Below are 57,671 nucleotides of genomic sequence, written 5' to 3'. Positions count from 1 at the left end.
CGGGAAGCGTGCGCAGACGGTATTGGCCGATCATTTTTTTTGATTACCGTTTGTTTATTGTCCGTGCAAATCCGGTTATGGTGATTTTCGTGTGAGGGATCGACGGCGCGCGATAAGGTGCCGTCGCGATGGCGCGGGTTGCAATAGGCGGAGTATGTCGCGCCGAATCGTGTCGTGCGGCGTTTTGTGATGCAACATCGCGATGCCGGCGCGTCGGTTGCCCGCCGGTTCGACGAACGGGCGAACACGTCGCGCGTTGCGCGAGCGTTGCGCGTTCGCGAGCCCGGCGCGAGCGGCGTGCGTCGATCGCCGGCCGCAACGCGCCGCCGGCGCATCAGCCATTACAATCGTTGGTCGCCAGCATGTCATGACCACCAGCACCAGCGGAGCACCGTCGATGGAATATCAAACTCAAAATCAAAAGAGAAAGCAGAAGAAAACCCGCCACTGGCTCGCGATTTCCGTATTCGCGTCGGCGGCATTCGCCACCTGCGCCGCGCATGCCGATACGTCGCTGCTCAACGTCTCGTATGACGTCACGCGCGAACTGTACAAGGACATCGATGCGAGCTTTGTCGCCGTGTATAAGCAGAAGACGGGCGAGACGGTGTCGGTCAAGCAGTCTCATGGCGCGTCGAGCGCGCAGGCGCTGTCGGTATTGCAGGGCTTGCAGGCCGACGTCGTGACGATGAATCAGCCGAACGACATCGATCTGCTCGCCGAGCGCGGCCAATTGCTGTCGAAGGACTGGCGCGCGCGCCTGCCGCACAACAGCTCGCCGTACTCGACGACGATGGTGTTCCTCGTGCGTCACGGCAATCCGAAGCGGATCAACGACTGGAGCGACCTCGCGCGGCCCGGCGTGCAGGTGGTGATCGCCAATCCGAAGACGTCGGGCAACGGCCGCTACGCGTATCTCGCCGCATGGGGCTATCAAAAGCTCAAGGGCGCAACCGATCAGCAAGCGCTCGACTTCGAGAAGGCGATCTTCCGTAACGTGCCCGTGCTCGATTCCGGCGGCCGCGGCGCGACGACGACGTTTACGCAACGCGGGATCGGCGACGTGCTCGTCACGTTCGAAAACGAAGTCGCGCTGATCGATACGGGCGCGGCGGGCGCGAGCTTCGATGCGGTTTATCCGTCGGCGAGCATTTTGGCGGAGCCGCCGGTTGCGCTCGTCGACAAGGTCGTCGACAAGAAGGGCACGCGCAAGGTGGCACAGGCCTATCTCGACTATCTGTATTCGCCCGACGCGCAGCAGATCATCGCGCGACACCATTTGCGCCCGCGCGATCCGGACGTGCTCAAGCAGCATGCGGGCGAATTCAAGCCGCTGAAGACGTTCAGCGTCGAGCAGGTCTTCGGCAGTTGGGCGAACGCGCAGAAGACGCATTTCGCCGACGGCGGCACGTTCGACAGGATCGTCGTCGACCGGAAATAGGCGGCGCGCGTCACGCGCTCGGGCGGCATGTCGACCGCCGCCCGAGCGCGGCGTCGCCGCAAAGGAATCGGAAGCTGCGCATGCTACGCTCGCCGCACCCCACTCGGCGAGATTGCGATGAATTCCGATTCCCCCTCCGCGCGCTCCTCCGATCGTTCTGCCTGCGCGGCTGCAAGCGCGCCGCGCCGCGGCGGCCGCCGGCTTTGGTCCGGCACGCGCTATGTGATCGCGCACGGCATGCCGGTCGAGGGCTGGCGCGATCTCTATTATTGGGCGCTCAAGGTGAGCTGGCCTGCGTTTTTTGCGGCGCTCGCGGCGATTTTCCTGGTGAACAACGCGATTTTCGCGACACTCTATTCGCTCGGCGATGCGCCGATCGCGAACCAGTCGCCGCCGGGTTTCGCCGGCGCATTCTTTTTCAGCGTCGAGACGCTCGCGACAGTCGGCTACGGCGACATGCATCCGCAAACGGTCTATGCGCATTGTGTCGCGACGCTCGAGATTTTTGCCGGGATGTCCGGCATCGCGCTCGCCACGGGCCTCGTATTCGCGCGCTTCGCGCGGCCGCGCGCGAAGATCCTGTTCGCGCGCCATGCGGTCGTGCGCCCGCTCAACGGCCAGTTGACGCTGATGGTGCGTGCGGCGAACGCGCGGCAGAACGTGATTGCCGAGGCGCGCGCGAAGCTCAGGCTGATGCGGCGCGAACGTTCACCCGAGGGCTACACGCTGATGAAGATCCACGATCTGAAGCTCGTGCGCAGCGAGCATCCGATCTTTCTGCTCGGCTGGAATCTGATGCACGTGATCGACGAATCGAGCCCGCTTTTCGGCGAGACGCCTGAATCGCTCGCGGCGGGCAGCGCGATGATCCTCGCGATGATCGAAGGCTCGGACGAAACCACCGCGCAGATGATGCAGGCGCGCCATGCGTGGGAGCACGACGCGATCCGCTGGCACCACCGCTACGTCGACATCATGAGCGTGGTCGACGGCATGACTCACATCGATTACGCATACTTCGACGAAATCGAGCCGCTCACGCCGGATTCGCCGCCGCCGCCCGACGTCGTGCGGCCGATCTGACCAGTGACCGGCGCGTTTCGCGAGATTCTCCTCAAAACAATGGCAAAGCGAGAATAGATTTTTGCTTTAACGCGATTTGTTCGCGAGATGAGCAAAAACATTCTTCTATTGGCGCAAAAGAATACGTTCATCAGGCCGCGCGCCGCCAGCGTGCGCGGCCGCTCGCATCAGATCCGGCGCGCACGAGCGCCGGGGAAACGGATTCCGAGGAGACAACGATGAACGCACGCCTGCCTGTCGGCAGCCCTCCTGTACTTGCCGACTATCGCCTGAGCGATAACCTTTGCGCCACGCGCGGACGCATCTTTTTGACCGGCACTCAGGCGCTCGTGCGCATATTGCTGATGCAGCGCGCGCTCGACGCCGAGGCGGGCCTGAACACCGCGGGCTTTGTCAGCGGCTATCGCGGCTCGCCGCTTGGCATGGTCGATCAGCAACTGTGGAAGGCGAAGAAGCTGCTCGACGCGGGCGGCGTGCGCTTTTTGCCGGCGATCAACGAAGAGCTGGGCGGCACGGCCGTACTCGGCACGCAGCGGGTCGAAGCGGACCCCGAGCGCACCGTCGATGGCGTGTTCGCGATGTGGTACGGCAAGGGCCCCGGCGTCGATCGCGCGGGCGACGCGCTCAAGCACGGCAACGCGTATGGTGCGTCGCCGCACGGCGGTGTGCTGGTGGTGGCGGGCGACGATCACGGTTGCGTGTCGTCGTCGATGCCGCATCAGAGCGATTTCGCGATGATGGCGTGGCATATGCCGATCGTGAATCCGTCGAATATCGCCGAGATGCTCGAATTCGGCCTGTACGGCTACGCGCTGTCGCGCTTCTCGGGCGCATGGGTCGGTTTCAAGGCGATCTCGGAGACGGTCGAGTCGGCCTCGAGCGTCGATCTCGACGCGCTCGCCACCCGCTGGCCCGCGCCGGTGGATTACGAGCCGCCCGCGGACGGGCTGCACAACCGCTGGCCCGATCTGCCGAGTCTCGCGATCGAAGCGCGGCTGGCGGCGAAGCTCGACGCGGTCAGGCACTTCGCGCGCGCGAACAGCATCGACAAATGGATCGCGGCGAGCGCGCACGCGAACGTCGGCATCGTCACCTGCGGCAAGGCGCATCTGGATCTGATGGAGGCGCTGCGCCGGCTTGATCTGACGGTTGCTGATCTCGACGCGGCCGGCGTGCGGATCTATAAGGTGGGCCTGTCGTTTCCGCTCGAGACGACGCGGCTCGACGCGTTCGTCGACGGCCTTGCCGAAGTGCTCGTGATCGAGGAGAAGGGGCCGGTCGTCGAGCAGCAGATCAAGGAGCATTTGTACAACCGCGCGCCGGGGGCGCGGCCCGCGGTGCTCGGCAAGCGCGATGCGTCGGGTGCGCCGCTGCTGCCGGAGCTGGGCGAGTTGCGGCCGTCGCGGATTCTGCCGGTGTTCGCCGACTGGCTCGCGCGTCACAAACCCGCGCTCGACAGGCGCGCGCGCGTGGTCGATCTCGTTGCGCCGCGCATCCTGTCGAACCGTGCCGACGCGGTGCGGCGCACGCCGTATTTCTGTTCGGGCTGCCCGCACAACACGTCGACGCGCGTGCCGGAGGGCTCGGTCGCGCAAGCCGGCATCGGCTGCCATTTCATGGCGTCGTGGATGGAGCGCGGCACGACGGGCCTCATTCAGATGGGCGGCGAAGGCGTCGACTGGGCCGCGCACGCGATGTTCACGAACACGCGTCACGTGTTCCAGAACCTGGGCGACGGCACGTATTTTCATTCGGGTATCTTAGCGATTCGGCAGGCAGTGGCCGCCCGCGCGAACATCACCTACAAGATTCTCTATAACGATGCGGTTGCGATGACGGGCGGGCAGCCCGTCGACGGCAGCATCTCGGTGCCGCAGATCGCGCGGCAGGTCGAGGCGGAGGGCGTATCGCGCTTTGTCGTCGTGTCCGACGAGCCGCAGAAGTACGACGGGCATCACGCGCAGTTTCCGGCGGGCACGACGTTTCATCATCGCAGCGAGCTGGATGCGGTGCAGCGGATGCTGCGCGACACGCCGGGCGTCACCGTGCTGATCTACGACCAGACCTGCGCGGCCGAGAAGCGCCGCCGCCGCAAGAAGGGCGAATATCCCGATCCGGACCGGCGGCTCTTCATCAACGAGGCGGTTTGCGAAGGCTGCGGCGATTGCGGCGTGCAGTCGAACTGCCTGTCGGTCGAGCCGGTGGAAACTGCGCTCGGGCGCAAGCGGCGTATCGATCAGTCGTCGTGCAACAAGGACTTTTCCTGCGTGAACGGCTTTTGCCCGAGCTTCGTGACAGTCGAGCATGCGCAGCTCAAGAAGGCGGCCGGCGCCGCGTTCGACGAAGCGGCGCTCGCCGCGCGCGTCGACGCGCTGCCGCAGCCGGCGACGCATCTCGATGCCGCGCCGTTCGATCTGCTGATCACCGGCGTCGGCGGCACGGGCGTCGTGACGATCGGCGCGCTCGTCAGCATGGCCGCGCATCTCGAAGGTAAAAGCGCCTCGGTGCTCGATTTCATGGGCTTTGCGCAAAAGGGCGGCGCGGTGCTGTCGTTCGTGCGGATCGCGTCGTCGCCCGCGTGGCTCAACCAGGCACGCATCGATACGCAGCAGGCCGACGTACTGCTCGCGTGCGACATGGTCGTGGGCGCGAGCGCCGATGCGTTGCAGACGGTGCGGCGCGCACGCACGCGGATCGTCGTCAACACGCATGCGATTCCAAACGCGGCGTTCGTGCGCGATCCGGATGCGGACCTGCATGCGGATGCGCTGCTGGAGAAAATGCGCGATGCGGCAGGCGATGCGTTCCTGACGAGCTGTGACGCGCAGGCGCTCGCGACGAAATTCCTGGGCGATACGGTCGGCGCGAACGTGCTGATGCTCGGCTTTGCGTGGCAGCAAGGCAACGTGCCGGTGTCGCTCGACGCGATGATGCGCGCGATCGAATTGAACGGCGTGGCTGTGCCGATGAATAAGCTCGCATTCTCGATCGGGCGGATGGCCGCGGGCGATGCGGCCGGCCTCGATGCATTGTGGAACGCCCGCCATCCGGTGCACGAGCCGTTGCCGCCGCTCACGCTCGATGCGCTCGTCGCCGATCGCATCGAGCGTCTGGCCGCCTATGGCGGCGCGCGCTATGCCGAGCGTTATCGCGCGCTGGTGGAGGCGGCGCGCGCGACGGGCGACGAACGCGTCGCCCGTGCGGTCGCGACGACATTCCACCGGCTGCTGGCGGTAAAGGACGAATACGAGGTGGCGCGGCTTTACACGGACGGTGCATTCCGCGCGGCGCTCGAGGCGCAGTTCGAAGGTGTGGCGGGCAAGGATTTTCGTGTGCAGTTCCATCTCGCGCCACCTGCGATCGCGAAGGCCGGCAAGGATGGCGGCGCGCCGCGCAAGCGGGCGTTCGGCCAATGGCTTTGGCCGGCGCTCGGCGTGCTCGCGCGTGTGCGCAGCCTGCGCGGCACGCCGCTCGATCCGTTCGGCCGCACGGTCGAGCGCAAGATGGAGCGCGCGCTCGCCGACGATTACGAGACGACGATGCGCCGGGCGCTCGCGGTATTTACGCCGCAAACGGCCGACACGGTTGTGCGGCTTGCCGAGCTGCATGCGAAGGCGCGCGGCTACGGGCACGTGAAGTTCGCGAACGTTGCGGGCGTGAAGCGCGCGGAGCGTGAACTGGCCGCGCAGCTTGCGATCGAGGGGGCCACCAGCGCGGCCGTTACGCGTGCGCTTGACACGTTCAAGGGGGCGGGGGCGCTGCGCGGAATTCCGGTTGTCGTCGCGAAATCCTGATGTCTTGAACGCACAATGAACGGCGGCGGGAATGCGGGCGCGCGTTTTCGCCGCCGGCCGGGTTATACGATACCTTTCTTGCGCGTCGACAGCGCGGCCTCCGACAGATCGATCTCGCGTATCAGCTTGGCGAGCGTTTCGTCGCCGATCTTGCGCTCGCCGCGTAGCCGGTAGAGTGCCGCGCGTTCCGCGCGAAGCGCGGCGATTTTCATCCGCAGTTCCATTTGTTCGGACTGCCTGGCTTCGTCGAGCGGCGTCCTGCCGTCGCCGGCATAGGCGGACAAGCGCCGCCGATACAGATCCATGACGCGCGCGGTCACGTCCGCGCAGCGCGCGGCGGCGGCTTCGTCGAGATCGGCGGCGATCGCGTCGTGCGTCGTGTCGACCGCGCGGATCGCTGCCTGGGCCGTTGCCGCGCGTGCCGCGCGCTCTTCGTGCGCATGCGGATTGTGCGTCGGACGCACGCCGCGCAGCAGCAGCGGCAGCCCGGCCACCGCCACGGCGATCGAGCCGAGAATGACGCCCGATGCGATGAAGATCGCGGTATCGCGGCCGGCGAGCGGCGTGCCGTCGGCGAGTGCGACCGGGATCGACAGCACGCCCGCAAGCGTAATCGCGCCGCGCACGCCACCTACCGTCATCACCGCGATCGTGCGCAGCCCGGCCATCGTGCCGGTGAGGCCGTGCTTGGCCGCGCGGCGGCTCGCGATCCAGCGCAGCAGCCAGACCCACGTGAAACGGATCGCGTACAACGCGACGAGCATCGCCGCGACATAGCCGATCATCATGCCGACGAGCACGTCGCTCGTATGGTGCGCATCGACGAGCGCGCGGCCGATGATGTGCGGCAATTGCAGCCCGAGCATGATGAACACCATGCCGTTGAACACGAATTCGATCATCGCCCACGTGCTTTCGGCGCGCACCCGCGCGGCGACGGTGCTGCTGCGCGAGAAGCTCGTATAGTTCATCATCATCCCGGACGCGACAGCCGATAGGATGCCTGACAAACCGAGATGCTCGGCAATCAGATACGACGCGAACGGCACGAGCAGCGTCATCACGATGCCGGGCGCGGGGTCGCCTTCCTGCGATGCGTTCAGAAAGCGTGTGGACAGCGTGCTGAACAGCCATGCGAGCAGCGCGCCCACGACGAGGCCGCCCGATGCAACGATCACAAAGCTGATCGCCGCGTCGCGCAGCGAGAACATGCCGGTCAGCGCGGCGGCAATCGCGAATTTCAGCGCGACGAGGCCCGATGCGTCGTTCATCAGCGCTTCGCCTTCGAGGATGTGCATGAGCTGCGGCGGAATGCGCCCCTTGCCGGCGATACCGGACAGCGCGACCGCATCGGTCGGCGACAGCACGGCGGCGAGTGCGAACGCGACCGGCAACGGCATGCCGGGAATCAGCCAGTGCGCGAAATAGCCGACGGCGAGCACCGTCGCGAACACGAGGCCGAACGCGAGCATCAGGATCGCGCGCCGCTGCAGATACAGTTCGCGCTTAGGAATGCGCCAGCCGTCCGCGAACAGCAATGGCGGAATGAACAGCAGCATGAAAATTTCGGGATCGAACGTGACGTGCAGATTGAACTTCGGCCACGCGAGCACCGCGCCGATGGCAATCTGGATCAGCGGTAACGGCAGGCGCGGCAGCGGCAGCACGCGCGTCATCACGCCGGACAGCGCTACGGCGAGCAACAAAATCAGAACTGTGAAGACGATTTCCATCGGTATGCGAAACGGGGAAACAACGGTACGCAGTGTAACGCGCATGAAAGATGCACGACGGGAAAAGCTGCGGCGCGGTTCGCACCGTAATGGTGCGAGCCGGCTCCGTCGATAGGCACGGCAATAGATCGGGGACCGAAATATTCGGTGTCGGGTTCTCCGGAGCCTGTTCGCGCGAACGAATGGGCTTGTCTGGCGGCCGGCCCGATGAATGGATTTTTCAAAATCGGCGGGACGTGTGCCGCCGGCCACATTGCGACTCCGTGCCCGCATGCGCCGCGCGGCGTGTCGCGGCGGCCAGGCCGGGGCGATGCACGTTCGCCAGCCTGTCACACGCAGAGGAGGCCAAGCTGAGCACGGAGCTTGCTTAACGCTAGGCGAAAACTAAGATCAAACAACCGAGGACCACTTATGACAATCCGCGAGTCGCGTATTCTGCCTGTCGACGTTTTCGTCGTGCGGAGGGCTGCTGCATGATCACGGTTCAACAGGAGCGTCCGGTTGCCGCGTCGCCATACCGCTTCGAAGCAGAGGTGACCTCGGGCCTCGCGCGCGTTGCCGCGCAGCATCACGATCTCACGCTGACGAGCGTGTTTCAGCCGATCTTCAGTTTGTCCCATATGCGCGCGGTCGGCTACGAGGCACTGTTGCGCGCGCACGATTCGCTCGATCGCCCGGTATCGCCGCTCGACGTGCTCGGCGAAGCGGCGCGCCACGGCGAGGCCACGCAGGTCGAGCGGCTCGCGCAGGCGCTTCATCTCGAAAACTTCTCGCGTTTCGGCGCGCAGCGCGAATGGCTGTTTCTCAACGTGGACCCCGGCGTGCTGACCGATCCGTTTCAGGCCGCCGCGCTGTTCGCGAATCTGAAGCGGTTGAGTATTTCACCGCGGCGCGTCGTGCTCGAAGTGATCGAGCAGCGTGCGGAGGATCTCGAGCGGCTCGCCGATGCGGTGCGCGGGTTGCGCGAACAAGGTTTTCTGATCGCGCTCGACGATTTCGGCGCCGGCCATTCGAATCTCGAGCGGATCTGGCAATTGAATCCGGATATCGTGAAGCTCGACCGTATCATGCTGTCGCACGCACAGCATCGCACGGGCGTCACGGCGGTCCTGCACGGGCTTGTCACGCTGCTGCACGAGGCGGGCAAACTCGTGTTGATCGAAGGCATCGAAACGGAGCACGAAGCGCAGATCGCGCTGTCTTGCGAAGCGGATTTCGTGCAGGGCTACTACTTCGGCCGTCCCGCGCCGGGGCTGCCGGACGGCGCGGCGGCGTGCGCCTGCATCGGCGAGCTGACCGAGCGTTTTCGCGAGCAAACCGAAGCGCGCGAGCGGCGCGACGCGCAGCGGCTCGCGCCGTATCTGCGCGCGTTCGAGCGCGCGGCCGAGCGCCTGGCGGCAGGCGAGCCGCTCGACGAAGTCTGCTGGAATTTCCTCGCGCTCGATCATGCCGCACGCTGTTTCCTGCTCGACGAACGCGGGCGGCAGGCCGGACGCAATGTGATGCTGCGCGCAGACCGCGCATCGCATGAGACCCGCTTTCTGCCGCTTGCCGACGCGCAGGGCGCGAACTGGCTGAGACGTCCGTATTTCCGCAGTGCCATCGCCGAGCCGGGGCGCGTGCATGTGACACGGCCTTATCTGTCCATCAACGAGGCGCTGCCATGCGTGACGTTGTCGGCCGCGATTCGCGTCGGCGATGCGTTATGCGTGCTTTGCGGCGATATCGATTGGATCGACGATCCGGATTCCCCGGCCGCCGCACGCGTTGCATGTTGATCGCATAAGTCCGTGCGCTAGGCCGTGCCGGCGAAGTTGCTCAACCTGTGCTGGGCGTTTTTTTGCGTTACGGCAGGCGATGCCATTCCGCGCGCCACTCTATTTCGCCATCGGTTTGCGCGACGGGATTAATAAATTAGTCATACGGATCAATCTAAGATAAGCCAAGAGCAATGCCATTGAGAGGGCCATATGAGAGAACCGGGAAGAAAGAACGAATATAAAAAACAACGCAGTATTCGCAACGCCGACGAAATCCAACGCGCACGCCGCTGGCGAATGCTGCGCAACGGCGTGGCGAGCGTGGCGCTCTTCGGCGCCGCGACGAGCGCGTTTGCGTGGGGCGATGTCGGGCATGAAGTCGTCGCGAAGATCGCCGATCATTACCTGACCGACCAGACCCGCATCGCTGTCAACGCGATTCTCGCGACCGACACGAGCGGCCTGACCGCCACCGATATCGCGAGCGAAGCGACCTGGGCCGACAAGTACCGCGCGTCGCATTCGAACACGTCGCAGTGGCATTACGTGGATACCGAAATCGCCACCGGCGACATCGATGCCGCATGCTTCGGCCATCCGCCGTTGCCTCTGAACACGGTAGCCTCGCAGGGGCCGGCGCAGGCGTGCGTGGTCGACAAAATCGATCAGTTCGTCAAGGAGCTGAATGCGGCCGATACTTCGCCATCCGAACGGTTGCTCGCGCTGCAATTCATCCTTCATTTCGTCGGCGACGAACATCAGCCGCTGCATTCGAGCGATGACAACGATAGCGGCGGAAATTCGAAGCACGTGTCCGCGACCGGTTTCAAGTCGGGCAATCTGCACTCGTACTGGGACACGGCCTTCGTCACGCAACTGGGCACCAGCGCGGACGACATCGCGTCGAAGCTGATCCAGCAAATCACGCCGGCCGACGTGACCAATTGGCAAACGCTGACGCCGCGCGACTGGTCGCTGGAGGCGTTCGGCGTGGCGAAGCAGGATGCGTACGGCAAGCTGCCGCAACCGAACGCCAGCGGCGTTTATGTGTTGCCGAGCAGCTATGTGAGCACTGCAGAAGCCGATGTGTCGCTGCAGCTGCGGCGTGCGGGCGTGCGTCTCGCCAGCGTATTGAATCAAGCGAATCTGACAGCGCCGAAGACGCAGAGCAAGCCTGCTGCCGCGCTACTGGTTTCGCCGTTCGGGCGGTGACGCGTTCTGTGCGGGTTCGATGGATGCGTCGCGCGCGTTGACGATACGCATGATTCAGATGTCTCGCCTATCTCCGGAATGAATGGGTATTCGAGCTTCACGATCGTCAATGGATGAGATCGATGCGTTATTGCTTCAAAATATTTTCCTGTTTTATTTAGAGATTCGAGCGACGACAAAATGGTCAAAGTATTTTGTTGTATTTGATATGTAATGTACATAACATAAACATTTCTAGTCGTTCGATATATTACGATCCGCTTTCGTCATATTTTATGTCGTAAGCGTAATTTGAAATCTCTACATTTACAGGAGAGCGTAATGAGTATGGTCGAACTCGTTGAAGAGGAAATCCGGGCAGTGTCGGGCGGCACGTGGAATCCGCCCAGCATTTCGACGTTGCCCGGCATTATCTCTGCGTTGCCCGGTATTGTCTCCGCCTTGCCCGGCATCATCTCGGACATCATTGCCAACTTTCCTCATGATTGGATCAGCACGCTTCCCATGCCGATCGGAGGTTCTGAAGTCAAGCCGATTCCGTTTTAATGTCGGCGTCAACGGAATATCGCTGATTTAATCGGCATATGACGAAACGAGAGCGCCGGCTGAATTCATTCTTGGTTGGCGCTCTCCAAATATAAATGGCAAGCCGGGATGAGAACGAATCCTCTCGGTTTTGAGTTTTGTGAAATATTTGATTATTGCTCGACGATGGTTGATTTTCGTCGTCGGAGCAAGCGGCGCGTGCTCTGCGTCGGCGCCTGCCGAAACGCAGCCCGCATCGGCCGAAGACCTTCATTTCTCATTCTCCATTCTTTCAAAAACATTCACATTCGCGTCACATCGCCCCCGTATCGTCCTTTCGATTTTGAAAGCAATCACAACGACGACGGGAAACCGAAATGAAGCGAGTGAGATTAGTGGCGCTCCTGTGCGCGAGCGTCTTCGCGGCGGCGGGCTGCGGCAGCGACGATTCGCCCCAGGCGGGTACGCCGGGCGGCGGTACGCAAACGGCCGCGCGCAACGTGATTTTCTTCCTGGGCGACGGCATGGGGATCACCACGCTGACCGCCGCACGCATCTATGCGCTCGGCGAGGACGGCGCGCTCACGCTCGACACGCTGCCTGAAACGGCATTCGTGAAGACCTATTCGAACGACGCGCAGGTGACGGACAGCGCGCCGTCGATGTCCGCATACATGACGGGCGTGAAGACCAACAACGAAGTGATCTCGATGACGCCCGACACCAAGGCGATCGAGCCAAGCGCGAATCTCACCGGCAATTGCGGGGCGAACAACGGCAAATCCGCGCGAACGCTGCTTGAGATCGCGAAGGCCAGCGGCATGGCGACGGGCGTCGTCACGACCACCCGCGTCACGCACGCGACGCCGGCCGCGACCTATGCGCACGTCTGCCACCGTGACGCGGAAAACGACATCGCCGCGCAGCTCGTGCCGGGCGGCGCAGGCTACAACGCGGCGCTGTCCGACGGCGTCGACGTCGTGCTGGGCGGCGGCCTGCAATTCTTCGTGCCCAAGGACGCGGGCGGCAAGCGTGCCGATGGCCGCCATCTGGTCAATGAGCTGAAGGCGAAGGGCTATGCGTTCGCACAGAACCGCGACGAACTGCTCGCCGCCGATGCGACGAAGGGCGGCAAGCTCGTCGGCTTGTTCACGTCGAGCCATATGAGCTACGACCTCGACCGCAACGCGACGAAGGAGCCGAGCCTCGCCGAGATGACGACGCGCGCGCTCGACGTGCTGCAAAGGAATGCGAACGGTTACTTTCTGATGGTCGAGGGCGGCCGCATCGACCATGCGCTGCACGACACCAACGCGAAGCGCGCGCTGCAGGATACGGTCGCGTTCGACAACGCGATCAAGGCAGCGCTGGACAAAGTGCGCAAGACCGATCCGGATTTGAAGAACACGCTCATCGTGGTCACCGCCGACCACGACCACACGCTCGTGCTGAACGGCTACGCGGCGCGTACCGGCAAGACGGAGGCGGGCAAGCCAGGCGTGCTCGGCGTGCTGCGCAATTACCAGAACGGTGCGATCGCGAAGGATGCGGATGGCGCGCCGTACACGATCATCGGCTTCGGCAACGGCGAAAACCGCGTGCAGGGCAGCCGCGCGGGCACGAATCTCACCGACGCGGTGACGGGCGCCGACGACTACCGCCAGGAAGCGGTCGTGCGCATGGACAAAGGCAATGAGACGCATGGCGGCACCGACGTATTTCTCGGTGCGATCGGCCGCGGCGCCGAGAATTTTCATGGCGTGATCGAGAACAACAAGGTGTTCGAGCTGGTGCGCAACGCGGTGCAGCTTTGAGCACGGCATCGGTCAATAGGGGAAACAGCATGACAAAGATTCAGCGCGTCGCGGCAGCGACGATCGCCGCAGCGGTTTTGACGGGCGGCTTCGGTTCCGCGGCGCATGCCGCAGGACAGGCGAAAAACGTGATTTTCTTTCTCGGCGACGGCATGGGGCCGACGACCGTCACTGCGAGCCGCATCTATAAGGTTGGTGAGGCCGGCCAGCTCACGATGGAGAAGCTGCCGCGCACCGCCCGCATCAAGACTTTTTCGAACGATGCGCAGACCACCGACAGCGCGCCGTCGATGTCCGCGTATATGACCGGCGTGAAGATGAACAACGAAGTGCTGTCGATGACGTCCGATACGGTCGCGGTCGCACCCGGCACCGACGCGAACGGCAACCGCACGGTCAACAACTGCAGCGCGAGCAACGGCAAGCCGGCGCAGACGCTGCTGGAGCTTGCGAAAGCGCACGGCAAGGCCGTGGGCGCGATCACGACCACCGAGCTTACGCACGCCACGCCCGCGGCGACCTACTCGCACATCTGCCACCGCGATGCGCAATATCACATCGCCGCGCAGGCCGTGCCGGGCGGCGTGGGCTACAACGCCGCGCTCGGCGACGGCGTCGACGTGCTGATGGGGGGCGGCCGCAACCATTGGACGCCGTTCGATCCGGTCACCAACAAGCGCGGCCGCGCGGACGGGCGCGACCTGCTCGCCGAGTTGCGTGCGAAGGGCTATGCGGTTGCGGCGACCAAGGATCAGCTCGCGCAAGCGGGCGGCAACAAGCTGATCGGCCTGTTCAGCTCGACGAGCCATCTCGAGTACGAACTCGATCGCGTCGCCGGCAAGGGCGAGGGCGCAACGCAGCCGAGCCTCGCGGAGATGACCGCGAAGGCGATCGACGTATTGTCGAGGAACCCGAACGGTTATTTCCTGATGGTCGAGGGCGGCCGCATCGATCACGCGCTGCACGGCACCAATGCGAAGCGCGCGCTCGAAGATACCGTGGCGTTCGACGAAGCGATTCGCACTGCGCTGTCGAAAGTCGATCTGTCGAACACGCTGATCGTCGTCACGGCCGACCACGATCACACGATGACGATCAACGGTTATTCGAAGCGAGGCAATCCGATTCTCGACATCAGCCGCAACTACCGCGACGGCCAGCCGAGCAAGGACGCGGACGGCAACACGTACACGACGCTCGTGTTCGGCAACGGCGCGAACCGGCCGAACGTGCGCACGTCGGTCGATTCGGCGAGCGCGACACACGAAGCGTATCTGCAGGAAGTGGGTGTGCGGCTCGGCAGCCCCGGCTCGGAGACGCACGGCGGTGGCGACGTGATGTTGTTCGCCGACGGCGCCGATGCGAAGGCGTTCAAGGGCACGCTCGACAACACGAAGGTGTTCGGCCTCGTGAAGTCGGCGTTCGGGTTTTGAGCGAGGCGGCTGCGGCGATGCGAATCGAGGTGATGAAACGAAGCGCCGTGCGGCGTGTGCGCGCGGCATGGATCGCGGGCGTCGCGGCGCTTGCCGCTGCCCCCGTGCTTGCCGCAGCGCCCGATCTCGACGCAGTGCTGCTGCACGAGAGCCGCGCGACCAGCGCGGACGGCGTGACACGCACGGTCGTCTATCGTGAGCGGATGGTGCGTCGCGAAGGGCATGTATGGGTCGAGCGCGTTCGGCTTGCCGGTGCGGCGCGCGCCGACGAGCATGACGATCACGTGCCAAGTCATATTCACGACGCCGATGCCCGCAGCGAAGCCGATACGCATCGCGCGCGCCATGCGTCGGCCGTGTCGCGCGAATATGCGCGCCCGGCCTCCGCTCACGCGCATGCGGGGCACAAGCATTTCAATTTCGATGCGGCGGCGCGGCACGTGACGAACGACGGCGGCAACGTGCGCATCGAGTACGTGGATGCAGCCGAACGCACGATCGTCAACGTGCCGCCGACCGAGTTCGAGACGACGGGCTTCGACGGCTCGTGGGACAACGCGTTCTACATCACGCCGCCGTCGCAGTTGAAGCGGCTGAACGCCAAGACGGCGGCCGGGCCGCAGCCCGGCACGCGCTGGTACGAGCAGACAATCGCCGGGCGCGGCTTGAACCGTATTTTGTGGAGCGATGCGTTGCAGGCGCCGCTCGTCGTCGAATACCGCAGCACGGACGGCAGCGTGACGCGCAAGCTGACGCTCACGCCCGCGCCGCGCGCGAAAACGCCGCCGTGGCGGCAGCTCGCGTCGTATTCGCGCAAGGAGTATGAGGACTATCTCGATTGACCGGCGTGGCGCGTAGGGCGTTTGCGTCCGGCGTCGGTTGATGGGCGGCGCCGGCGCCAAACGGACGCGGCCAGACGCAGCGCATCCGATGATCGATATGCCGGCGTGCGCGTGTCTGGCGGCCCCACGCACGCGGCGGCAAACACGTCATGCGCGCAGCGCGCGTGACGTGTGCGTTGAGATTCAGGCGCCGGGCTGATTTGTCTCGCTCGCGGTGATGCCGAGCCGCGCGAGCAACTTGCGGTCCGCTTCCGTGCGCGGGTTGCTCGTCGTCAGCAGTGCGTCGCCGTAGAACATAGAGTTCGCGCCCGCCAGGAAGCACAGCGCCTGCATCGAGTCGTCGAGCTGTTCGCGGCCGGCCGAAAGCCGCACCATCGCCTTCGGCATCGTGATCCGCGCCACTGCGATCGTGCGCACGAACTCGAACGGGTCGAGCTTTTCCGCATGTTCGAGCGGCGTGCCTTCGATCGCAACCAGATTGTTGATCGGCACCGATTCCGGATACGGATTCATGTTCGCGAGCTGCGTGATGAGTCCCGCTCGCTCGCGGCGCGATTCGCCCATGCCGATGATCCCGCCGCAGCAGACGTTGATGCCGGCGTCACGCACGCGCTCGAGCGTGTCGAGACGGTCCTGGTAGGTACGCGTCGAAATCACCTGGCCGTAGAATTCGGGCGACGTGTCGAGGTTGTGGTTGTAGTAGTCGAGCCCCGCGTCGGCAAGCGCCTTCGCCTGATGCTCTTCCAGCATGCCGAGCGTCACGCAGGTTTCGAGGCCCATGTCTTTCACGCCGCGGATCATCTGCTGAATCGGCTCGAGGTGCCGGTCCTTCGGATTGCGCCATGCCGCGCCCATGCAAAAGCGCGTCGCGCCGTTGGCCTTCGCGGCGCGTGCGGCGGCGAGCACCTCGTCGACTTCCATCAGCTTACTTGCCTGCAGACCGGTGTCGTGGTGCGACGATTGCGAGCAGTAGCCGCAATCTTCCTCGCAGCCGCCGGTTTTGATCGACAGCAGCGTCGAGAGCTGGATCGCGTTTGCATTGAAGTGCTCGCGATGCACTTGCTGCGCGCGGAACAGCAGATCGTTGAACGGCAGCTCGTAGAGTGCGATCACGTCGGCCACGCGCCAGCGCGGCGCGACGGGCGCGGCCACGGGCGTTTCGGCAGCGGCGGTTTGAGCTTGAGTCATGTCGGTCATCCTTCGAAGCGGGGATCGATTCTTCAAAATTAGCGCCATGGTAGGCGAAAAATCAGCGCGGCGCGGCGGCGCGTTGCGTATTCAATAAACGGTCGATATCGAGCGCGTGCGATGCGGCGTCCGGCGACGGCGGGCTCATATGCGCGATGTCGCCGACGAGTGGCGCGCGATGCTCGCGTTCGAGCCACGCGCGCAGCGTGTCGACGTTCTCGTCGGCGAAGCGCATCGCCGGATCGATACGGTTCGCGACCCAGCCGGCGATCGCGAGGCCGCGCGCGGCAATCGCGTCGGCGGTGAGCAGCGCGTGGTTGATGCAGCCGAGCCGCACGCCGACCACGAGCAGCACCGGCAGCCCGAGCGCGACCGCGAGATCGGCCGTGTCGCGCGTGCCGTCGAGCGGCACGCGAAAGCCGCCGACGCCTTCGACGATCACGACGTCGGCCGCTTCGCATGCGCGGCGGTGAGCCGCGGCGACCGTGCCGATGTCGAGCGCGACGCCGTCGAGCGCGGCCGCGATGTGCGGCGCGGCAGGCTCCTTGAGCAGGAACGGCGTGCGGATCGCGTCCGGCAGCGCGACGCTTGCCGCGGCGTCGAGCTGGTCCGCGTCCTCATTGCGCCACGCGCCGTCGCGCTCATACGCACCGGCCGCAATCGGCTTCAGTGCGGCCGCGCGCAGCCCGGCGCGCGTGAAACCGCGCAGCAGCGCGGCCGATATGAAAGTCTTGCCGATCTCGGTATCGGTGCCCGTCACGAAAAAGGAAAACGGTGCGTTCATGCGGCGATGGAGTGGATGGTGGGCGATGCGTTGGCCGGCATGTCGGCCGGCACGCTGAGTGCGGCGTCGAGGCGCGCGAGATCGTCGAACGAATGCGCGGCCGACAGCGAGATGCGCAGCCGCGACGTGCCGGCGGGTACCGTCGGCGGCCGGATCGCGGGCACCCAGAGGCCCTGCGCGTCGAGCGCGCGCATCGCGGCGAGCGTGTCGTCGTTGCTGCCGATCACGAGAGGCTGCACGGCGGTATGCGAGTCGACCGGCTGCCAGCGCGTGCGCCGCAGAATGGCGCGGGTGCGCTCGATCAGCGCGGCCAGATGCGCGCGTCGCGCGTCGCCTTCGCCGCCGGCGATGATCTTGAGGCTCGCGGATACCGCGTATGCGACGCAGGGTGGCGCCGCCGTCGTGAAAATGTAGCTGCGCGCGCGTTGGATCAGCCATTCGATCACGGTTTCGTGCGCGACGACGAACGCGCCAGCGACGCCCGCCGCCTTGCCGAGCGTGCCGATACCGACGATGTTCGGCGAGCGCAGCGCGTGCGCGGCGAGCGCGCCGCGCCCTTGCGGGCCGAGCACGCCGAAGCCGTGCGCGTCGTCGACGACGAGCCACGCATCGTGCGCTTCGGCGAGCGCGACGAGGCGCTCGAGCGGCGCGATGTCGCCGTCCATGCTGAACACCGTGTCGGAGACGATCAGCTTCGTCTTCGCAGCGCAGGCGGTGAGCTGTGCGTCGAGCGCGGCCATGTCGCAGTGCGGGTAGATCTGCACGTCGGCGCGCGCGAGCCGCGTGCCGTCGATCAGCGACGCATGGTTCAGCGCATCCGAGAAAATCGTCGCGCCGCGGCCGGCCAGCGCAGTGAGCGCGGCGAGATTGGCCATGTAGCCGGTGCTGAAGTACAGCGCGCGCGGCGCGTCGCAGAAGCCGCCGCAGAACGCCGCCAGCTCGTCCTCGAGCGTGGCGTGCGCGCGCGAGTGGCCGCCGAGCAGGTGCGAGCCGCCGCTGCCCGAGCCATAGCGGCGCGCGCCTTCGGCTAATGCTTCGATCAACTGAGGATGCGAGGCGAGCCCGAGATAGTCGTTGCTCGCGAAGCCGACGATCTCACGGCCGTCGACCGTCATATGCGCGCCGCACGCGGTGTCGGCCACGCGTCTTGCGCGGTGCAGCCCTTGCGCGTCGATATCGGCGAGGCCGCGTTCAAGCGAGGCAAGCAGGCGCGTCATGCGTGAGTCTCCGAAAGGGTGGCATCGAGCGTGTCGCGCGTGCGCGCTGCGAGCCACGTGATTTCGGCGTCGTCGAGAATGTATGGCGGCATCAGATAGACCGTCGTGCCGATCGGGCGCAGCAGCGTTTCGCGGGCCAGCGCGTGTTCGAAGAAGCGGCGCGCGAAGCGTTTGGCGGCGTCGCCTTCGAGCGCGACGTCGAACGCGAAGATCGTGCCGCGCTCGCGCAGATGGCGCACGTTCGGATGCTCGGCAAGCGGCGCGAGCGCAGCGCGCATCAACGCCGATTTGCGCGCATTGTCGGCGAGCACGTCACGCGCATCGAACAGATCGAGCGTGGCGAGCGCCGCGCGGCACGCGAGCGGGTTGCCCGTATACGAATGCGAATGCAGGAAGCCGCGCGTGACGTCGTCGTCGTAGAACGCATCGAAGATGGCATCGCGCGACAGCACGAGCGACAGTGGCAGATATCCTCCGCTGATGCCCTTCGACAGGCACAGGAAGTCCGGCCACACGCCGGCTTGCTCGCATGCGAAGAACGTGCCGGTGCGCGCGCAGCCGACCGCGATCTCGTCGGCGATCAGATGCACGTCGTGCGCGTCGCACAGCGCGCGCAGGCCGCGCACGTATGACGGATCGTGCATCGCGAAGCCGGCCGCGCACTGCACGAGCGGCTCGACGATCAGCGCGGCGATCTTGTCGCCGCGCTCGGCAAGGAGCCGCTTGGCGTCGTCGAGCGCGCGCGCGGCCACGTCCGCGGCCGTCTCGCCGTCCTGCGCGCCGCGCGCGTCCGGCGACGCGACGACGTGCGCCGTGCGGATCAGCGGATCGTATGCGTCCTTGAAGAGCGCGACGTCGGTCACGCCGAGCGCTCCGATCGTCTCGCCGTGGTAACCGTTCGCAATGCAGACGAATTCGCGCTTGTCGCCGCGGCCGCGATTGCGCCATGCATGAAAGCTCATTTTCAGCGCGATTTCGACGGCCGACGCGCCGTCGGATGCGAAGAATGCATGGCCCAGCGTGTGCCGGGTGAGCGCTGCAAGCCGCTCGGCGAGTTCGACCGCCGGCTCGTGCGTGCAGCCGGCGAGCATCGCGTGTTCGAGCGTGTCGAGCTGCGCCTTTAGCGCCGCGTTGATTTGCGGATTCGCGTGACCGAACAGATTGACCCACCACGAGCTGATCGCGTCGAGATAGCGGCGGCCCGCGTGATCGATGAGCCACGCGCGTTCGCCGCGCGCAAGCGCAATGAGTGGCAGCTGCTCGTGATGCTTCATCTGCGTGCAAGGGTGCCAGACCGCACGCAGGCTGCGCGCGACCCAATCGTCGGTTGCGTGTGTGTTCAAGACAACTCCGGGGCGAAAACGCGTCGAGTGCGCGAAGCGCATGGTTCTCGTTTTGCGGGATCGTGATAGCCAAGGGCCCGATCGGATGGCAAAAAACGCGTGCGTATAAAACCAAAACCGGGCTGAGATTAGCGTGTTTTTCGTGTTGATGCAGCAGCAGTTACAAAACGTCAGCGCCTTGTCTGGCGCGGAGTTCGGCGCATTTCGCGACGGCTCGCGGCGGTTCGGTACAAATCGCTCGAATAAGCGGCAGAAGATGACGGCAAAGCGTCGCTACCCGCCGGGCGGGAATGGGGAGAAAACTCGAAAAGGCGGGGAGGTGGCGAATGAAGAAGCGGGCGCGCCGCGCAAGCGGGTGGCGGCCAATCGCGGCAACGGGAAAGGGGACGCCGCGCGGCGTCGAAATGCGATTCGTCTATCGATTCCGGCAGGCGTTCATTCGACCGGATTTCGAGAACGCCGATTCTCATTCGAGTGCGGCATTCGAATGCGATCGATCAAAACGGCGATGAAAGGCAATGCGTGTGCTGTGTGCCGTGTGCCGGATCGGAGTTAAAAGCGGTTATAAAACGGATCAATCGAAACCGCTTTATCGGGCAACGTGGGTATTCGATTCGCGATATTCGATTGCGGCGATGAATGTGTGCGCCGCGTGTCGTCGATAAAAAATAAGTCAGAATCTTCTGGGTATCTGCGGCGATGGTTCAGCCGGTTTGCCGGATGCGATTGCACGCGGCATAGGCGCTGCCGACCGGCGTGGCGGCTTCCGGACGAATGGCGCACCGTGCATCGGGGTTTTGATTTTTACCGGAGTGATCGCAAGCGTATGAACCCGTGTGCGGCAGGGCGCGCGATGCCCGGTGTCTATGCAGACACGCGCACCCTGCCCTAGACGCAATTCGAAACGAAATGCCGTGTTCAGCGGCTCGCCAATGCGCGCGCGCTGGCCGAATCGGGCGCGGCGGACGTATCCGCCGTGCGCGCGTCCTCGCCACGCCAGACCACGCGATCGTCGACCGCGTATAGCTGGCATGGCCCGGCTTCCTGCTTGCGGCAGCTTTCGAGCGCGAGCGCCATCGGATCGTCGCCGCCTTCAGCCCACGACCATGCGCCCTGCGTCGACACGGCGAACGCGCGGCTCGGCTGATGCGCGAGGAAGCGCCGATAGGCCGCGCGGCCTGCTTCGTCGATGAACGGCACCGCGCTGACCGTATCGATCGCCGCGTAACCGCTCGCCTTCGGCGCGAGCGGGTTGGCGACCGCATAGCGCACCGCGGTCGGCAGCTTGAGCCGCGACAGGAACGTTTCGACCGACGGCCACCAGATCGGCACGCCGTCGCGGTCGACGATCAGCCGGTGCGCGTCATCCTTGTAGCGGCCGAAATCGACGAACAGCGTGCTTGCGCCATGCGCCATGTACGCGTCGCGCGCTTGCGCGACCAGCTCGGGCGACCACACCGAATCGTTGTCGCCATACAGCCATAGCGATGGCACGCGCGTATGCGAGCCATAGGCGTCGAATGCATCGACGAGATGCTTTTGCCACGCGTCGCAGAGATCCTGCCGCAATCCACCGGAGAAATTGATGATGCCGCGCACGCCATGCGCGGCCTCGGTGCCGTATGCGAGCGATACGAGTCCGCCATGAGACGTGCCGGCGACCACGACGCGCCGCGCGTCGACATACGGCTGCGCCGACATATAGGCAAGCGTCGCGGCTACGTCGCGCGCCTGCGCGAGGCCGTTGCGCCCGACGTCGCAGCCTTCCTGCATATAAGTGCCGCCCGAGCCCGCGAAGCCTTCGCGATTCGGCGCGACTACCGCGTAGCCGCGCCGCACGAATTCGCGTGCGAACGAAAGCGGCCGGCTGCGCGGCTGCGCGCGCGTATCGCCCGGATTCTTGCCGTGATTGAAGACGACGAGCGGGAACGGGCCGGGCCCGTCGGGCTTGAACACCGTCGCTTCGAGCATCACGCCGTCCGCGGCGGCGACCGGGATATGGACGACGGTTTCGTTCAGGCTCGCGGCGACGGGCGGCAGATCCGAATCGCCGTAATCGAAGCGTTCGGCATACGCGAAGGTGGGCGCAGCGGCGGGCTGATCGGACGAGGCCTGATGGGCCGGCAGCGTGCCGGCATGCGCGGCCGACAGTGCGCACGCCGCGATCCATCCTGTCCACGCCTTTTTGTTGCCGAATGCCATTGGTCAGTCCGTCACCGCTGATACAAGCAAATGGGAGCCATCGTAGCCCGACAAATTTCGATTGCGCAACGCCGGAATAACCCGGCGTTCGCGATAGCGGCGGTTTGCGGGCGCGGGCTGGCGCTGCCGCTGGCATCGCAGGCTCAGAGGTTATCCGGCGGCAATGGCGGCAACGCAGGTGGCAGGCGCAGCCGGCAGGCACGGAGGCGGCCGAATGCGCCGACGCGGGCATTGCCGCGAACATCACGTCATCGCGAATGCCGACGGATCGTTCGCCTGCCTGGCGCAGGCGGCGCGACGTGCTCACTCATCCAATCGCGGCGCATTGCGGCCTGCGCCATTGACGTGAGTTCACCGCGCGCGGCCGAAAAGTGGGCTGCCCCTCAGATGCCGTCGCGATGCGCAGGCAAAATTGGGGCGGGGCTGGTGACGCAGACACAATCGCTCACGCGAGAGCGGAAAAGCGAAGGGGACCAATTCCTCCTCCTGATACGCGAACCTTGGAGCTATTGATGACTCAAGTATTCGATCGACAACGTCGACGGATTGCCGTTATTCCCGCCGCCGTGCTGTTCGGCTTGTCGCTGGGGCTTGCCGCTCAACCGTCCATGGCCGCGCCGGCCGCGAACGGATGGTCGGTGGCGGGACAGAATCTGCGCAATACCCGCTCGCAGTCCGACCAAACCGCACTCAACGTGAACAACGCGGGCAGGCTCGCCCTGAAATGGTCGCGCACCGTCCACGGCGACGTGTCCGCGACGCCGGCCGTGGTCGACGGCGCCGTTTATTTCCCCGACTGGGGCGGCTATCTGACCAAGCTCGATGCGGCCACCGGCAAGCTCATCTGGGAACGCCGCATCGACAGTTATGCGGGCGAGCCGCCGTCGGCGGTGTCGCGCACCAGCCCCGCGGTGGTCGGCAATACGGTGTATATCGGCGATCAGAATGGCGCGCACGTTCTCGCGATCGATGCGGCGAGCGGCAATCTCCTCTGGAGCACGGCGATCAATTCGCATCCTTATGCAATCGTCACGCAGTCGCCGATCGTGCATGCCGGCGTGGTTTACGTCGGGGCGTCGTCGACGGAGGAGGCCGCCGCCGCGGACGTGCCCAACTACCCGTGCTGCAGCTTCCGGGGTTCGTTCTCCGCGCTCGATGCGAAGACCGGACGGATCAAATGGACCACCTATACGGTGCCGCAGAACAACGGCGCGCCTGGAGGCTACAGCGGCGGCGCGGTGTGGGGCAGCACGGCCGCCATCGACGTGCCGGGCAAGACCGTGTTCATCACGACCGGCAACAACTATTCGGTGCCCCAGTCCGCGAACCAATGTCAGGTCGCGGGCGGGAGCATGGCGCAGTGCCTGAGTCCGGACGACCATGTCGATTCGGTCCTCGCGCTGGACATGGCAACCGGCCGGATCAAGTGGAGCACTGGCGTACAAGGCTTCGACACGTGGAATATCGCGTGCAACCAGCCGGGCACCAATGCGCAGAATTGCCCGCCGTCGCCGGGGCCGGATTTCGACTTCGGCGCCGGGCCCACTCTGCTCACCGTTCACGACCGTCCCGGCAAGCCGCAACTGCTGGTCGGCGCCGGTCAGAAGAGCGGCGTCTACTGGCTGCTCGACGCGCAGACAGGCGCGATCCGCTCGAGCACGGTGGTGGGCCCCGGCTCCGCGCTCGGCGGCATCGAGTGGGGTACGGCGACCGACGGCAAGCGCATTTACGTGGCGAATGCCGACTATGACCGAGTGCCGTACACGGTCAACGGAAAGAGCGTGACGGTCGGCTCGTTCGCCGCGATCGATCCGGCGACGGGCAAGATTCTCTGGCAAGTGGCCGACCCGTCCGGCAACGCGCTCACCATCGCGCCCGTGAGCGTCTCCAATGGCGTGGCGTTCGTCAGTTCGATGAGCGGCCATATGTACGCGCTCAACGCCGCGACAGGCGACGTGCTGTGGGATTACGTCGGCCAGGGATCGTCGGCTGCCGGCCCAGCGATCGACGAGCGCGGCACGGTGTACTGGGGCAACGGCTACGCGAAGCTGGGTGCGCTGGGCACGAAAAGCTACACGTTCTATGCATTCTCGATAGACGGCAAGTAAGCACGGCGGCCGGCGCTGGCCGGTTCCGCACGAGCGCGCGGCGTGCGGCGCGCGGTGTCTGCGCCGCGTGCCGCATGCATGCGCATGCTTGGCTGGAGGCGAGTGTGCGCGTGGTATCGGGCGGCTTGTTTGCGGCAGCATCGTCACGGTCACGGTGTCGCGCGGCGCACGTCATCGCGCTGCCAATGCGCTGTCAATGCGCCGTGACCACGCCGTCGCCCACACTCCGCGCGCTTCGCGTCGATCACCGCACGCGTCGGTCCGCCGGCCGGGCATGACGGACGCAATCGGCGTGCGCGCGCTCCACCGGCTACGCCTGCGTCACGTCTCCATCGACATATCGCCACCGCGCCTGCTCATCGCGCACGAAGCGGCTCGTTTCGTGCATCCGGAATGCCCGCCCGCCGATCTTGTAGCGGGCGACGAATTCGACTTCCGCGTGCGTGTCGTCGAGTTGCGCATAGCGCTTGATCGACAGGCCAAGCCAGCGCGGCGCGTCGGCGCGTTCGGCGTCGAGGTCGGCCGGGCAGGTGCGCGGGTCCCAGGTCGCACGCAGATAATCGGTTTCGCCGAGCACGTAGGCGCTATAGCGCGAGCGCATCAGTTCGAGCGCGTTCGCCGCCGGTATGTGCGCGTCGATCAGGCGTGCGCAGCAATCCGCGTAGCGCGGCGCGTGGCCGCCGGCGCCGGGCGCTGCACCGCCGCATGGGCAGTCGAGCGGGCGCGGCGCGGGAGTGGTTCGTGACATGGTATCGATTGACGTGCGGCGTGGCGCGGCTTACCAGCCAAGCTCGACGCCGTCATATTGGAAGAAACGGCCGTTCGCGCGCTCGCGCTCGGCAAGCGCTTCGGCGATCACGCGGCGCATTCCGGTGACGCTCGTTTGCGGATCGATCGCCGCTTGCGGGCCGCCCATATCGGTGCGCACCCAGCCGGGATGCAGCGCGATGCAGGCAGCATCCCGGGTTTGCAGCGACGCGACGCGCAGCGCGTCGTTGAGCGCGGCTTTACTCGCGCGATAGAGCCAGCCGGTCGTGCCGGTCGCCTCGCTGATGCTGCCCATTCGGCTCGACAGCACCGCAAGGACGCCCTGGGCCTCCTCGACGAGCGGCAGCAGGATCGGCATGAGCTGCATCGGGCCGAGCACGTTCGTATGCATGACCGTGTCGAAGTCCTCGCCGGCGATCGTCTCGACGCCGCTCGTGCGCGGACCGTATACGCCCGAGACGATCACGGCCGCGTCGAGCCGCACGCCGTCGAGCTGCCAGCCGAGCGCGGCAATCTGCTCCGGCTGGGTGACATCGACGGCATGCGCATCGGCGCCGAGCGCGCCGAGCGCATCAAGCGACGCGCGCTCGCGCGCGGTGGCGATCACGTTCCAGCCATCGCGCCGGTACTGACGGACGAACTCGCGGCCCAAGCCGCGCGATGCGCCGACGATCAATGCGGTCTTCATCTCAAGCCCTCCTGCGAACCGTTTGTACTGTCCGCGCAGCGGCGAGCCGCGCGGCTTGCACCTGCCGAGCCGGCGGCAGGTGGGGCGCAACGGCGCGGGCGTCTGTTCGGGTCGTGTCGATCACGAGACGAAACGCATCAAACGATCTCGATGCCCATCGCGGTCGCCTCGCCGCCGCCGATGCACAGACTCGCGACGCCGCGCTTGCCGCCGCGCGCGCGAAGCGCGCCGATCAGCGTGACGAGAATGCGCGCGCCCGATGCGCCGATCGGATGGCCGAGCGCGCATGCGCCGCCGTTCACGTTGACCTTGTCGTGCGGCAGGCCGTGCTCCTTCATCGCCGCCATCGCGACCACCGCGAACGCCTCATTGATCTCGTACAGATCGACCTCGGCGGCGCGCCAGCCGTTCTTGTCGAACAGCCGCCGGATCGCGCCGACGGGCGCCGTCGTGAAGCGCGACGGCTCCTGCGCGAACGTCGCATGGCCGACGACGCGCGCGAGCGGCGCGACGCCCAGCCGCTCGGCGCTCGATTGCCGCATCATCACGAGGGCGGCCGCGCCGTCGGAGATCGACGACGCATTCGCGGCCGTCACCGTTCCCGTTTTGCTGAACGCGGGCTTGAGCGTCGGGATTTTATCGAGGTTTGCCTTGAACGGCTGCTCGTCGCGTGTGACGATGATTTCGCCTTTTTTGCCGGCGACGCTCACGGGCGCGATTTCCCACGCGAACGAGCCGTCTTCGTTCGCCCGCTTCGCGCGCGTGAGCGATTCGATCGCAAACGCATCCTGCGCGTCGCGCGAGAACGTGTATTGCGTCGCGCATTCTTCTGCAAACGTGCCCATCAGGCGGCCTTTGTCGTAAGCATCCTCGAGGCCGTCGAGGAACATGTGATCGAGTACTTGGCCGTGGCCCATGCGCATTCCGCCGCGCGCCTTCGGCAGCAGGTAGGGCGCGTTGGTCATGCTTTCCATGCCGCCGGCGACGATCACGTCGCTCGAGCCCGCGACGAGCATGTCGTGCGCGAACATCGCCGCACGCATGCCCGAGCCGCACATCTTGTTGACCGTCGTGCAGCCGGCCGAAAGCGGCAGCCCCGCGCCGATCGCGGCTTGCCGCGCGGGCGCCTGGCCCTGACCGGCCGGCAGCACGCAGCCCATCACCGCTTCGTCGATCTGCTCGGGTTTCAGGCCCGCGCGCTCGAGTGCGGCCGCGATTGCCGCCGCGCCGAGCTGCGGCGCGGTGAGCGCCGCGAAATCGCCCTGAAAGCCGCCGATCGGCGTGCGCGCCGCCGACGCGATGACGATCGGATCTTCAACAGCCGCCATGATTTGTCTCCTTGATGGTTTTTGCGATGAGTTCGGTGGCTTCGGCGAGTTGTGCCGCGTCGGCCGCCACGATGTCATTGTCCGCCGAAAGCGCCTGTTTTGCCGAGAGCGCGTCCACCGCGCGCCGATACATTGGCGCGAGCACGTCCGGCTCCGACACCGCCATGCCGAGGTCGCGCATGCGCCCGTCGTGCACGCCGTACACGAGCGCATGCACGGTGAGCGGCTGGCCGCGCGCCCACGCGTCGTTGACGATCGTCGTGCGGCATACGTTGACGACCTGCTCGATGGCGTTCAATTCGATCAGGCGCCGGTAGCGCGCTTCGCCGAGCGGCCATTCGTCGAGCAGCGCCGCGTGCTTCTCGCGCACGTCCTGCACATGATGCAGCCAGTTGTCGGCGAGGCCGACGCGGCGGTTGTGCAGCGCCGCGTTCACGCCCGAGCAGCCGTAATGGCCGACCACCATGATGTGCTTCACGCGCAGCAGATCCACCGCGAACTGGATCACCGACAGACAGTTCAAATCGGTATGCACGACGACATTGGCGATGTTGCGATGAACGAAGACCTCGCCGGGCGGCAAGCCGATGATCTGATTTGCGGGCACGCGCGAATCCGAGCAGCCGATCCACAGATATTCCGGCGCTTGCTGATCGGCGAGGCGCGAGAAGTATTGCGGGTCGTCCGCGAGCTTGCGCTTGACCCACGCGTCGTTGTTGTCGAACAGATGGGAGAGCGGATGATCGTTCGTGTTCATCGTCGTGGCTTTATGTCGGATAACCAAGTGTGACGGCCGGCGCGCCGTGCGCGGTTCAGGCGGCGCGCCGGCCGCCGGTGTCGTCCCGTGGCGCGTCGCGCTCCGCGAAGCGCTCCGGATAACGGATACGAAAGCGCAGCGCCGGCTCGTAGGGATAAAAATCGGGCAACTCGCCGTTCAGCAGGCGGTCCTTGCTGTCCTGCCAGAGCTGAGGATCGAAGAAATCCGCGTGATGCTTGAGGAAATTCTCGCGCACGCGTGGATCGCCGAGCAGGAACGGCGCGTAAGTTTCGGGAAAGATGTCGTGCGGGCCGATCGAATACCACGGCTCGCCGGACAGTTCGTCCTCTTCGTTACGCGGCGGCGGCACGCGGCGCACGTTGCAATCGGTCAGATACTCGATCTCGTCGTAATCGTAGAACACCACGCGGCCGTGGCGCGTGACGCCGAAATTCTTGTACAGCATGTCGCCGGGGAAGATGTTCGCCTGGATCAGCTCCTTTACCGCGTTACCGTATTCGCGCACGCCATGCTCGACCTGCGCGTCGCTGCCGTTTTGCAGATAGAGGTTGAGCGGCACCATCCGGCGCTCGATATACAAATGCTTGATCACGAGATTGTCGCCTTCGTATTCGAGCAGCGACGGCGCTTCTTTTTCGAGTTCGCGCACGAGCGCGTCGTCCAGGCGCGCGAGCGGCAGCGCCACGCTCGAATATTCGAGCGTATCGGCCATGCGCCCGAGACGATCGTGGCGCTTCACGAGCTGATACTTCTCCATGATCTGCGCGCGCGTCGTTTCCTTCGGCGGCGGGAAGTGATCCTTGATGACCTTGAACACGTAAGGAAACGACGGCAGCGTAAACACCAGCATCACGAGCCCGCGTATGCCGGGCGCGACGATGAAGCGGTCGCTCGAATGCGACAAGTGGTGCAGCAGATCGCGATAAAACAGGTTCTTGCCCTGCTTCTGCAAGCCGACCGACGTGTAGATTTCCGCTTTCGGCTTGCCTGGCATCACCGTGCGCAGGAACTGCACATACGCGCTCGGTACGTCCATGTCGACGAGGAAATACGAATGCGCGAAGCCGAACACGATCTTCAACTGGTCGCGCCGCAGCAGCACCGTGTCGAGCGCGAGATAGCCCGGCCGCGCATGGCGGATCGGCACACAAAAAGGCAGCACGCGGTCGCCGTTGATGATGCGGCCGATGAAGTACGCGCTCTTGTTACGGAAAAACAGCGACGACAGCACGTGAATCTGGAAATTCACCGCTTCGTCGAACGTGCCGAACTCGTCCTGCACCGCTTGCATCACGCAGCCGATGTCGCGCTCGAGATCGTCGAACGGCAGGTTGAGCTGAAAATTCGTGACCACGCGCGTCAGCGTCGCCGCCAGCCCTTCGCTGCCGGGGTAGTACGCGCGATAGGTCGGCTTTGCGGCCGGCTCGTCGTTCTCGATGTATTCGGTCGAGATCGCCGGGCGCACGAAGATGAAATCGTTGTTGAAGTACGAGCGATGCAGGATCTTGCAGCACACCGAATTGAAGAACGTCTCCGCGCATTCGGGCTGCCGGTGAGACGTGAGCAGACCGATATAGTGCAGCTTGATCTGCTGCCAGATGTCGTCGTCGATGTTTTCGGCGTCGTATTCGTCCTCGAGCAGCTCGACGCATTCGCGCACGCGGTCGTCATACGACGTGATGCGCTCGCGCGCGAGCCGCTGCAGCCCGTGCCAGTCGGCGCGCTCGAACAGATCCTTCGCGGCGATCGCTGCTTCGCGGAAGATTTGATAGTGGCGATCGAAATTCTCCAGGATCGTCTGCGCGACGTCGAAGCCGATCTGCGAGGACAACAGTTTGGGAAAATGATTCATCGTGCGCGGGCTCACTGACGGGAAGCTCACGCCATTTTAGCGCCCGCCGCGGGTGCTTCATCCGGTGCGGCGGCGAATCGGTGCGGCTCGCGCGCCGGCAGTGCGGCGCGGCGGGCCTGCGTTTCGGCGAATTTCACGCAACGTTCTGGCTACGCACGGGATCGTGGCGGAATTTTTTGGGGATGCTAAGCAGGTCCGAAGCTGGTTCAAAGCCGGTCCGAAGCCGGTCCGAAGCCGGCGAAATGCATGCGCGGCACCGCGTCGCCAGCCCCGTCCGCACGGATGAGCGATAGAATCGATTCCGGCGCGGTCAGCGGCCCGCCCCGACGACAACACGAAGAGACTCAAGAGACGCCCCCGATGAATGCACTGGAAAACCAACTCGATTACCCGTTCGCCGACAGGCTGCCGGAGCCGGGCGGCTTCGTCGAAGTCGCGCCGGGGGTGCGCTGGCTGCGCATGCCGTTGCCGTTCGCGCTCGATCACATCAATCTGTGGCTGCTGCGCGATGAAATCGACGGGCAGGCGGGCTGGACGGTCGTCGATTGCGGAATCGCGTCGGCTGAAATCCGGGCGCATTGGGAGCGGATCTTCGATACGCATCTGGACGGCTTGCCCGTGCTGCGCGTGATCGTCACGCACTGCCATCCCGACCATTTCGGGCTTGCGAACTGGCTGTGCAACGGCGGCGAGCGTGCGCGCTGGAACGTGCGGCTGTGGATGACGGCGGGCGAATATCTGTTCGGCAGCCTGATGGCGGCCGGCAATGGCTCGAACGCTGGCGGCGAAGGCGCGGCCGAGCATTTCGCGCGCAACGGCGTGGCGCACGCCGATACGCTCGACAAGCTCAGAAAGCGCAGCAACTATTATTCGGATCTCGTGCCGGCCGTGCCGTCGCGCTACCGGCGGCTGCGCGACGGCGATGTCGTTGCGATCAGCGGCCGCCAATGGCAGGTCGTCACCGGGTTCGGCCATTCTCCAGAGCATTGCGCGCTTCACTGCGCGGCGGCCGGCGTGCTGATTTCCGGCGACATGGTGTTGCCGCGGATCTCGACGAACGTGTCGGTGTTCGATCTCGAGCCGGAGGGCAATCCGCTCGCGCTGTATCTGGAATCACTCGGCCGTTACGAGACGATGGCCGCCGATACGCTCACGTTGCCGTCGCACGGCAAGCCGTTTCGCGGGCTGCATACACGGATCGCGCAACTGCGCGTGCATCACGACGCGCGGCTCGCGGAAGTGCGCGATGCGTGCGCCGCGCGGCTGATGAGCGCGGCCGATATCGTGCCGATCATGTTCCGGCGCGCGCTCGACGTTCATCAGATGACTTTCGCGCTCGGCGAGGTGATCGCGCATCTGAATTTGCTGTGGCTGGCGGGCGAGTTGACGCGCGAGACGGGGCAGGATGGCGTGATCCGCTATGCGGCCACTGCGCGCGAGGCGGCGTAGCGCGACGCGGCAGACGGCCGACGGCGAGGTGCGGCGTAGTGGGCGGCATCGGCCGCCCGCGTCGAGCGTCCGCCGGGCGTTACGGCACCGATACCGTATCGAAATGCTGCCGCCCGAACGGGCTCACGCGATAGCCGGTGACGTTTGCGCGCGTGATGGCCGCGGCGCTCGGATAGCCGAGCGGAATCCACAGCGCCTCGTCGTGAATGATCTTCTGTGCGGCTTCATACAACTTCGCACGCTTGCCTTGATCGGCGGTGGCCTTGCCGTCGGTGATCAGCTTGTCGAGCTTCGGATCGCAGTAGCGGGCGAAATTGAGCCCCGACTTCACCGAATTGCAACTGAATTGCGGCGTGAGGATGTTGTCCGGATCGCCGTTATCGCCGGCAAAGCCCATGAAGAGCAGATCGTGCTGGCCGAGCTTCGCCTGTTTGATCAATTCGCCCCATTCGACTACCTTCACGTCGGCCTTCACGCCGATCTTCGCCAGATCGGCCTGTAGCAATTCCGCGCCCGCTTTCGGATTCGGGTTCAGCACGCTGCCTGTCGGGCGCACCCAGATCGTCGTCGAAAAACCGTTCGGCAATCCCGCCGCCGCGAGCAATTGCTTCGCCTTGGCCGGATCGTGCGGATACGGCGCGATCGATTTCGCATAGCTCCAGGTGTTCGGCGGGTACGGGTTGGTCGCGGGCGTCGCGGTGTTGTCGAATACCACCTTCAGGTAGGTCGCGCGGTCGAACGCGAGATTCAGCGCCTCGCGCACCTTCGCGTTGTCGAGCGGTTTTTTCTGCGTGTTGAGCGCGACGAACGCCGTCATGAACGCGGGGGTCTCGGCGACCGCGAGCGCCTTGTCGCCCTTCGCCGCCGCAACGTCCTGCGGTTTCGGCGACAGCGCGATCTGGCATTCGCCCGCCTTCACTTTTTGCGCGCGCACGGTCGGGTCCGGGGTGATCGCATAGATCAGGCGTTCGCTTTTCGGTTTCTGCCCCCAGTACGACGGATTCGCGTCGTAACGGATCACCGCGTCCTTCGTATAGCTTTTCAGCACAAATGGGCCGGTGCCGACCGGTTTCGCGTTCAGATCGGCTTGCTTGCCCGCCTTCAGCAATTGGTCCGCGTATTCGGCCGAATAGATCGACGCAAAACCCATCGTCAGAATCGACAGAAACGTGGCGTTCGGTTCGTTGAGTTCGAATTTCACGGTCGAATCGTCGACCTTCGTCACGGCTTTCACGAGCTTCGCAAGCCCCATCGACTGCGCATGCGGAAAGCCGCTCGCGCCCGCGACCTTGTGCCACGGATTCGCATCGTCGAGCATCCGGCTGAACGTGAACACGACGTCGTCAGCCGATAGCGCCCGGATGGGCTTGAAATAATCGGTCGTTTGAAACGCGACATTCGGGCGCAAGTGGAACGTATAAGCCAGGCCGTCGGCGCTGACGTCCCACTGAGTGGCGAGCGCGGGCACCACCTTCTTCGTGGCTTCGTCATACGAAACCAGTGTGTTGAAAATCACGTCCGCTGACGCATTGGTGGTGACGAGCGAATTGTATTGAACGACATCGAACCCGTCGGGGCTGGATTCCGTGCAGACCGTCAACGGTTTCGCTGCGACAACGGCAGGGGCGGCGGCGGTGACGGCGGCGAGCGCCGCGGCGAACAGCATGAAGCGCATGAGATCTCCCGGATGACATGATTCTGGTGGCCGCGCGCGCAAGTATCGCGCGCGGTCCGATGCCAGCGGGATAGCATACCTTCAATATGCGCCGGCCGTTAATCGGCGACGGAACGCATCGATGCCGCAACGGCGAAATCGCCGCCGTTGCGTCGCGTATTTTCGAGGTAGCGGTGCTTTGCCGGTTATACCAGCTCGATGGCGAGCGCCGTGGCTTCGCCGCCGCCAATGCAGATGCCTGCGACGCCGCGCTTTGCGCCGTTCGCGCGCAGAACGCCGAGCAGCGTGACGACGATCCGCGCGCCCGATGCGCCGATCGGGTGGCCGATCGCGCACGCGCCGCCATGCGCGTTTACGCGTTCGCGGGCGACGTCGAATTCGCGCATCACCGCCATCGGCACGACTGCGAACGCTTCGTTGATTTCGTAGTAGTCGACGTCGCGCGGATGCCAGCCGGTGCGCGCGAATAGCTTCTTCAGCGCGCCGATAGGCGCGGTCGTAAACCATTCCGGGTCCTGGGCATGGACGCTGTGCGCGTGGATGACGGCGATCGGCTGCTTGCCGAGCCGTTTCGCGACGGATTCGCGCGTCAGCACGACGGCGGCCGCGCCGTCCGACAGCGGGCTGGAGCTGGCCGGCGTGATCGTGCCGTCAGCGCTGAACGACGGCTTGAGCTTCGGGATCTTCGCGGCGTCGACCGTTTGCGGCTGCTCGTCCGCGGCGATCGACACGGCACCCTGCTTGGTCGTCACGTCGACAGGGGCGATTTCCCAGTCGAAGCGGCCTTCGCTTTGCGCGCGTTGCGCCCATTGCAGCGATTCGGTTGCATAGGCGTCCTGGGCAGCGCGCGAAAACTCGTAATGCGCCGCGCATTGCTCGCCAAACTCGCCCATCGCGCGGTGCTCATACGCATCCTCGAGGCCGTCGAGCGCCGCGTGGTCGTAGAACGTCGCATGACCCGAACGGTAGCCGGTGCGCGCCTTCAACGCCAAATAGGGCGCGTTCGACATGCTTTCCATCCCGCCCGCGACGACGAGTTCCGCGCTGCCGTTCGATAGCGCGTCATACGCATAGCGGATCGCCTGCATGCCAGAGCCGCACACCTTGTTGATCGTCACGGCAGGCACCGAGCGCGGCAGCCCCGCGCCGAGCACCGCTTGTCGCGCAGGCGCTTGGCCGAGTCCGGCGGACAGCACGCAGCCGACATACGCTTCGTCGATGCTGGATGGATCGACCGACGCACGCTCGAGGGCGGCGCGAATCGCCGTCGAGCCGAGTTCAGGCGCGCTCTTCGAAGACAGATTGCCCAGATAGCGACCGACAGGCGTGCGGGCCGCGGAAAGAATCACGATCGGATCGGTAGACATAATGTGCTCCATGCGAGGGAAAAAACGGCGTGGTATTTAAATGTATATGCATATATTATGGGCCGAGACGCCGGCGGTGCAAAGCAGCGGCAGCCGGCTGCTGTCGGCGGGCGGCTGCTCGGGCGGTGAGGCTTAGTTCGCCAGTGCTTCGGCGAGTGCGTAAATCTCGGCGTCGAGTGCCTGCATGTTGCGTTTGCCGATGCGGCGGTATACCTCATTTTGGGCCAGTTCCCAATCGGCGCGCGACGCTTTCAGCAATGCAGCGCCTTTGGGCGTCAGACTCCAGAGGCGCATGCGTTGATCATCGCCCGGCTCGACGCGCACGAGCTGCCGGGATTGCAGCGTGGCGAGCGTGCGGCTCAGCGTGGTTTGATCGAGCAGCAGGCGCGTCGCGATCTCCCCCGTCGGCATTGCTTCGCGGCTATAGAGTGAGGCGAGGATCGTGAATTGCGTGACGCGTATCCCGTGCTTCGCGAGGTGCGCATCGTACAACGATGTGATCGCACGCGTGGCTTGGCGTAATGTGCCGCAGTGGCAAGCAAGTCTCATTGGGGCGTCGCTCATGCTAGCGTCCTTCAGGGTAAGCAGTCCATACTATATTCTATTGCGCGGAATGCATATGCATGAATTGACGACGGCCGCTTACATAACTTGTCGAAGCCGTCGATCGACGCTTCGGCGCGCATCGTGCCAACCGGGATTGCGTGGGTTGGGCGAGATCTCCAGCCGTGCGATGCCGGACCTCCCACCGATGCGTGCGGCGCAGGTTTGAAGGAGCGGCCGGCTCGGTCTGCCGCGTGGATCGGAGCAGGTTGCGCGGGTCCTTATTTTTGTCAGCGAGATGAACCGATGAAACTACAAAACTCTGTCGTATTGGTAACGGGTTCGAACCGCGGGTTGGGGCGGGCGTTCGTCGAAGGATTGCAGGCAGCGGGCGCGAAGAAAATTTATGCGGCGGCGCGCAATCCGGCTCAGGTGACGACGCCTGGCGTGCAGCCGGTCAAGCTCGACATCACGGATGCCGACGATATCGCCGCGGCCGCGCGCGAACTTCGCGACGTCAATCTGCTGATCAATAACGCCGGTATTTTCCGCCCGGGCCCGCTTCTTGCCGATAGCGGCGATGTCGCGCTGCGCGAGCAACTCGATACCAATTTCTTCGGAACGCTGGCGCTCGCCCGCGCGTTCGCGCCGATATTACGGGATAACGGCGGCGGGGCGATCGTCAACGTGCTGTCGGTGCTCGCTTGGCTCGGGTTGCCCAATACGGGCGGCTACAGTATTTCGAAGGCAGCGGCGTGGTCGGCGACGAACGTGATTCGCAACGAATTGCGCGCGCAACAGACGCAGGTCGTCGCATTGCATTCCGCTTATATCGATACCGACATGGCGTCGAACGCGCAAGGGATGCCGAAGAATCGCCCGGAGGACGTCGTTCGGCAGACGCTCGAAGCGCTCGAGGCCGGGCGCGACGAGGTGCTCGTCGATGCGTTGTCGCGCGACGCGAAGGCCGGGCTGTCGGCTGATCCGGCTGTCTATACGCGGGCGCCGGGCGGCGCTTGACCGGTTGGTGCGCCAGGGCGCCGGCCTTTTGGTGGGCGCTGGCGCTTTTGTAGCTTTCGCGTCGAGGGCGGCGCTACGGATGTGCTTTCGCTTTCTTGACGGGGGCGGATGCGTCGCGCTTGCAGCCGGCGCGCTGCCCGGCCGACGAAGGCCGATTGGCCGGCCGGACGGCTGCCCCGGCGGTTTGCCTGCGACTCGGCGGGCCAGGGGGCTGCGGCGCGTCAGTCGGTCAGTTGCTCCACGGCCTTGACGCCGGCGGTCAGCAATTGCTTCGATAGCGTGGGATCGTCCACCGCGCGCGACAGCATGAGCGAGCCGACCGCGAGCGCGACGGCTGCGAGCGCGGCATCGCGGCGCTCGGCTGGTGTGCCCGATTCGGGCGTTGCACATGCGATGAGCGTTTCAAGCTGGTCGGTAAACACGTGGCGGACCGTATCGTCGCGCCGGCTGATTTCCGCGGCAAGCGCCGCTGCGACGCAACCGGCGCCAGGTTCGTCGCGGTGGCGCTCGTTCAGATACGCTTTCGCGAACGCGACGGGTTTCGGCTGCGACGGGTGACGAACGATGCCGGCATGCAGCCGCGCGGTCGTTTGCGTGAAGCCGGCGGCAATGGCTGCCGCGACGAGCGCATCCTTCGATTCGAAATGGGCGTAGAAGCCGCCATGAGTGAGGCCCGCGCTGTCCATCAGGCTCGCGACGCCCACTGCGTCGATGCCTTCGCAACGGAATCGGGCGGACGCGACCGCTTCGATCCGCTCGCGAGTCTTCGCTTTGTGGTCGAGAGTGTATCGCATCGAATCACACTATGAAGAGAGAATGAATCGATTATATGACGCTCATCATCGGTTTGCTTGACACCGTTGCTCAGCGCGCGGATGCGACGGCGGGCGGCGCAGCGGTGCCGGGGGCTTCCCAGCCGCCGCCGAGCGCGCGGAACGTCGCAACGGCCGCACGCGCCTGATCGGCTTGCAGGCGGGCAAGTTCCGCGCGCGCGGCGAGCAGTTGCTGGTCTTCGATCAGTACTTCGACGAGGCTCGCATCCCCTTGCGCATACGCTTCGCGCGCCGAGCGCTGTGCGGCGGATTCGGCTTCGACCTGATGCGCGACTTCATTGCGCTGCGCATCGAGCTGCGCCCAGGTCGTCACCGCATTCTCGACATCCTCGGCGGCGCGCAAGACCGATTGGCGATATTGCGCGAGCGCTTCCGCATAGCGGCCCTTTGCGTGCGCGACCTCCGAATCCACGCGGCCGAAATCGAATAGCCGCCAGCGCAGCCCGGCGAGTGCGCCGGGCTGGAATGCCGCCGATTTGAAGAGCGGGCCGTTTAACGCCTCGAAGCCGAGAATGCCGGATAGCGAAACCGACGGGTAATACTCGGCGAGCGCCGCGCCGATGCCCGCATTCGCCGCTGCGACGCGGCGCTCGGCGGCGATCACGTCGGGCCGGCGGCGCAGTAGCGCGTCCGGACGGATGTCGGCGGGCAGGCCGGGCACCGTGAAATCCGCGCCGGGCGCGACCAACTCGGCGGCGGATGTGCCGGGCGCCGCGCCCATCAGGATGTCGAGCCGGTTGATCTGCTGCGCGTGCTCCGCGCGCAGCGGTGGCAAAAGCGCGCGGGTCTGCGCGAGCCGGGCGTTTGCCTCGGCCTGCTCGCGCTGCGTCGCCACGCCGTTGGTGACGCGCTCCCGCACGAGCGCCGCGAGGCGCGCATTCGCGTCGATTTGCGCGGATACGATCGCGATTCGCGCTTGCAAGCCGCGCAGACGAAAATAGGCGTCGGCCGCATCCGACGCGACCGATACGCGCGTGCCGGCGTGCAGCGCGTCGGCCACAGCCGCTTCGGCGCTGGCGGCTTCGGCCTGGCGGCGCAGGCCGCCCGCGAGATCCAGTTCCCAACTTGCGCCGATGCCGAGCCGGGTGTGCGTCTGACCGCGCTCGTAGCCGGGCAGCGCGCTGCCGATTCGGCCGAGCGGCGCTTCGAGCGATTGGCGCTGACGGGCGGCTTCGCCTTGCAGGGTCAGTTGCGGCAGATATAGCGCACCTGCTTCTGCCGCGGCCGCGCGCGCTTGGGCGATGCGCGCGTCGGCGGCGGCGAGATCGAGATTTTGCGCCAGCACGCGATCGATAATGCGGGTCAGCATCGCATCGTTGAAGCCGAGCCACCAAGCGTCGAGCGACGGCGCACGCGCGGACGGCGCCGCTTGCAGCGAGCGCAACGCGTCCTGGCTCGCATAGGCCGGCGGCAGCGCTGACGCGTCGGGCCGGTAGTCCGGCCCGACGGTGCAGCCGGCCAGCAGCGCCGCACCGGCGAGCGGGGCGGCAAGTGCGGCGAGCGGTCGGGAACGGCGGATCGGAAGCATGAGCGGGGCCCTCGTCAATGTGCTTTGCCGGCCGGTCTGGGCGGCGGGGGCGGGGAGACCTTGCGCATCAGCGGCACGATGAGCGTCGCGAGCGTGAAACCCGCCATGATGATCGTGAGCACGTCGCCGTAGGCCATGGTCTGCGCTTCGCGGAATGCGACGTCGTGCAGCTCCTTGAGGGACGCGACCCCGGCCGCCTGCGGCGAACCGAGTACGCCGGTCAGTCGAGTTTGCAGACCGTGCAGCATCGATTGCATCGGTGCGTTGGCGGGCGTCAGATGCGTTGCGATGTCGTAGAAATGCTGGTTGGTCCGGTTGTTCAGCAGCGCGCTGACCACCGCGATGCCGACCGCGCCGCCGAGGTTGCGCATCATGTTGAAAAGGCCGCTCGCATATTTGAGCCGCTCGGGCGGCAGACTGCCGAGCCCGAGCGTGACGGCCGGCGCAACCGCAAACACTTGCGGGAAGCCGCGCAGCAGTTGCGGCCAAAGCAGTTGATCGTCTCCCCAATCGTGCGTGATGAAGCGGAAATTCCACATCGACAGGCCAAACATCGCCATGCCGAACATCATCAGCCAGCGCAAATCCGTCTTGCGCGCGAGCATCACGTAGCACGGCACGCCTATCAACGCGGCCAATCCGGTGGGAATCATCGCGATGCCGGTTTGCCATGCGCTGTAGCCGCGCACGTAGCCGAGGAAGAGCGGCGTCAGATAAATCGTCGAGAACGTGCCGACTCCGGTCATGAACGACAGCAGGCAGCCGACCGTGAAATTCCGGTTGCCGAACGCGCGCAGGTCGACGACCGGGTTCGCATAGCTCAGCGAGCGCGCGATGAACAGCAGGCCCGCGCACGCGGAGATCATCGCGCAGCGCCGGATGGTCGCATCGTCGAACCAATTCCAGCGCGAACCTTCTTCCAGCACATATTCGAGCGTGCCGAGAAAAAGCGCCATCAGCGCAATGCCGGGATAGTCGGCGTCGCGAAGCAGCGACCGGTCGGGACGGTCGATGTCGCCGCCGAGCGATACGCCGAGCGCGACGAGCAGGCCTGGCACGAGGTTCACATAAAACAGCCAGCGCCAGTTTGCCGTATCGGTGATCCAGCCGCCGACGACCGGACCGAGCGCCGGCGCCATCGAGCCGATCGTGCCGATCACCGCGGCGGCGAGCACACGGCGCTTGCCTTCGAAGTAGTGGAACGACGACGTGAAGACCGTCGGAATCATCGATGCGCCCAGCACACCCTGCACCGCGCGGAATACGATCATGCTCTCGATATTCCATGCCAGTCCGCACAGCATGCTGGCGAAGGTAAAGCCGAGCGCCGAGCCGACGAACAGCAGCCGCGTCGAGAAGACCCGCGTGAGCCAGCCCGACATCGGGATCACCGTGATTTCGGCGATCAGGTAGGCGGTCTGCACCCAGCCGATCTCGTCTTGCGCTGCGTTGAGGCCGCCGCCGATGTCTTGCAGCGACGATGCGACGATCTGGATGTCGAGCAGCGCGATGAACATGCCGACGCACATCACGGCAAACGGCCAAGCGGGCGGGGGCGCGCCCGCCGAGGCTGGCGCGGGGGGCGCGTTTTGCGCGATCGTCTCCGAGGTGCTGCTCACTTGACGGCTCCGCGCGTATCGACCGTCACGGTGGCGGACAGTCCGGGCCGCAGGATGCCGAGTACGCTGTCCGCGCCGTCGAGCGCGATGCGTACCGGCACGCGCTGGACGATGCGCGTGAAATTGCCGGTGGCATTTTGCGGAGGAATCACGCTGAATACCGCTCCGGTCGCCGGAGCAAGGCGTTGCACGTGTCCTTGGAAGCACTGCGACGGCAGGACGTCCGCGCAGACCTTGGCCGGCTGGCCGGGCTTCATCGCCGTGAGCTGGTCTTCCTTGAAATTCGCGTCGACCCACAGGCCGCTCGACGCGACGACCGACATCAGTTGGGTGCCGGGTGTCACGTAGCTGCCGAGATGCGCGGCGCGGTTGCCGACATAGCCGTCGATCGGCGCACGTAGCTCGGTATAGCCCAGATTGAGCTGCGCCGTGCGCCGCGCCGCGCCGGAACGTTGCTGCGACGCGTTGGCTTCGGCGATCTGCCCGTCGAGCACCGCGATCTGTTGACGGGCCGCGCGCAGCCGGGCATTGGCAGCGTCGAGCTGCGCCTTGGCTTGCTGTAACGCGGCGCTCGAGCGCTCCTCGCTTTGCCGCGTGCCGGCTTCGGTCACGGCGAGCCTGCGGTAGCGCGCAGCATCGGTTTGCGCGAAATTCAATGCGGCTTTTTTTTCGTCGACATCGGCGCTCGCCTGGTCGATCACTTGCTGCTGCAGCGCGCGCTGTGCGGCGAGCCGCTGGCGGGACGCGCCGATCTCCGCCTCGCTCGCCTTTGCCGCATCGAGTTCGGCTTCGTAGTCGCTCTGATGGAGCCGCAACAGCGGCTGGCCTGCATGCACGCGCTGATTGTCGTCGACGAGCAGATCCGACACGTAGCCTGCGACGTGTGGCGAGATGACCGTGATGTTGCCGCCGACGTATGCGTCGTCGGTAGCTTCGAGGTAGCGTCCCCGGCCCCACCAGTAGAGGCCGTAGGCGACCAGTGCAATCAACAGCACGGCAATGGCGGGCACGACCAGCTTGGGTCTGCGTCGCGGAGGCTGGCCGCTGCCCAGGGGTGCCTGCGCATCGGGACGATTTTCGCTCACGTCTCGGTTCTCCTCGCGGGTCGTCATTCGGCGCACGGACGACGGAATGCATCGCCTGAGGCCGTTCGGTTTGCAACGTTGAAAAACGGGTGATCGGCTATCGCCGTCGGTGTCAGGCGAGTAGCGAACGGTTCGATGAAACGGCCCGGGCGGCGCGGCACGCTTTTTATTGCGTGACCGCGCCGCCGCCATGCCGTACTTCGCTCGGTGTGGCCCTTGGATATTTTTGAATGATGATCATCATATAATCAACGCGTGTCAAGTGATGAACCATTCTGTGCGTCGACTCCCAGGGTTGACCGGTAATGGAAGTACGATGTCGGTCACATCGGAGATCGCGGCGCGGGGGATGCCGCTGCGGATCGATGGCCGCTGCGCGCGAACGTGAATGCCGCGCGCAGGCTTGCCGCGCCGGGCACGTGTCCTTGCGTGGAGCGCAGGTGCGCAGAAATGCCCGGCCTCCGACGAGCCCGCGCCACGAGGCCGCGAGCACTGCGTCGGCTATCGGCGTTGCGAGATGCCGCTCACGATGTGAGCCGGTGCAAAGAGGAGGGGGAAATCCGGCGAACGATGAATAGCCGCGCGGGACTCCATCCGCCCGAACGGACCCGGACGCGCTGCTTCGCTATTTCGTCGCGCGCGGTTTGCGCGGCGCCTTCTCGAAGAGGCGATCGTACAGCCAGCGCGGCAGCACGTGCAGCAGCTGCGCGACGACACCCATTTGCCACGGAATCACGCGAAACGACGCCTTACGCGCAATCGCCTTCACCGCCAGCGTGGCGAAGCGGTCGGCATCGAGCAAAAACGGCATCGGGTAAGGGTTATGCTCGGTCATCGGCGTGCGGATGTAGCCGGGCGCGATCGTCACGACCGCCACTTGCGCAGCCCGCAGTTCGACCCGCAGCGCCTCGAGATACTTGATCGCGGCCGCCTTGGACGCGCTGTATGCGCCCGAGCCGGGCAGTCCACGCACGCCGGCGACGCTCGCGATGCCGACGAGCGTGCCGTGCCGCGCGGCCGTCATCGACGCGATGAACGGCTCGAATGTCGCGACCATCCCGTAATAGTTGACATCCATGATCTCGCGAAACGCGTCGAGATCGCCTTCGCCGGTGATCGCGCCCTTGCTGATGCCGGCGTTCGCGATCACGACATCCGGGCAGCCATGCGCGGCGACAAAGCGTGCGGCGGCCTGCGCAAGTGCGCCGGCGTCGCGCACGTCGGCGGGATAGATCGAGATCGACGACGACGGGAAGCGTTGCGCGAATTCGGCGAGAGTCTCGCCGCGCCGGGCGACGAGGCCGAGCGTCGCGCCCTGCCGCGCGTATTCGGCGGCGAGCGCGAGCCCGAGGCCGCTCGATGCGCCGGTGATGAAGACCTTGACGGAGGGTGAAGCGGTCATGCCGGCGCTATCGATGGCGGGCAGGCAGAAGCGTTACAGCTTCTTGTCCTGCACCTGCTTGACGAGGAAATCGAGCACCTGGGCGGTGCCCTCGAGGCTGTTCGTATAAGCCGGCCCCGTCTTGTACTTGCCTTGAACGACGATCGTCGGCACCCCATCGATGGCGTAGCTCTTCAGTTGCTCGGCGGCTTGCTTCGCTTGGCCTTGCACGCTGAACGAGTTGTACGCGTCGAGGAACTTCTTCTTGTCGACGCCTTGGGTTGCGAGGAAGTCGGCTTGCGCCTGCGGCGTCAGCAGATAGTTTTTCTGCTTGTGGATCGCATCGAACACGGCCGGCGTGACCTTTTCCGAGATACCGAGCGCCGACAACGCATAGAACAGCTTCGTATGCGGGACGAAATCGTCACGGAACGCGACGGGCACGCGCTTGAACGCAATCTTGTCGCCTTCCTTTTTCACCCAGGCTTCGACCGTCGGTTCGAATTCGTAGCAGTGCGGGCACCCGTACCAGAAGAACTCGATCACCTCGACCTTGCCGGCCGGCGCCGATACCGGCTGCGGCGATTTCATCACCTCGTAGTCCCTACCGGCCACCGGGGCCGCGGGCGACGCATGAGCCAAGCCCACGACGAGGCTCAAGGACAGGAACAACGTGTTGAGCAGTTTTTTCATGTTGACTATTCGATCAGTTGGGTGAGTAACGGCGCTGCGGTCGGTTGTTTACTGTTTCGTAAAGCGAATGACCGCAGTGTCGATACCCGCGTCGGACAACCGCTGACGGGCCGAGTTCATCTCGTCGAATTTCGAGAACGGCCCGACTCGCACGCGATAGTAGGTTACGCCGTTGACGTCGCGTTTCGTCACCTTCGACTCGAAGCCTTGGAAGCCGAGACGTGCGCGCTGCTGCTCGGCATCCGATTCGGTCTTGTACGCGCCGACTTGCAGCAGGTAGCCGGTGTTCGCGTCGGCGGCGGGCGCAGCGGGCTTGGCCGCGGCGTTGGCCGACGATGACGCGCTCTTCGGCGCTTGCGTCTGCGCGCTCTTCTGCGGCGTTTCGGCGCTGGATGCGCTCGTACCGGACGTGCGCGGCGGCGTGCCGTTATTGCTCGCGTTCGCCTGCGGTTTCTTCACCGGCGGCGCGGTGTCGGCGGGTTTCGGCGCGACGGCGACGCCGCTGTCCGAATTGTCGTTATCCGACGCGTCGGAGGTATTCGACGTGTTCCTGCCATTGCTGCCCGGCACCTCGACGATCTGCGGCTCGGACAGCAGCGGCGGCTGGTTCGGGGCCGTTGTCTGACCGGGCGCGGTGTTCGACGGCGCGGGCTGCGCGGCCTGAGGCGCGACCGGCTGGCCGGGCGTCTTGCCTTGCAGTGCGCGGTTCGGGTCGTATTGCTGGGGCTGGCTGGCGTTGCTGTCGGTGGGCGGCGCCACTTTCGACACGAACGGCGACGGTGCGCGGGTGATGTAAAGCGCGACCACCACCGCGATGGCCAGGCCGACGATCAGGCCCAGCACGATACCAAGAAATGTTCCTCCGGCTTGCTTCGATTGCTTCGACGTGCGGCGTGGTTTTGCCATTGCTTGAGTCACCTGCGAAAAGAATCGTGAATCAGCCGCGGCGCAGCGCGCCGCGACGCTTGCCGACGGCTTCGGCGTTACATCTTGCTCGGTGCGGATACGCCGAGCATCGCGAGACCGTTTTCGAGCACCTGACGCGTCGCCGCGAGGAGCGCGGCACGCGCGTCGCGCGGCGCGGCTTCGTCGACGAGCACGCGCTCCGCATTGTAGAACGAGTGAAACTCGCCCGCGAGATCGCGCAGATAGAACGCAACGGCGTGCGGCGCCAGCTCGTTCGCCGCGTGCGTGAGCACATCGGGGTATTCGGCGAGCTTTTGCATCAGCGCCGTCGCCTGCTTGCTAACGAGCGGCGACAGGTCGGCGCCCGATAGCTGCGCGTCGGTCGCGCCGTAGCGCGACTTCCATTCGGCGAGCACCGAGCAGATCCGTGCGTGCGCGTACTGCACGTAGTAGACCGGATTTTCGTCGTTCTGTTTCAACGCAAGATCGATGTCGAACACGAACTCCGTGTCCGCCTTGCGCGAGATCAGGAAAAAGCGCACCGCGTCGCGGCCGCGCGTGATCGTCGCCTCGTCGATTTGCTCGGGCGGCGCCTCGGAGCCGGGCGCCGCGCCGCCCGACCATTCGATCAGGTCGCGCACCGTCACGTAGCTGCCCGCGCGCTTCGAAATCTTCACTTCCTGGCCATCGCGCATCACGGTGACCATCTTGTGCAGCACGTAGTCGGGATAACCGCTGGGTATGCCGATATGCAGCCCCTGCAGGCCGGCGCGCACGCGCGCGATCGTGCCGTGATGGTCCGAGCCCTGGATGTTGATCACCTTGGTGTAGCCGCGCTCCCACTTCGTCACGTGGTAGGCGACGTCCGGCACGAAGTACGTGTACGTGCCGTCAGATTTGCGCATCACGCGGTCCTTGTCGTCGCCGTCGTCGGTCGTGCGCAGCCACAGCGCGCCTTCCTGCTCGTAGGTCATGCCTGCCGCGACGAGCGCGTCGACCGTCTTCTCGACGCGGCCTTCCTTGTATAGCGACGATTCGAGATAGTACTGGTCGAACTTGACGCCGAACGCCTTCAGATCCATGTCCTGCTCGCGGCGCAGATACGCGACCGCGAATTTGCGGATCGCCTCGAGATCCTCGGCGTCGCCCTTGCTGGTCACCGGCTCGCCGTCGCTTGCCGCGACCGTTTCGCCGTTCAGATAGCCGCGTGCGATGTCGGCGATGTATTCGCCGTTGTACGCGGCCTCCGGCCAGCCCGCATCGCCCGGCTTCAAGCCGCGCGCGCGCGCTTGCGTCGATACCGCGAGGTTATGGATCTGCACGCCGGCGTCGTTGTAATAGAACTCGCGATGCACCGTGTAGCCCTGGCTCGCGAGCACGTTCGAGATCGCGTCGCCGAGCGCCGCCTGGCGGCCGTGGCCGACGTGTAGCGGGCCGGTCGGGTTGGCGGAGACGAATTCGACCAGCACGCGTTTGCCTTTTTCGCGCTCGCTCCTGCCGAACGCCGCGCCCTCGGCGAGCACGGCGCTGATCACCGCCTGCTTCGACGCGGCCGACAGGCGCAGATTGATGAAGCCGGGGCCGGCGATTTCCGCCGCCTCGACGAGGCCCGCCGCTTCCGGCTGGGCGTTCAGCGCGGCGACGATCTGCTCGGCGAGCTGGCGCGGATTCGCGGCCAGAGGCTTCGCGAGCTGCAGCGCGACGTTGCATGCGACGTCGCCGTGCGCGGCTGCCTTCGGGCGCTCGAGCGTGATCGCCGGCGTCACGAAGGCAGCGTCGGCCGCGCCTTTCGATGCGGCGACGACCTGCTTCACGCTGTTGTCGAGAAGGGTTTCGAGGATATGTTTTTGGGCAGGCAGCATGCTGGTCGAGGATGTCGTGGACGGCGGCCCACCGGTTGGGCCCGCCGGCGCGCGTGCACCGCGCGCGTTTCAAAGGGATCGCTGGATTTTAACAGGTGCTAATATGCCGCTCAGGTGCCGGGCGCTTCCGGGAGGTTCCGTAAGCGGGCGCGGCGTTCGGGCAAGGACGCCGGCAGGCACGACAAGACGAAAAAGGGATAACCATGATTACGTTCAAAAGCAAGGCAGCCCAGGATCTGGACGTGCTGAAGGATTTCGCGGTTCTTGTGCTCGGCATCATCGGCAAGCAGCTCGGCGAGCGCGGGGTGATCATGTCTGACGAACTCGACGCGGCGATTGCGAAGCTCGAGAATGCGGTCGACCAGGCCAAGCAGGCGAGCGCCGAGCATGCCGGTCACTTCCATGAGGATGACGCCGATTATCCGCACCACGAAGTCCCGCCGAGCCTTGCGCAGCGCGTCGCGCCGTTTCTCGCGATGCTTCGCGAGGCGAAGGCGCAGAACGTCGACGTTCATTGGGGCTTTTGAGCCTCGCCGGCGCGTGCCGTTGCCGTATGTCGCGCATGTGAGCGGCGGCGGCAAGCGTTGAGCCGGCCGGAAGGGCCGGCGCCTGCCGCGCCGCCGGCGCCGCGGCGGCTGTCCGAATCAGAGCAGCGGCGCGAGTGCGCGTTTGGCGTCCGCAGTCGACAGAGACATTCGCCGCGCAAAATCCTCCACCTGATCGTCGCCGATCTTGCCGATCGTAAAGTACCGGCTATCCGGATGAGCGAGATAAAAGCCCGATACGCTCGCAGCCGGCAGCATCGCGAGCGATTCGGTCACGCTCATGCCGACCTCGTCCGCCCGAAGCGCTTCGAACATCGGCTGCTTCACCAAGTGGTCCGGGCACGCCGGGTAGCCGGGCGCAGGCCGGATGCCGACGTATTTTTCGGCGATCAGCGCGTCGTTGTCGAGCTGCTCATCGCTCGCATAGCCCCAAAGCTCGCGCCGAACGCGCGCATGCAGCGCTTCTGCGAACGCTTCCGCGAAACGGTCGGCGAGCGCCTTTAGCATGATCGCGCTGTAATCGTCGTGATCGGCCAGGAATTGCTGTTCCTTCGCATCGACGCCGATGCCCGCCGTCACCGCAAACATCCCGATGTAGTCTGCAACGCCCGACTCCTTCGGCGCAATGAAATCGGCAAGCGAGCGGTTCGGGCGCATCACGCCGTCGACGACCGGGCGCACGCTCTGCTGGCGCAGGTTGTGCCACGTGAGCAGCACGTCGGAGCGCGATTCGTCGGTGTAGATCTCGATGTCGTCGTCGTTGACCGTGTTGGCCGGCAGCAGCGCGATCACGCCGTTCGCGGTCAGCCAGCGGCCCTGAATCAGCCGCGCGAGCATCGATTTCGCGTCGGAGAACACGCGCCGCGCCGATTCGCCGACGATCTCGTCGTTCAGAATCGCCGGATACGGGCCCGCGAGGTCCCAGGTCTGGAAGAACGGGCCCCAGTCGATGTAGTTCGCGAGTTCGTTCAAGTCGTAATTTTTGAAGACGCGGCGGCCGATGAACTTCGGCTTGACCGGCTGGTAACCGGCCCAGTCGAACTTCGTCTTGTTCGCGCGCGCGTCGGCGAGCGTGACGAGCGGCTGCGTCTTCTTGTTCGCATGCTGTTCGCGGATGCGCTCGTAGTCGGCCTTCAACTCGTCGAGATACTTCGCCGCGCCCTCGTCGGACAGCAGGCTCGACGCAACCGATACCGAGCGCGACGCATCCGGCACGTAGACGACCGGGCCTTCGTAGTGCGGCGCGATCTTGACCGCCGTGTGCACGCGCGACGTGGTCGCGCCGCCGATCAGCAGCGGAATCTTCTTCACGCGGAAGTAATCGTCGCGCTGCATCTCGGAGGCGACGTAGGCCATTTCTTCGAGGCTCGGCGTGATGAGGCCCGACAGCCCGACGATGTCCGCGCCCTCGACCTTCGCTTTCGCGAGAATCTCGTTGCACGGGACCATCACGCCCATGTTCACGACCTCGAAGTTGTTGCACTGGAGCACGACCGATACGATGTTCTTGCCGATGTCGTGCACGTCCCCCTTCACGGTCGCGATCACGATCTTGCCCTTCGCGCGCACGTCGCCGCCCGCTTGCGCGAGTTGGCGCTTTTCTTCCTCGATGAACGGAATCAGATGCGCGACCGCCTGTTTCATCACGCGGGCCGATTTCACCACCTGCGGCAGGAACATCTTGCCCTGGCCGAACAGATCGCCGACGATGTTCATCCCGTCCATCAGCGGGCCTTCGATCACGTTGATCGGCCGCCCGCCCGCCGCGGCAATCTTCGCGCGCGCCTCTTCGGTATCCTCGACGATGAACGTCGTGACGCCGTGCACGAGCGCATGCGCAAGCCGCTGCTCGACCGGCTGGTTGCGCCACTCGAGGTTCTCTTCCTTTTTCGCCGCGCCGGTCTTGAACTTGTCGGCGATCTCGAGCAGACGGTCGGTCGCGTCCGCTCGGCGGTTCAGGATCACGTCCTCGACGCGCTCACGCAGTTCGGCGTCGAGTTCCGCGTAGACACCCAACTGGCCCGCGTTGACGATCCCCATGTCCATGCCCGCCTGGATCGCGTGATAGAGGAACACGGTATGGATCGCCTCGCGCACCGGGTCGTTGCCGCGAAACGAGAACGACACGTTCGACACGCCGCCGCTTACCTTCGCATGCGGCAGATTTTGTTTGATCCAGCGGGTCGCCTCGATGAAGTCGACCGCGTAATTGTTGTGCTCGTCGATGCCGGTCGCGACCGCGAAGATGTTCGGATCGAACACGATATCCTCGGGCGGGAAGCCGACCTGGTTGACGAGAATGTCATACGAACGCCGGCAGATCTCGATCTTGCGCGCGAGCGTGTCGGCCTGGCCTTGCTCGTCGAACGCCATCACGACGGCCGCGGCGCCGTAGCGGCGGATCAGCTTCGCGTGATGGACGAATTGCGCCTCGCCTTCCTTCAGTGAGATCGAATTGACGATCGCCTTGCCCTGCACGCACTTGAGGCCGGCCTCGATCACCTCCCACTTCGACGAATCGATCATCAGCGGCACGCGCGCGATGTCCGGCTCCGACGCGATCAGATTCAGAAAGCGCACCATCGCCGCCTTCGAATCGAGCATCGCCTCGTCCATGTTGATGTCGATCACCTGCGCGCCGTTCTCGACCTGCTGACGCGCGACGGCGAGCGCGTCGTCGAACTGGCCGTTGAGGATCATCCGCGCGAATGCCTTCGAGCCGGTGACGTTGGTGCGTTCGCCGACGTTGATGAAGAGCGTGCCGGACGTGACGTTGAACGGCTCGAGGCCGCAGAGGCGCATCGTTTGATCGGTCATGGCGGTGCGAGGAGAACGGGTCAGGGGCGCCGCGCGGGTTGCGCGGCGGCGTCGATTGCGTGGCTACGCGGCTTCGCTGTATTGGCTCGGCCAGCGGCGCGGTTTCACCTCGGCGAGCGCTTTGGCGATCGCCGCGATATGCTCGGGTGTGGTTCCGCAGCAGCCGCCCGCGATGTTGACGAGGCCCGCTTGCGCGAATTCCTTCAGTAGTGCCGACGTGACGTCGGGCGTTTCGTCGAAGCCGGTGTCGCTCATCGGGTTCGGCAGCCCGGCGTTCGGGTAACACGACACGTAGGTGTCGCAGAGCTTTGCCAGCTCGGCGATGTACGGGCGCATCAGCGCCGCGCCCAGCGCGCAGTTCAGGCCGAACGTGAGCGGCTTCGCGTGGCGCAGCGAATTCCAGAACGCCTCGACGGTCTGGCCGGAGAGAATGCGGCCCGATGCGTCGGTGACGGTGCCCGAGATCATGATCGGCAGCCGCTCGCCGGTGTCGTCGAACAATTGATCGAGCGCGAAGAGCGCCGCCTTCGCGTTCAGCGTGTCGAAGATCGTCTCGACGAGAAACAGGTCGACGCCGCCGGCGAGCAGCGCTTTGGCCTGCGCGTAATACGCGTCGCGCAGCTCGTCGAACGTGACGTTGCGCGCGCCGGGATCGTTGACGTCGGGCGAGATGCTCGCGGTCTTCGGCGTCGGTCCGATCGCGCCCGCGACGAAGCGCGGCTTGTCCGGCGTCGCATACTTCGCGGCGGCCTCGCGCGCGAGCGCGGCCGATGCCGCGTTCATCTCGTCGACGAGGTTTTCCATGCCGTAGTCGGCCTGCGCGACGGCCGTTGCGCCGAACGTATTCGTCTCGACGATATCGGCCCCTGCGGCGAAATACTGGTCGTGAATCTCGCGGATGATCTGCGGCTGGGTGATCGACAGCAGCTCGTTATTGCCTTTTACGTCGCGCGGATAATCCTTGAAGCGCTCGCCGCGATACGCGGCTTCGTCGAGCTTGTAGCGCTGGATCATCGTGCCCATTGCGCCGTCGAGGATCAGGATGCGCTTTGCAAGCAGTTGCGGCAACTCGGCGCCGCGCGTGTACGGCGCGGCGGCGAACGAGGCGGAAGACGCGGTCGGGATGGGCGCGGACATGGCGGATTACCGAGGTCGGAAAGCTGCCATTGTAGCCGGTGCCGTCGCGATTCGTGAGTCGGCCGTCCGGGTAAACGAAGCCCCCGTGCCACGGGCCGCACGGGGGCGAAAACGAAACGAAGTGCGCGAAGTGCGCCGAAGCGCGGCGCGCCTGCCGTTGCTGCGCCGGGCCGGCGGCCCAGCTAGGCGGCGCGCCCGCGTAAGGTCAGTGCAGAACCACGGGCTGCGTCATCAGGCTGTCGAATTGCCCGAGGAATTCGTCTACTTCGTCGAGCGTCGGTTCGGCCTGAATCAGCTGTTTCACATGCTCGCGAAAGCGCGCGGCGAGTTCGCCATCGATGAAGATTTCGCGTTGCGCATTCTTGTCGACGATTTCGTATCCACCGGCATTCATCGCATGATGGCCGTCTTGCGGCGGGAATTCGACGACGCAGTAATTGGGGCTGTTGTAGATCATTTGCATGGCGGCACTCCTCTTCGCAGTGGTTCGGCCTTTGGTCCAGCAATTGGGGAGGCGCGAGCCGGTTTCAAGGGGTTGGCGCTGCACGCCCGCTTTCAGGGGGCGTTGTTGTTTATCGGTTTATCGGTTAGAAGCCGATGTCTCTAAAACGTTTCTGATTTTCTACTGGTGGACGGAAATTGCTGTCAAAGATTGTCAAGGTTGACGGATAGGCGACATAAGAATTGTTAAGACGGGTCGGCAGCGCTGGCAGCCGCTGGTGCAGCCGGTGTGGCGTCGGTCGAATTTACCGATTTGGCCGCGTTTGCATTGGCGTTCGTGTTCGGAGGCGATGATGCGGGTGCGGGCGGCTCGTTCGTGTCCGTCGATTCGCTCGCGTGGCTCGTTGCGCTGTGCCACAGGAGTTCGATTTGCGAGCCGTTCGGCTCGGTCTGCACCATTCGCGCGGGCAGCCAGCCCAGCGACGGCGCGAGCCAGATGTCGATGCGGCGCGTGTCGCCGGCGTGGCGCGGCAGTCGCATGAAATGGCGCGTAGCGAGCATGCCTGCGTTCGTCGAGATCGTTTCGTCGCCGATCGTCGTGATCGGCCAAGTCTCGCCGCTGTTGCGATCGACCACGAAGAACTCGCGCGTGAGGCCAGGACGATATGCGTCGGGATCGCCGCGCACGAGGCCGGCAAGCTCCATGAGCAAGCTGAAACGGTCCTGTGCGCCATCGGGCAGCGAGACTGAATTCGGCGTGCTCGTGAAGACGATCTGCTTGGTGTCGCGGTTGAAGATCGCGAAATCGGACGGGCGACGCCCGCGCGTCTCGACATAGCGCTCGGGCGCGATGCCGAATGCGTCGATGCGGCCGCGGCTCTCGTAGGTGTACGGGCCGACGAACGGCAGCGGCATCGACACGAACAGCGAATACGTGCTGCCGTCGGTTTCCCAGTGAATCGTGCCGCCCATGTTTTGCATGCCGTTATAGAACGTGTCGTAGCGCAGCTCGCCCGACGGCGGCGGCGAGAATTTCACGCCCTTTGACGCCGGACCGCGCGGCGCATCCGCGCCCGGCGCGCGCGCGGCATCCGGCACGCCGCTTGCGCTTGCCGGGCTCGGTTGCGCCGCGTCGGCCGTTTGCGGGGCGGGGGCGGCGTGCCGCGCGTCGGGCGAAGCGGCGGGCGAAGTTAGTACGGGTTCCGAACGATGTGGCGCGGCGGCGGGCGCCGCCGGCTTTGGCGCGGCGCGCGGCGGCGCCGGGGCGGCTTTGGGCGGCTCGGGTTCACGTTCGATCCGCTGCGGTTTGAGCAATTCGATTTGAACCGGCACGTCCGCGGGCGAGGCTGGCTTGAACGGTTCGCGCAAGCGCACGAGCCATTGCGCGGCGAGCCAGTGCAGTGCAAGCACCAGCGCGAATACCAGCACGGCGCGGCGCACACGGCGCCGCGCATCACGCGGGTTCGACGAACCGGACGGTGGATCGGACGGCAGCCCGGGTGCGAGATCGGACGGTGAAGGCGGCATCAAAAACCGGCAAATGGTTCGAATGACGAAGAAAATGCATGCGCGGCCCGGGCGCGGCGGCGTGCGTCACGGGCTGCGCGCTTCGTCACTATACCCAAGCTCGTAAGACAACTGCTGGGCGCACGCGCGCAGCGCGGCGTCGATTTCGCCGCCCCAGCTCAGATCGAACGCGCCTTCGTGGCCGAGCGCGACGATCGCCAGCGCCAGCTCGCCGAGCGAATCGAACACGGGCATCCCGAATGCGTTGATCGTCGGCAGCAGCATGCCTGCGACGCGCGCGGCGCGGTGCGCGCGCACGTCCGCGAGCACCGCCTCGACTTCGGCGAGCGTGCGCGGGCCGGCGTAATGCGCGGCGCGGTGGCTGTCGGCGAGTTCGCGCTCGATCATAGCGGCGGTTTTGCTGCGCGGCAGATAAGCCGCGAATACGAGGCCCGTTGCCGAGCCGAGCAGCGGCATCACGTCGCCGAGTTTCAGCGACGCCTTGGCCGGATGGCTCGATTCCATCCAATGAACGATCGTCGGCCCCTGATTGCCCCACACCGCGATGCCCACTGTCTGATCGAGCCGGTCGCGCAGCGCGGTGAGCGCGATGCGCGCGAGTTTCACGCCGTCGACGCGCGCAAGCCGCGCAAGCCCCATTTGCAGCGCGAAGCCGCCGAGTTCGTAGCGCCCGGACACCGGATCTTGCGACACGACCCCGAGCCGCAGAAAACTCACGAGATAGCGGTGCGCCTTGGCCGGGCTCATCTGCGCGCGCTGCGCGAGGTCGCGCAGCATCATCGCGCGAGGCTCGTGCGTCAGCACGTCGAGCAGGCGAAAGCCGACTTCGATCGACTGGATGCCCGAACGGGTTTTCTCTTCGGCGGTATCGTCGGTGAGATCGTCGTCGGGAAGGGCGGAGGCGGATTGGTTCACGGTGATGCGGGAAGAATGGAAGGAGCGCGCCGCGCGCCCGCGCGCGGTTCACCATCGTAAAATAGATTTCTTCCATCGTCACTATACGGCTCTTTGCTCTATGAAACTCGCTTCGCTCAAGGACGGCACGCGCGACGGCCAGCTGATCGTCGTATCCCGCGATCTGCAGACAGCGGCGATTGCCGATGCGATCGCGCCGACGCTGCAGCGCGTGCTCGACGACTGGGCGTTCTACGCGCCGCAGTTGCGCGAACTGTCCGACACGCTGAACCAAGGCCGCGCGCGCAATGCGTTCGCGTTCGAGCCCGAGCATTGCATGGCGCCGCTGCCGCGCGCGTTCCAATGGGCGGACGGCTCGGCTTATTTGAATCATGTCGAGCTGGTGCGCCGCGCGCGCGGCGCCGAGATGCCGCCGGAATTCCACACGGACCCGTTGATGTACCAGGGCGGCAGCGACGATTTTCTCGGGCCGCGCGACGATATCGTCTGCGCATCGGAAGAGTGGGGGATCGATTTCGAGGCGGAAGTCGCCGTGATAACGGGCGACGTGCCGATGGGCGCAACGCCCGACGAAGCGCTCAAGGCCGTGCGCCTCGTCGCGCTCGTCAACGACGTGTCGTTGCGTCATCTGATTGCGGCCGAGCTTGCGAAGGGCTTCGGGTTTTTCCAGAGCAAGCCGGCGAGCGCGTTCTCGCCGGTCGCCGTGACGCCGGACGAGCTGGGCGAGCATTGGCGCGAAGGCCGCGTGCATCGTCCGATGATCGTTCATTGGAATGGCAAGAAGGTCGGCCAGCCGGACGCGGGCGCGGACATGGCGTTTCATTTCGGCCAGTTGATCGCGCACGCGGCGAAGACGCGCAACGTGCGCGCGGGCTCGATCGTCGGCTCGGGCACCGTATCGAACCGGGACGCGAAGCGCGGCTACTGCTGCATCGCCGAGAAGCGCTGCCTCGAGACGATCGAGCACGGCGCGCCGAGCACGGAATTCATGCGCTATGGCGACAAGGTGAAGATCGAGATGTTCGACGATGCGGGTAAATCGATCTTTGGTGCGATCGAGCAGTCGGTTGCGCCGCCAGACGGCGCGGCTTGATGTGGCGCGATGCGGCTGCTGCGACTTGATGTGGGGCGCGGCGAGGCGGCCTGGTGCGGCGTGGTTCGATGCAGGCGCCGCCTGAAACGCGGGCGCCGTTTCGTGCGTGCGCGGCGTGCGCATGCGCGCCCGATGCGGCACGGTTGGGGGGCGGCGCGCTTCGATGAGACGACGCGCCCGGCCCGAAGCGGGTGCGATTGCGCGGGATGTGCCGCCGCCGGATTCGAAGCGGTGCGGCGAGCCAACGACGCCGGTATGGCGCCGATGGCAATGCGGCCCGCATGAACCCGCGGCAACCGGCATGAGCCGGCGCGGCCCGCGCGCATGCGCGCCGGGTTTGGCCCGATGCCCGCCCGCGCGGGCTTCGTTAAACTGGACTGGGCGCGGCCGTTTTCCGCGAGCCGCGTCATTCGCTTCCGAGGATCGATGATGACCGACACCACCGGCTCCAATCCGTTTTCCGGCTTCGGCGGTTTTCAGCCCGCCGGGTTCGTCGACAAAATGTGGGACATGATGCGTCTTGCGCCATTCGGCGGAATCGGCGCGTTTCCCGGCGCGCCGCAGGGCATGCCGCCGTCGCTGTCGGCAATGTCGGATCTGATGGCCCCGCTTGCGAGCGTCGACGAACTCGACAAGCGGATTACCGATCTGCGCGCAGTCGAGCAATGGCTGAAACTCAACCTTGGGATGCTGCAATCGGCGATCCAGGCGCTCGAGGTGCAGCGTGCGACGCTCGCGACGCTGCGTGCGTTCGGCGCGTTCGCGCAGACGTCGATGAACGCGGCGGGGGCCGCGCTGTCGCCGGACAAGCCCGCGAGCCGGGAAGCGCCGCCGGCGGAATCGCCGAAGGCGTCGACGTCGATTTGGCGCGACGCCGGCACGAGCGCGTCGGCGGACTCGACTGCCGCCCGCGGCGCATCGGCGGCCGATGCGCCCGCCGACGCGAGCACTTCCGACGATGCGGCGAAGCCGCCGCCGGGCGCCGACGCGTTCGATCCGGCCGGCTGGTGGAATCTGTTGCAGTCGCAGTTCGACCAGCTCGCGCGTTTTGCGATGAGCCAGCCCGGCTTTGCGCCGCCTGCCGGCGCGCCCGGCCCGCAGAGTGCCGCCGAAACGCCGGCCGCCGCGCGAAAGAAACCGCCGGTGACGCGCCGCGCGGCGCCGCCGCGCGCGCAGGCCGACGCCGATCTCGCGCAGGCCGACGCCGATCTCGCGCAGGCCGACGCGCAGACGGATCCGCCTGCGCGCACGAAGCCCGCGGCCGCGAAGAAGGCGGCCAAGCGCGGCGCTTGACCCGTACAGTGCCGTCGTCGATAGATGAAGGTCCGCGATGCGGCTCGCACTTGTGCTGATGGGCGGCGGCGCGCGGGCTGCCTATCAAGTCGGCGTGGTGAAGGCGCTCGCCGAGATCGCATTCGACATCGATCCTAAGCGGCGTGCGTCGCCGTTCGTGGTGATCTGCGGCTCGTCGGCCGGCGCGATCAACGCGACGTCGCTCGCGAGTCATGCCGACGATTTCGCGCATGGCGCGCGCCGCCTGCTCGCATTCTGGGAGCATCTGCGCGCGTCGCAGGTTTATCGGACCGATTGGCTCGGCATCGTGGCGGCGGGCGCGCGCTGGCTCACCGCGATGAGCGTCGGCTGGGCCGCGCACCGCTCGCCGCGCGGGCTGCTCGACAACGCGCCGCTCGCGCATCTGCTGCGTCGCGAACTCGATTTCCGCCGCATCGAACTGATGCTCGAGACGCGCATGCTGCATGCGCTGTCGGTGACGGCGTTGAGCTATACGAGCGGCCGGCATTTGACGTTCTATCAGGCGAGCGAGCCGATTCACGCGTGGCGGCGCGCGCAGCGCACCGCGCGGATGGTCGACCTGTCGGCCGAGCACCTGCTCGCGTCGTCGGCGATTCCGTTCGTGTTTCCCGCAGTGCCGCTAATGCTCGACGGCGGGATCGAATATTTCGGCGACGGCACGATCCGGCAAATCGCGCCGCTGTCGCCGGCCATTCATTTCGGCAGCGACAGGATCGTGGTGGTCGGCGCGGCGGATTCGCGGCCGGAGGTGCCCGCCGCGAACGGCGACGCACGCGGCTATCCGTCGCTCGCGCAGATTGGCCAGCAAGTGCTTGCGAGCGTCTTCCTCGATTCGATCGGCGCCGATATCGAACGCATCGAGCACGTGAACCGGATGATCGAGCATCTGCCGCATTGCGTCGAACCGGCGAGCGGTTGGCGGCATGTCGACGTGCTTGCGATCGCGCCGTCCGAGCGCATCGAGCTTATCGCGGCAAACCATCTGAAGCGGCTGCCGCTCGCGGTGCGCGGGCTGCTGGGCGCGGTGGGCGGCAATAAGCCGGCGGGCGCGTCGTTTGCGAGCTATCTGTTGTTCGAGGCCGAATTCACGCGGGAGCTTGTCGAATTGGGTTACCGCGATGCGAACGCGCAGCGCGAGCGGCTCGCGCAGTGGATCGCGGCGGCAGACCGGGGCGGCGGCCCGGACGCGGAGCGTGCGCAAGGCGTGGCGGACGCGAGCGCGGCAGGGAGCGCGGCAGGGAGCGCGGCAAATGCGGCAGGTGCGCGGGATGTGGCAGGTGCGGCAAACGCCGCGATAACCGGCAAGACCCGCAAGCCATAGGCGGGTCGGCCATCGGGCAAGACGGACGCCAGCGCGACAGGCGGATCGCGGCGGCGCGACGCCCGAGCGCCGATGATCGCGCGTGCGCCCGGTGCCAGTCCGTCGGCGCGCATTTTGGAGTTATCTCAAAATTATCGCGGGGCGCCCGCTTCGCTCCGGAGACGCGATCCGGCGAAGGGTTGTGTTTTCGCGACACCGACATTCTGCTTTCGACGCGACGCTTTGCCGCATGGTCACGCCCGGCCGCCCGCCAAGGTCGCGGAACGGTCACAGTCGCGTGCTATCATGGCCGCCGCCGAATAAATCACACATCGGGCCCGTTCGCGGCGCGGCGGTTTACGCTGGCTGCGCGAGGCCCGGCACGAGTCCGGCGTGACGCCGGACGCTTTCAGGCACCGCAGCGCGGCTTTCGATTGCTGGTCGGTCGGCAGCGCCGCATGCGGCTTACCCCACGATGGAACGCGAACGCCCGGCGTCCGGCGCAAAACCTGCGTCCGGGCCGGGATTAGCGCGTAAAATAATCGGTTGGTTGCGAAACACTGCCGATCTGGGCGGTTTGGCGTAACAATCTCGTTTAGGTGTCGCATTGCGCAGAACAGGGGTGGGATCATGAACACCATGCTTTATCCGGAGCTTTACAAGTCGCTCGAAGCGGTCCGCTGGGACATGGAGAAGGACATTCCGTGGGATCAGTTCGACGCGTCGCT

44 protein-coding genes and 1 pseudogene are annotated in these 57,671 nt (G+C 65.5%); 18 read left to right on the top strand and 27 right to left on the bottom strand.

Going from position 1 to position 57,671, the window contains the following annotated elements; translation table 11 throughout:
* Nucleotides 1-397: 397 nt before the first annotated feature.
* The 3 genes from BSIN_RS11145 (at nt 398) to BSIN_RS11135 (ending at nt 6,318) form a co-directional block, all read left to right on the top strand.
* Nucleotides 398-1,441 carry a sulfate ABC transporter substrate-binding protein gene (locus BSIN_RS11145; protein WP_369828171.1) on the top strand — a complete coding sequence of 348 codons (1,044 nt, stop codon included), beginning with the start codon at nt 398-400 and terminating at the stop codon, nt 1,439-1,441.
* A gap of 117 nt (nt 1,442-1,558) precedes the next feature.
* Nucleotides 1,559-2,524, top strand: coding sequence for an ion channel (locus BSIN_RS11140; protein WP_089340548.1), 966 nt, complete (start codon nt 1,559-1,561; stop codon nt 2,522-2,524).
* Nucleotides 2,525-2,742: 218 nt separating this feature from the next.
* Nucleotides 2,743-6,318 carry an indolepyruvate ferredoxin oxidoreductase family protein gene (locus BSIN_RS11135; RefSeq protein ID WP_089340547.1) on the top strand — a complete coding sequence of 1,192 codons (3,576 nt, stop codon included), beginning with the start codon at nt 2,743-2,745 and terminating at the stop codon, nt 6,316-6,318.
* Between the two features lie 62 nt (nt 6,319-6,380).
* On the opposite strand, the gene BSIN_RS11130 is transcribed toward BSIN_RS11135, so the two are convergent.
* The gene (locus BSIN_RS11130) at nt 6,381-8,051 is read right to left on the bottom strand and encodes a Na+/H+ antiporter (RefSeq protein WP_069233419.1); all 1,671 of its coding nucleotides are present in this window, start codon (nt 8,049-8,051) and stop codon (nt 6,381-6,383) included.
* Between the two features lie 473 nt (nt 8,052-8,524).
* On the opposite strand from BSIN_RS11130, the gene BSIN_RS11125 reads away from it, so the two are divergent.
* From BSIN_RS11125 to BSIN_RS11100, 6 genes are all read left to right on the top strand, one after another.
* Nucleotides 8,525-9,829: a sensor domain-containing phosphodiesterase gene (locus tag BSIN_RS11125; RefSeq protein WP_059517534.1), complete on the top strand. Its 1,305-nt coding sequence runs from the start codon at nt 8,525-8,527 to the stop codon at nt 9,827-9,829.
* A gap of 192 nt (nt 9,830-10,021) precedes the next feature.
* Complete coding sequence (locus tag BSIN_RS11120; RefSeq protein ID WP_089340546.1) at nt 10,022-11,023, top strand: S1/P1 nuclease; 1,002 nt, start codon at nt 10,022-10,024, stop codon at nt 11,021-11,023.
* A gap of 321 nt (nt 11,024-11,344) precedes the next feature.
* The gene (locus tag BSIN_RS11115) at nt 11,345-11,569 is read left to right on the top strand and encodes a hypothetical protein (RefSeq protein ID WP_102720187.1); all 225 of its coding nucleotides are present in this window, start codon (nt 11,345-11,347) and stop codon (nt 11,567-11,569) included.
* Between the two features lie 356 nt (nt 11,570-11,925).
* A complete protein-coding gene (locus BSIN_RS11110; protein WP_089340545.1) occupies nt 11,926-13,362 on the top strand; it encodes an alkaline phosphatase in 1,437 nt (478 codons plus the stop codon).
* 29 nt (nt 13,363-13,391) lie between these two features.
* Nucleotides 13,392-14,795, top strand: coding sequence for an alkaline phosphatase (locus BSIN_RS11105; RefSeq protein WP_089340544.1), 1,404 nt, complete (start codon nt 13,392-13,394; stop codon nt 14,793-14,795).
* Between the two features lie 17 nt (nt 14,796-14,812).
* Nucleotides 14,813-15,637, top strand: coding sequence for a hypothetical protein (locus BSIN_RS11100; RefSeq protein WP_089340553.1), 825 nt, complete (start codon nt 14,813-14,815; stop codon nt 15,635-15,637).
* A 183-nt stretch (nt 15,638-15,820) separates the two neighbouring features.
* Here BSIN_RS11100 and bioB read toward each other — a convergent pair whose 3' ends face one another.
* The 4 genes from bioB to bioA form a co-directional block, all read right to left on the bottom strand.
* Nucleotides 15,821-16,825 (bottom strand): biotin synthase BioB, encoded by a 1,005-nt coding sequence (gene bioB / locus BSIN_RS11095; protein WP_173678666.1) that lies wholly within the window; start codon nt 16,823-16,825, stop codon nt 15,821-15,823.
* Between the two features lie 61 nt (nt 16,826-16,886).
* Nucleotides 16,887-17,609 (bottom strand): dethiobiotin synthase, encoded by a 723-nt coding sequence (gene bioD / locus BSIN_RS11090; RefSeq protein ID WP_089340542.1) that lies wholly within the window; start codon nt 17,607-17,609, stop codon nt 16,887-16,889.
* Complete coding sequence (gene bioF / locus BSIN_RS11085; protein WP_089340541.1) at nt 17,606-18,826, bottom strand: 8-amino-7-oxononanoate synthase; 1,221 nt, start codon at nt 18,824-18,826, stop codon at nt 17,606-17,608. The genes bioD and bioF overlap by 4 nt, the downstream gene beginning before the upstream one ends.
* Nucleotides 18,823-20,169 carry an adenosylmethionine--8-amino-7-oxononanoate transaminase gene (gene bioA, locus BSIN_RS11080; protein ID WP_089340540.1) on the bottom strand — a complete coding sequence of 449 codons (1,347 nt, stop codon included), beginning with the start codon at nt 20,167-20,169 and terminating at the stop codon, nt 18,823-18,825. The genes bioF and bioA overlap by 4 nt, the downstream gene beginning before the upstream one ends.
* A gap of 133 nt (nt 20,170-20,302) precedes the next feature.
* Here bioA and BSIN_RS25310 point away from each other — a divergent pair, with 133 nt between their 5' ends.
* Nucleotides 20,303-20,725 carry a hypothetical protein gene (locus BSIN_RS25310; RefSeq protein ID WP_143757413.1) on the top strand — a complete coding sequence of 141 codons (423 nt, stop codon included), beginning with the start codon at nt 20,303-20,305 and terminating at the stop codon, nt 20,723-20,725.
* Nucleotides 20,726-21,087: 362 nt separating this feature from the next.
* On the opposite strand, the gene BSIN_RS11070 is transcribed toward BSIN_RS25310, so the two are convergent.
* Entirely contained in the window at nt 21,088-22,371 is a 1,284-nt protein-coding gene (locus BSIN_RS11070) for a dienelactone hydrolase family protein (RefSeq protein ID WP_089340538.1), read from the bottom strand.
* 512 nt (nt 22,372-22,883) lie between these two features.
* On the opposite strand from BSIN_RS11070, the gene BSIN_RS11065 reads away from it, so the two are divergent.
* The gene (locus BSIN_RS11065; protein WP_069233410.1) at nt 22,884-24,479 is read left to right on the top strand and encodes an outer membrane protein assembly factor BamB family protein; all 1,596 of its coding nucleotides are present in this window, start codon (nt 22,884-22,886) and stop codon (nt 24,477-24,479) included.
* 310 nt (nt 24,480-24,789) lie between these two features.
* Here the strand turns inward: BSIN_RS11065 and BSIN_RS11060 are convergent, their stop codons facing one another.
* The 5 genes from BSIN_RS11060 to aceK form a co-directional block, all read right to left on the bottom strand.
* Complete coding sequence (locus tag BSIN_RS11060) at nt 24,790-25,227, bottom strand: YchJ family metal-binding protein (protein ID WP_089340536.1); 438 nt, start codon at nt 25,225-25,227, stop codon at nt 24,790-24,792.
* A gap of 30 nt (nt 25,228-25,257) precedes the next feature.
* Nucleotides 25,258-25,935, bottom strand: coding sequence for an SDR family oxidoreductase (locus BSIN_RS11055; protein WP_069233409.1), 678 nt, complete (start codon nt 25,933-25,935; stop codon nt 25,258-25,260).
* A 137-nt stretch (nt 25,936-26,072) separates the two neighbouring features.
* A complete protein-coding gene (locus BSIN_RS11050) occupies nt 26,073-27,263 on the bottom strand; it encodes an acetyl-CoA C-acetyltransferase (RefSeq protein WP_089340535.1) in 1,191 nt (396 codons plus the stop codon).
* Nucleotides 27,250-28,020, bottom strand: coding sequence for a carbonate dehydratase (gene can, locus BSIN_RS11045; RefSeq protein WP_089340534.1), 771 nt, complete (start codon nt 28,018-28,020; stop codon nt 27,250-27,252). The genes BSIN_RS11050 and can overlap by 14 nt, the downstream gene beginning before the upstream one ends.
* Before the next feature lie 55 nt (nt 28,021-28,075).
* Complete coding sequence (gene aceK, locus BSIN_RS11040) at nt 28,076-29,893, bottom strand: bifunctional isocitrate dehydrogenase kinase/phosphatase (protein ID WP_089340533.1); 1,818 nt, start codon at nt 29,891-29,893, stop codon at nt 28,076-28,078.
* Nucleotides 29,894-30,253: 360 nt separating this feature from the next.
* On the opposite strand from aceK, the gene BSIN_RS11035 reads away from it, so the two are divergent.
* On the top strand, nt 30,254-31,342 hold the full coding sequence (locus tag BSIN_RS11035) for an MBL fold metallo-hydrolase (RefSeq protein WP_089340532.1): 1,089 nt from the start codon (nt 30,254-30,256) through the stop codon (nt 31,340-31,342).
* 79 nt (nt 31,343-31,421) lie between these two features.
* Here BSIN_RS11035 and BSIN_RS11030 read toward each other — a convergent pair whose 3' ends face one another.
* From BSIN_RS11030 to BSIN_RS11020, 3 genes are all read right to left on the bottom strand, one after another.
* Nucleotides 31,422-33,017, bottom strand: coding sequence for an ABC transporter substrate-binding protein (locus BSIN_RS11030; RefSeq protein WP_173678665.1), 1,596 nt, complete (start codon nt 33,015-33,017; stop codon nt 31,422-31,424).
* Between the two features lie 185 nt (nt 33,018-33,202).
* On the bottom strand, nt 33,203-34,384 hold the full coding sequence (locus BSIN_RS11025) for an acetyl-CoA C-acyltransferase (protein WP_082711962.1): 1,182 nt from the start codon (nt 34,382-34,384) through the stop codon (nt 33,203-33,205).
* 132 nt (nt 34,385-34,516) lie between these two features.
* Nucleotides 34,517-34,933: a MarR family winged helix-turn-helix transcriptional regulator gene (locus tag BSIN_RS11020; protein WP_059517568.1), complete on the bottom strand. Its 417-nt coding sequence runs from the start codon at nt 34,931-34,933 to the stop codon at nt 34,517-34,519.
* Nucleotides 34,934-35,233: 300 nt separating this feature from the next.
* Between BSIN_RS11020 and BSIN_RS11015 the strand changes: the two genes are divergently transcribed.
* Nucleotides 35,234-35,947 (top strand): SDR family oxidoreductase, encoded by a 714-nt coding sequence (locus BSIN_RS11015; RefSeq protein WP_089340531.1) that lies wholly within the window; start codon nt 35,234-35,236, stop codon nt 35,945-35,947.
* A gap of 221 nt (nt 35,948-36,168) precedes the next feature.
* On the opposite strand, the gene BSIN_RS11010 is transcribed toward BSIN_RS11015, so the two are convergent.
* From BSIN_RS11010 to argS, 8 genes are all read right to left on the bottom strand, one after another.
* Nucleotides 36,169-36,741 carry a TetR/AcrR family transcriptional regulator gene (locus tag BSIN_RS11010; protein ID WP_089340530.1) on the bottom strand — a complete coding sequence of 191 codons (573 nt, stop codon included), beginning with the start codon at nt 36,739-36,741 and terminating at the stop codon, nt 36,169-36,171.
* A 70-nt stretch (nt 36,742-36,811) separates the two neighbouring features.
* Nucleotides 36,812-38,308 (bottom strand): efflux transporter outer membrane subunit, encoded by a 1,497-nt coding sequence (locus tag BSIN_RS11005; protein ID WP_089340529.1) that lies wholly within the window; start codon nt 38,306-38,308, stop codon nt 36,812-36,814.
* A 14-nt stretch (nt 38,309-38,322) separates the two neighbouring features.
* Nucleotides 38,323-39,837 (bottom strand): DHA2 family efflux MFS transporter permease subunit, encoded by a 1,515-nt coding sequence (locus BSIN_RS11000; RefSeq protein ID WP_069233402.1) that lies wholly within the window; start codon nt 39,835-39,837, stop codon nt 38,323-38,325.
* A gap of 86 nt (nt 39,838-39,923) precedes the next feature.
* A complete protein-coding gene (locus BSIN_RS10995) occupies nt 39,924-41,012 on the bottom strand; it encodes an HlyD family secretion protein (RefSeq protein ID WP_218192417.1) in 1,089 nt (362 codons plus the stop codon).
* Between the two features lie 625 nt (nt 41,013-41,637).
* Complete coding sequence (locus BSIN_RS10990; protein WP_089340527.1) at nt 41,638-42,414, bottom strand: SDR family oxidoreductase; 777 nt, start codon at nt 42,412-42,414, stop codon at nt 41,638-41,640.
* 33 nt (nt 42,415-42,447) lie between these two features.
* A complete protein-coding gene (locus tag BSIN_RS10985) occupies nt 42,448-43,086 on the bottom strand; it encodes a thiol:disulfide interchange protein DsbA/DsbL (protein WP_089340526.1) in 639 nt (212 codons plus the stop codon).
* Between the two features lie 48 nt (nt 43,087-43,134).
* The gene (locus tag BSIN_RS10980) at nt 43,135-43,992 is read right to left on the bottom strand and encodes an SPOR domain-containing protein (protein ID WP_089340525.1); all 858 of its coding nucleotides are present in this window, start codon (nt 43,990-43,992) and stop codon (nt 43,135-43,137) included.
* Between the two features lie 77 nt (nt 43,993-44,069).
* Nucleotides 44,070-45,854 carry an arginine--tRNA ligase gene (gene argS, locus BSIN_RS10975; protein WP_089340524.1) on the bottom strand — a complete coding sequence of 595 codons (1,785 nt, stop codon included), beginning with the start codon at nt 45,852-45,854 and terminating at the stop codon, nt 44,070-44,072.
* Between the two features lie 203 nt (nt 45,855-46,057).
* Between argS and BSIN_RS10970 the strand changes: the two genes are divergently transcribed.
* The gene (locus BSIN_RS10970; protein ID WP_059517586.1) at nt 46,058-46,381 is read left to right on the top strand and encodes a DUF1840 domain-containing protein; all 324 of its coding nucleotides are present in this window, start codon (nt 46,058-46,060) and stop codon (nt 46,379-46,381) included.
* 117 nt (nt 46,382-46,498) lie between these two features.
* On the opposite strand, the gene metH is transcribed toward BSIN_RS10970, so the two are convergent.
* The 5 genes from metH to BSIN_RS10945 form a co-directional block, all read right to left on the bottom strand.
* The gene (metH, locus tag BSIN_RS10965) at nt 46,499-49,216 is read right to left on the bottom strand and encodes a methionine synthase (RefSeq protein WP_059517588.1); all 2,718 of its coding nucleotides are present in this window, start codon (nt 49,214-49,216) and stop codon (nt 46,499-46,501) included.
* Between the two features lie 63 nt (nt 49,217-49,279).
* Entirely contained in the window at nt 49,280-50,353 is a 1,074-nt protein-coding gene (locus tag BSIN_RS10960; RefSeq protein ID WP_089340523.1) for a homocysteine S-methyltransferase family protein, read from the bottom strand.
* Nucleotides 50,354-50,558: 205 nt separating this feature from the next.
* Nucleotides 50,559-50,816: a BTH_I0359 family protein gene (locus BSIN_RS10955; protein ID WP_059517592.1), complete on the bottom strand. Its 258-nt coding sequence runs from the start codon at nt 50,814-50,816 to the stop codon at nt 50,559-50,561.
* A 224-nt stretch (nt 50,817-51,040) separates the two neighbouring features.
* A complete protein-coding gene (locus BSIN_RS10950) occupies nt 51,041-52,321 on the bottom strand; it encodes a DUF3108 domain-containing protein (protein WP_089340522.1) in 1,281 nt (426 codons plus the stop codon).
* Between the two features lie 66 nt (nt 52,322-52,387).
* On the bottom strand, nt 52,388-53,236 hold the full coding sequence (locus BSIN_RS10945) for an IclR family transcriptional regulator (RefSeq protein WP_089340521.1): 849 nt from the start codon (nt 53,234-53,236) through the stop codon (nt 52,388-52,390).
* 100 nt (nt 53,237-53,336) lie between these two features.
* On the opposite strand from BSIN_RS10945, the gene BSIN_RS10940 reads away from it, so the two are divergent.
* From BSIN_RS10940 to BSIN_RS24935, 4 genes and pseudogenes are all read left to right on the top strand, one after another.
* Nucleotides 53,337-54,329: a fumarylacetoacetate hydrolase family protein gene (locus BSIN_RS10940; protein ID WP_089340520.1), complete on the top strand. Its 993-nt coding sequence runs from the start codon at nt 53,337-53,339 to the stop codon at nt 54,327-54,329.
* Nucleotides 54,330-54,758: 429 nt separating this feature from the next.
* Nucleotides 54,759-55,622, top strand: coding sequence for a PhaM family polyhydroxyalkanoate granule multifunctional regulatory protein (locus BSIN_RS10935; protein ID WP_256583751.1), 864 nt, complete (start codon nt 54,759-54,761; stop codon nt 55,620-55,622).
* 37 nt (nt 55,623-55,659) lie between these two features.
* Nucleotides 55,660-56,964, top strand: a complete 1,305-nt coding sequence (locus BSIN_RS10930) for a patatin-like phospholipase family protein (RefSeq protein WP_089340519.1) — start codon at nt 55,660-55,662, stop codon at nt 56,962-56,964.
* 609 nt (nt 56,965-57,573) lie between these two features.
* Nucleotides 57,574-57,671, top strand: a pseudogene (locus BSIN_RS24935) (ferritin-like domain-containing protein); the annotation flags it as partial.

Origin of the sequence: Burkholderia singularis (assembly GCF_900176645.1) — a bacterium.
Classification (GTDB): domain Bacteria; phylum Pseudomonadota; class Gammaproteobacteria; order Burkholderiales; family Burkholderiaceae; genus Burkholderia; species Burkholderia singularis.
The sequence above is the reverse complement of the archived record's forward strand: the minus strand, read 5'-3'. Positions and strand labels throughout refer to the sequence as shown.

What these genes read in the sequence shown, in the direction of transcription:
- BSIN_RS11145 (WP_369828171.1), top strand. Translation starts at nt 398, where the DNA reads ATGGAATATCAAACTCAAAATCAAAAGAGAAAGCAGAAGAAAACCCGC.
- BSIN_RS11140 (WP_089340548.1), top strand. Translation starts at nt 1,559, where the DNA reads ATGAATTCCGATTCCCCCTCCGCGCGCTCCTCCGATCGTTCTGCCTGC.
- BSIN_RS11135 (WP_089340547.1), top strand. Translation starts at nt 2,743, where the DNA reads ATGAACGCACGCCTGCCTGTCGGCAGCCCTCCTGTACTTGCCGACTAT.
- BSIN_RS11130 (WP_069233419.1), bottom strand. Translation starts at nt 8,051, where the DNA reads ATGGAAATCGTCTTCACAGTTCTGATTTTGTTGCTCGCCGTAGCGCTG.
- BSIN_RS11125 (WP_059517534.1), top strand. Translation starts at nt 8,525, where the DNA reads ATGATCACGGTTCAACAGGAGCGTCCGGTTGCCGCGTCGCCATACCGC.
- BSIN_RS11120 (WP_089340546.1), top strand. Translation starts at nt 10,022, where the DNA reads ATGAGAGAACCGGGAAGAAAGAACGAATATAAAAAACAACGCAGTATT.
- BSIN_RS11115 (WP_102720187.1), top strand. Translation starts at nt 11,345, where the DNA reads ATGAGTATGGTCGAACTCGTTGAAGAGGAAATCCGGGCAGTGTCGGGC.
- BSIN_RS11110 (WP_089340545.1), top strand. Translation starts at nt 11,926, where the DNA reads ATGAAGCGAGTGAGATTAGTGGCGCTCCTGTGCGCGAGCGTCTTCGCG.
- BSIN_RS11105 (WP_089340544.1), top strand. Translation starts at nt 13,392, where the DNA reads ATGACAAAGATTCAGCGCGTCGCGGCAGCGACGATCGCCGCAGCGGTT.
- BSIN_RS11100 (WP_089340553.1), top strand. Translation starts at nt 14,813, where the DNA reads ATGCGAATCGAGGTGATGAAACGAAGCGCCGTGCGGCGTGTGCGCGCG.
- bioB (WP_173678666.1), bottom strand. Translation starts at nt 16,825, where the DNA reads ATGACTCAAGCTCAAACCGCCGCTGCCGAAACGCCCGTGGCCGCGCCC.
- bioD (WP_089340542.1), bottom strand. Translation starts at nt 17,609, where the DNA reads ATGAACGCACCGTTTTCCTTTTTCGTGACGGGCACCGATACCGAGATC.
- bioF (WP_089340541.1), bottom strand. Translation starts at nt 18,826, where the DNA reads ATGACGCGCCTGCTTGCCTCGCTTGAACGCGGCCTCGCCGATATCGAC.
- BSIN_RS11070 (WP_089340538.1), bottom strand. Translation starts at nt 22,371, where the DNA reads ATGGCATTCGGCAACAAAAAGGCGTGGACAGGATGGATCGCGGCGTGC.
- BSIN_RS11065 (WP_069233410.1), top strand. Translation starts at nt 22,884, where the DNA reads ATGACTCAAGTATTCGATCGACAACGTCGACGGATTGCCGTTATTCCC.
- BSIN_RS11060 (WP_089340536.1), bottom strand. Translation starts at nt 25,227, where the DNA reads ATGTCACGAACCACTCCCGCGCCGCGCCCGCTCGACTGCCCATGCGGC.
- BSIN_RS11055 (WP_069233409.1), bottom strand. Translation starts at nt 25,935, where the DNA reads ATGAAGACCGCATTGATCGTCGGCGCATCGCGCGGCTTGGGCCGCGAG.
- BSIN_RS11050 (WP_089340535.1), bottom strand. Translation starts at nt 27,263, where the DNA reads ATGGCGGCTGTTGAAGATCCGATCGTCATCGCGTCGGCGGCGCGCACG.
- can (WP_089340534.1), bottom strand. Translation starts at nt 28,020, where the DNA reads ATGAACACGAACGATCATCCGCTCTCCCATCTGTTCGACAACAACGAC.
- aceK (WP_089340533.1), bottom strand. Translation starts at nt 29,893, where the DNA reads ATGAATCATTTTCCCAAACTGTTGTCCTCGCAGATCGGCTTCGACGTC.
- BSIN_RS11035 (WP_089340532.1), top strand. Translation starts at nt 30,254, where the DNA reads ATGAATGCACTGGAAAACCAACTCGATTACCCGTTCGCCGACAGGCTG.
- BSIN_RS11030 (WP_173678665.1), bottom strand. Translation starts at nt 33,017, where the DNA reads ATGCGCTTCATGCTGTTCGCCGCGGCGCTCGCCGCCGTCACCGCCGCC.
- BSIN_RS11025 (WP_082711962.1), bottom strand. Translation starts at nt 34,384, where the DNA reads ATGTCTACCGATCCGATCGTGATTCTTTCCGCGGCCCGCACGCCTGTC.
- BSIN_RS11020 (WP_059517568.1), bottom strand. Translation starts at nt 34,933, where the DNA reads ATGAGACTTGCTTGCCACTGCGGCACATTACGCCAAGCCACGCGTGCG.
- BSIN_RS11015 (WP_089340531.1), top strand. Translation starts at nt 35,234, where the DNA reads ATGAAACTACAAAACTCTGTCGTATTGGTAACGGGTTCGAACCGCGGG.
- BSIN_RS11010 (WP_089340530.1), bottom strand. Translation starts at nt 36,741, where the DNA reads ATGCGATACACTCTCGACCACAAAGCGAAGACTCGCGAGCGGATCGAA.
- BSIN_RS11005 (WP_089340529.1), bottom strand. Translation starts at nt 38,308, where the DNA reads ATGCTTCCGATCCGCCGTTCCCGACCGCTCGCCGCACTTGCCGCCCCG.
- BSIN_RS11000 (WP_069233402.1), bottom strand. Translation starts at nt 39,837, where the DNA reads ATGTGCGTCGGCATGTTCATCGCGCTGCTCGACATCCAGATCGTCGCA.
- BSIN_RS10990 (WP_089340527.1), bottom strand. Translation starts at nt 42,414, where the DNA reads ATGACCGCTTCACCCTCCGTCAAGGTCTTCATCACCGGCGCATCGAGC.
- BSIN_RS10985 (WP_089340526.1), bottom strand. Translation starts at nt 43,086, where the DNA reads ATGAAAAAACTGCTCAACACGTTGTTCCTGTCCTTGAGCCTCGTCGTG.
- BSIN_RS10980 (WP_089340525.1), bottom strand. Translation starts at nt 43,992, where the DNA reads ATGGCAAAACCACGCCGCACGTCGAAGCAATCGAAGCAAGCCGGAGGA.
- argS (WP_089340524.1), bottom strand. Translation starts at nt 45,854, where the DNA reads ATGCTGCCTGCCCAAAAACATATCCTCGAAACCCTTCTCGACAACAGC.
- BSIN_RS10970 (WP_059517586.1), top strand. Translation starts at nt 46,058, where the DNA reads ATGATTACGTTCAAAAGCAAGGCAGCCCAGGATCTGGACGTGCTGAAG.
- metH (WP_059517588.1), bottom strand. Translation starts at nt 49,216, where the DNA reads ATGACCGATCAAACGATGCGCCTCTGCGGCCTCGAGCCGTTCAACGTC.
- BSIN_RS10960 (WP_089340523.1), bottom strand. Translation starts at nt 50,353, where the DNA reads ATGTCCGCGCCCATCCCGACCGCGTCTTCCGCCTCGTTCGCCGCCGCG.
- BSIN_RS10955 (WP_059517592.1), bottom strand. Translation starts at nt 50,816, where the DNA reads ATGCAAATGATCTACAACAGCCCCAATTACTGCGTCGTCGAATTCCCG.
- BSIN_RS10950 (WP_089340522.1), bottom strand. Translation starts at nt 52,321, where the DNA reads ATGCCGCCTTCACCGTCCGATCTCGCACCCGGGCTGCCGTCCGATCCA.
- BSIN_RS10940 (WP_089340520.1), top strand. Translation starts at nt 53,337, where the DNA reads ATGAAACTCGCTTCGCTCAAGGACGGCACGCGCGACGGCCAGCTGATC.
- BSIN_RS10935 (WP_256583751.1), top strand. Translation starts at nt 54,759, where the DNA reads ATGACCGACACCACCGGCTCCAATCCGTTTTCCGGCTTCGGCGGTTTT.
- BSIN_RS10930 (WP_089340519.1), top strand. Translation starts at nt 55,660, where the DNA reads ATGCGGCTCGCACTTGTGCTGATGGGCGGCGGCGCGCGGGCTGCCTAT.